The organism is Kitasatospora sp. NPDC057518 (assembly GCF_042802075.1).
Classification (GTDB): domain Bacteria; phylum Actinomycetota; class Actinomycetes; order Streptomycetales; family Streptomycetaceae; genus Kitasatospora.
In genome coordinates this window covers 1-50,202 of sequence record NZ_JBHVEU010000008.1, presented here as the reverse complement: position 1 = coordinate 50,202, position 50,202 = coordinate 1, and the positions used below count along the sequence as shown (strand labels likewise).

General features: G+C 73.6%; 42 protein-coding genes and 2 tRNA genes. 9 read left to right on the top strand and 35 right to left on the bottom strand.

Annotated elements, in window-relative coordinates; genetic code table 11:
* Positions 1-617: TetR/AcrR family transcriptional regulator (locus ACFU7Z_RS01810; protein ID WP_380775296.1), on the top strand; the 617-nt coding region annotated here is incomplete at its 5' end.
* Positions 618-673: 56 nt separating this feature from the next.
* Here ACFU7Z_RS01810 and ACFU7Z_RS01805 read toward each other — a convergent pair.
* Positions 674-1,474 carry a methyltransferase domain-containing protein gene (locus ACFU7Z_RS01805; protein ID WP_380775294.1) on the bottom strand — a complete coding sequence of 267 codons (801 nt, stop codon included), beginning with the start codon at positions 1,472-1,474 and terminating at the stop codon, positions 674-676.
* Positions 1,475-1,585: 111 nt separating this feature from the next.
* On the opposite strand from ACFU7Z_RS01805, the gene ACFU7Z_RS01800 reads away from it, so the two are divergent.
* Positions 1,586-2,083, top strand: a complete 498-nt coding sequence (locus tag ACFU7Z_RS01800; protein WP_049660288.1) for a MarR family winged helix-turn-helix transcriptional regulator — start codon at positions 1,586-1,588, stop codon at positions 2,081-2,083.
* 24 nt (positions 2,084-2,107) lie between these two features.
* On the opposite strand, the gene ACFU7Z_RS01795 is transcribed toward ACFU7Z_RS01800, so the two are convergent.
* The 5 genes from ACFU7Z_RS01795 to ACFU7Z_RS01775 all read right to left on the bottom strand — a co-directional run bounded on the left by ACFU7Z_RS01795 (position 2,108) and on the right by ACFU7Z_RS01775 (position 6,046).
* Entirely contained in the window at positions 2,108-3,109 is a 1,002-nt protein-coding gene (locus ACFU7Z_RS01795; protein ID WP_380775292.1) for a LuxR C-terminal-related transcriptional regulator, read from the bottom strand.
* A gap of 269 nt (positions 3,110-3,378) precedes the next feature.
* Positions 3,379-4,341 (bottom strand): UDP-glucose 4-epimerase GalE, encoded by a 963-nt coding sequence (galE, locus tag ACFU7Z_RS01790; protein WP_049653698.1) that lies wholly within the window; start codon positions 4,339-4,341, stop codon positions 3,379-3,381.
* A 141-nt stretch (positions 4,342-4,482) separates the two neighbouring features.
* The gene (locus tag ACFU7Z_RS01785; protein WP_380775290.1) at positions 4,483-5,151 is read right to left on the bottom strand and encodes a LuxR C-terminal-related transcriptional regulator; all 669 of its coding nucleotides are present in this window, start codon (positions 5,149-5,151) and stop codon (positions 4,483-4,485) included.
* Between the two features lie 169 nt (positions 5,152-5,320).
* Positions 5,321-5,396, bottom strand: a tRNA-Thr gene (locus ACFU7Z_RS01780).
* 143 nt (positions 5,397-5,539) lie between these two features.
* Positions 5,540-6,046, bottom strand: a complete 507-nt coding sequence (locus ACFU7Z_RS01775; protein WP_380775288.1) for a winged helix-turn-helix transcriptional regulator — start codon at positions 6,044-6,046, stop codon at positions 5,540-5,542.
* Positions 6,047-6,223: 177 nt separating this feature from the next.
* On the opposite strand from ACFU7Z_RS01775, the gene ACFU7Z_RS01770 reads away from it, so the two are divergent.
* The gene (locus ACFU7Z_RS01770; protein WP_049653702.1) at positions 6,224-6,820 is read left to right on the top strand and encodes a flavodoxin family protein; all 597 of its coding nucleotides are present in this window, start codon (positions 6,224-6,226) and stop codon (positions 6,818-6,820) included.
* A gap of 12 nt (positions 6,821-6,832) precedes the next feature.
* Here ACFU7Z_RS01770 and ACFU7Z_RS01765 read toward each other — a convergent pair whose 3' ends face one another.
* The 6 genes from ACFU7Z_RS01765 to ACFU7Z_RS01740 form a co-directional block, all read right to left on the bottom strand.
* Positions 6,833-8,239: an MFS transporter gene (locus ACFU7Z_RS01765; protein WP_380775286.1), complete on the bottom strand. Its 1,407-nt coding sequence runs from the start codon at positions 8,237-8,239 to the stop codon at positions 6,833-6,835.
* Positions 8,240-8,410: 171 nt separating this feature from the next.
* Positions 8,411-9,703, bottom strand: coding sequence for a S8 family serine peptidase (locus ACFU7Z_RS01760; protein ID WP_380775284.1), 1,293 nt, complete (start codon positions 9,701-9,703; stop codon positions 8,411-8,413).
* A gap of 72 nt (positions 9,704-9,775) precedes the next feature.
* A complete protein-coding gene (locus ACFU7Z_RS01755) occupies positions 9,776-11,047 on the bottom strand; it encodes a S8 family serine peptidase (protein ID WP_380775282.1) in 1,272 nt (423 codons plus the stop codon).
* A gap of 57 nt (positions 11,048-11,104) precedes the next feature.
* Entirely contained in the window at positions 11,105-12,499 is a 1,395-nt protein-coding gene (locus tag ACFU7Z_RS01750) for a S8 family serine peptidase (protein ID WP_380775279.1), read from the bottom strand.
* Between the two features lie 98 nt (positions 12,500-12,597).
* The gene (locus ACFU7Z_RS01745; protein WP_380775277.1) at positions 12,598-14,229 is read right to left on the bottom strand and encodes a WXG100 family type VII secretion target; all 1,632 of its coding nucleotides are present in this window, start codon (positions 14,227-14,229) and stop codon (positions 12,598-12,600) included.
* A 70-nt stretch (positions 14,230-14,299) separates the two neighbouring features.
* Positions 14,300-14,782, bottom strand: a complete 483-nt coding sequence (locus ACFU7Z_RS01740) for a hypothetical protein (protein WP_117489285.1) — start codon at positions 14,780-14,782, stop codon at positions 14,300-14,302.
* 542 nt (positions 14,783-15,324) lie between these two features.
* Here ACFU7Z_RS01740 and ACFU7Z_RS01735 point away from each other — a divergent pair.
* Positions 15,325-17,352, top strand: coding sequence for an FUSC family protein (locus tag ACFU7Z_RS01735; RefSeq protein WP_380775275.1), 2,028 nt, complete (start codon positions 15,325-15,327; stop codon positions 17,350-17,352).
* Position 17,353: 1 nt separating this feature from the next.
* Here the strand turns inward: ACFU7Z_RS01735 and ACFU7Z_RS01730 are convergent, their stop codons facing one another.
* The 7 genes from ACFU7Z_RS01730 to rsmI form a co-directional block, all read right to left on the bottom strand.
* A complete protein-coding gene (locus ACFU7Z_RS01730) occupies positions 17,354-19,192 on the bottom strand; it encodes an ABC-F family ATP-binding cassette domain-containing protein (RefSeq protein ID WP_380775273.1) in 1,839 nt (612 codons plus the stop codon).
* 120 nt (positions 19,193-19,312) lie between these two features.
* Complete coding sequence (locus ACFU7Z_RS01725; protein ID WP_117489278.1) at positions 19,313-20,230, bottom strand: 4-(cytidine 5'-diphospho)-2-C-methyl-D-erythritol kinase; 918 nt, start codon at positions 20,228-20,230, stop codon at positions 19,313-19,315.
* Positions 20,227-21,291, bottom strand: coding sequence for a 16S rRNA (adenine(1518)-N(6)/adenine(1519)-N(6))-dimethyltransferase RsmA (gene rsmA, locus ACFU7Z_RS01720; RefSeq protein WP_380775271.1), 1,065 nt, complete (start codon positions 21,289-21,291; stop codon positions 20,227-20,229). Before rsmA ends, ACFU7Z_RS01725 begins: the two co-directional genes overlap by 4 nt.
* A 117-nt stretch (positions 21,292-21,408) precedes the next feature.
* Positions 21,409-22,287, bottom strand: coding sequence for a TatD family hydrolase (locus ACFU7Z_RS01715; protein ID WP_380775269.1), 879 nt, complete (start codon positions 22,285-22,287; stop codon positions 21,409-21,411).
* 1 nt (position 22,288) lies between these two features.
* Positions 22,289-23,911 carry a methionine--tRNA ligase gene (gene metG, locus ACFU7Z_RS01710; protein ID WP_049655605.1) on the bottom strand — a complete coding sequence of 541 codons (1,623 nt, stop codon included), beginning with the start codon at positions 23,909-23,911 and terminating at the stop codon, positions 22,289-22,291.
* A gap of 85 nt (positions 23,912-23,996) precedes the next feature.
* Positions 23,997-24,422: a hypothetical protein gene (locus ACFU7Z_RS01705; RefSeq protein ID WP_181970659.1), complete on the bottom strand. Its 426-nt coding sequence runs from the start codon at positions 24,420-24,422 to the stop codon at positions 23,997-23,999.
* Between the two features lie 235 nt (positions 24,423-24,657).
* Positions 24,658-25,527 (bottom strand): 16S rRNA (cytidine(1402)-2'-O)-methyltransferase, encoded by an 870-nt coding sequence (rsmI, locus tag ACFU7Z_RS01700; protein WP_049655606.1) that lies wholly within the window; start codon positions 25,525-25,527, stop codon positions 24,658-24,660.
* A gap of 106 nt (positions 25,528-25,633) precedes the next feature.
* Here rsmI and ACFU7Z_RS01695 point away from each other — a divergent pair, with 106 nt between their 5' ends.
* Positions 25,634-27,415 (top strand): dolichyl-phosphate-mannose--protein mannosyltransferase, encoded by a 1,782-nt coding sequence (locus ACFU7Z_RS01695; protein ID WP_079271913.1) that lies wholly within the window; start codon positions 25,634-25,636, stop codon positions 27,413-27,415.
* A 186-nt stretch (positions 27,416-27,601) separates the two neighbouring features.
* Positions 27,602-29,371 (top strand): penicillin-binding transpeptidase domain-containing protein, encoded by a 1,770-nt coding sequence (locus ACFU7Z_RS01690; protein ID WP_380775267.1) that lies wholly within the window; start codon positions 27,602-27,604, stop codon positions 29,369-29,371.
* A 52-nt stretch (positions 29,372-29,423) separates the two neighbouring features.
* Here ACFU7Z_RS01690 and ACFU7Z_RS01685 read toward each other — a convergent pair whose 3' ends face one another.
* The 6 genes from ACFU7Z_RS01685 to ACFU7Z_RS01660 all read right to left on the bottom strand — a co-directional run bounded on the left by ACFU7Z_RS01685 (position 29,424) and on the right by ACFU7Z_RS01660 (position 37,287).
* Positions 29,424-30,860 (bottom strand): glycosyltransferase 87 family protein, encoded by a 1,437-nt coding sequence (locus ACFU7Z_RS01685; protein WP_380740790.1) that lies wholly within the window; start codon positions 30,858-30,860, stop codon positions 29,424-29,426.
* A gap of 128 nt (positions 30,861-30,988) precedes the next feature.
* The gene (locus ACFU7Z_RS01680) at positions 30,989-32,548 is read right to left on the bottom strand and encodes an amino acid permease (RefSeq protein ID WP_375876013.1); all 1,560 of its coding nucleotides are present in this window, start codon (positions 32,546-32,548) and stop codon (positions 30,989-30,991) included.
* Positions 32,549-32,726: 178 nt separating this feature from the next.
* Positions 32,727-34,235: a penicillin-binding transpeptidase domain-containing protein gene (locus tag ACFU7Z_RS01675; protein ID WP_082346127.1), complete on the bottom strand. Its 1,509-nt coding sequence runs from the start codon at positions 34,233-34,235 to the stop codon at positions 32,727-32,729.
* Positions 34,235-35,566 (bottom strand): FtsW/RodA/SpoVE family cell cycle protein, encoded by a 1,332-nt coding sequence (locus ACFU7Z_RS01670; protein WP_380775264.1) that lies wholly within the window; start codon positions 35,564-35,566, stop codon positions 34,235-34,237. Before ACFU7Z_RS01670 ends, ACFU7Z_RS01675 begins: the two co-directional genes overlap by 1 nt.
* Positions 35,567-35,752: 186 nt before the next feature.
* Positions 35,753-36,439 carry an ABC transporter gene (locus tag ACFU7Z_RS01665; RefSeq protein WP_259316716.1) on the bottom strand — a complete coding sequence of 229 codons (687 nt, stop codon included), beginning with the start codon at positions 36,437-36,439 and terminating at the stop codon, positions 35,753-35,755.
* On the bottom strand, positions 36,436-37,287 hold the full coding sequence (locus ACFU7Z_RS01660) for an ATP-binding cassette domain-containing protein (RefSeq protein WP_380775262.1): 852 nt from the start codon (positions 37,285-37,287) through the stop codon (positions 36,436-36,438). Before ACFU7Z_RS01660 ends, ACFU7Z_RS01665 begins: the two co-directional genes overlap by 4 nt.
* A gap of 331 nt (positions 37,288-37,618) precedes the next feature.
* Here ACFU7Z_RS01660 and ACFU7Z_RS01655 point away from each other — a divergent pair, with 331 nt between their 5' ends.
* Together ACFU7Z_RS01655 and ACFU7Z_RS01650 are read left to right on the top strand one after the other, a co-directional pair.
* Complete coding sequence (locus ACFU7Z_RS01655; protein ID WP_074001269.1) at positions 37,619-38,947, top strand: VWA domain-containing protein; 1,329 nt, start codon at positions 37,619-37,621, stop codon at positions 38,945-38,947.
* Between the two features lie 2 nt (positions 38,948-38,949).
* Positions 38,950-39,831 (top strand): peptidase, encoded by an 882-nt coding sequence (locus tag ACFU7Z_RS01650; RefSeq protein ID WP_380775260.1) that lies wholly within the window; start codon positions 38,950-38,952, stop codon positions 39,829-39,831.
* A 64-nt stretch (positions 39,832-39,895) separates the two neighbouring features.
* Here ACFU7Z_RS01650 and ACFU7Z_RS01645 read toward each other — a convergent pair whose 3' ends face one another.
* The 10 genes from ACFU7Z_RS01645 to ACFU7Z_RS01600 form a co-directional block, all read right to left on the bottom strand.
* Positions 39,896-41,515, bottom strand: a complete 1,620-nt coding sequence (locus tag ACFU7Z_RS01645; protein ID WP_380775258.1) for a DUF2079 domain-containing protein — start codon at positions 41,513-41,515, stop codon at positions 39,896-39,898.
* 44 nt (positions 41,516-41,559) lie between these two features.
* Positions 41,560-42,762 carry a glycosyltransferase 87 family protein gene (locus ACFU7Z_RS01640; RefSeq protein ID WP_234348610.1) on the bottom strand — a complete coding sequence of 401 codons (1,203 nt, stop codon included), beginning with the start codon at positions 42,760-42,762 and terminating at the stop codon, positions 41,560-41,562.
* Between the two features lie 351 nt (positions 42,763-43,113).
* Positions 43,114-43,187 (bottom strand) — tRNA-Ala (locus ACFU7Z_RS01635).
* A 180-nt stretch (positions 43,188-43,367) separates the two neighbouring features.
* Positions 43,368-44,363: a hypothetical protein gene (locus ACFU7Z_RS01630; protein ID WP_380775255.1), complete on the bottom strand. Its 996-nt coding sequence runs from the start codon at positions 44,361-44,363 to the stop codon at positions 43,368-43,370.
* Positions 44,364-44,513: 150 nt separating this feature from the next.
* A complete protein-coding gene (locus ACFU7Z_RS01625) occupies positions 44,514-45,098 on the bottom strand; it encodes a GNAT family N-acetyltransferase (RefSeq protein WP_369808369.1) in 585 nt (194 codons plus the stop codon).
* Between the two features lie 38 nt (positions 45,099-45,136).
* Positions 45,137-45,655: a molybdenum cofactor biosynthesis protein B gene (locus ACFU7Z_RS01620; RefSeq protein ID WP_049660037.1), complete on the bottom strand. Its 519-nt coding sequence runs from the start codon at positions 45,653-45,655 to the stop codon at positions 45,137-45,139.
* Positions 45,652-46,092, bottom strand: coding sequence for a cyclic pyranopterin monophosphate synthase MoaC (gene moaC, locus ACFU7Z_RS01615; protein ID WP_380745086.1), 441 nt, complete (start codon positions 46,090-46,092; stop codon positions 45,652-45,654). Before moaC ends, ACFU7Z_RS01620 begins: the two co-directional genes overlap by 4 nt.
* 127 nt (positions 46,093-46,219) lie before the next feature.
* Positions 46,220-47,557 carry a gephyrin-like molybdotransferase Glp gene (gene glp, locus ACFU7Z_RS01610; RefSeq protein WP_074001264.1) on the bottom strand — a complete coding sequence of 446 codons (1,338 nt, stop codon included), beginning with the start codon at positions 47,555-47,557 and terminating at the stop codon, positions 46,220-46,222.
* 32 nt (positions 47,558-47,589) lie between these two features.
* On the bottom strand, positions 47,590-48,510 hold the full coding sequence (gene galU / locus ACFU7Z_RS01605) for a UTP--glucose-1-phosphate uridylyltransferase GalU (RefSeq protein WP_049660927.1): 921 nt from the start codon (positions 48,508-48,510) through the stop codon (positions 47,590-47,592).
* 51 nt (positions 48,511-48,561) lie between these two features.
* Positions 48,562-49,482, bottom strand: coding sequence for a GGDEF domain-containing protein (locus ACFU7Z_RS01600; protein WP_375876005.1), 921 nt, complete (start codon positions 49,480-49,482; stop codon positions 48,562-48,564).
* A 63-nt stretch (positions 49,483-49,545) separates the two neighbouring features.
* Here ACFU7Z_RS01600 and ACFU7Z_RS01595 point away from each other — a divergent pair, with 63 nt between their 5' ends.
* The gene (locus ACFU7Z_RS01595; RefSeq protein ID WP_380775252.1) at positions 49,546-50,136 is read left to right on the top strand and encodes a 5-formyltetrahydrofolate cyclo-ligase; all 591 of its coding nucleotides are present in this window, start codon (positions 49,546-49,548) and stop codon (positions 50,134-50,136) included.
* The last annotated feature ends 66 nt before the right edge of the window (positions 50,137-50,202 follow it).

Genomic DNA, 50,202 nt, shown 5'->3' with positions numbered 1-50,202 from the left:
GCGGCCGGGTCCGGATGACCGGCAAGCAGCGGCGCGAACAGCTGCTGGAGATCGGCCGGACGGTCTTCGCCGAGCGCGGCTACGACGGCACCTCGGTGGAGGAGATCGCCGAGCGCGCCGGGGTGTCGAAGCCCGTGGTGTACGAGCACTTCGGCGGCAAGGAGGGGCTGTACGCGGTGGTCGTCGACCGCGAGATGCAGCTGCTGCTGGACATGGTCACCGGGGCCCTGACCGGCGGGCACTCGCGCGAGCTGCTGGAGCAGGCCGCCTTCGCGCTGATGGACTACATCGACACCTCGACGGACGGCTTCCGGATCCTGGTCCGGGACTCCCCGGTGGCCCAGTCGACCGGCACCTTCGCCTCGCTGATCAGCGACATCGCCACGCAGGTCGAGGACATCCTGGGCCTGGAGTTCAAGTCCCGCGGCTTCGACGCCCGGCTGGCCCCGATGTACTCGCAGATGCTGGTCGGGATGGTCGCGCTGACCGGGCAGTGGTGGCTGGAGGTCCGCAAGCCGGACAAGGCGACGGTGGCGGCGCACCTGGTGAACCTCGCCTGGCACGGGCTGGAGGGCCTGGAGCGGCACCCGCGGCTGGTCGGCGAGCGCAAGGGCTGACCGGCCGGGCCGCCCGGGCCGACCCGGCCCGCGGCCGCCTCACCCCCGCGGCCGTCTCACCCCCGCGGCCGCCTGGTCCCCACGGCGAAGATCCGCCGGAACGGGAAGACCGTCCCGCGCGGCCCGGCCGGGTAGGCCTCGCGCAGCAGCCGCCCGTACTCGGCCAGGAAGGCGGCCCGGTCGGCCGGGTCGGTGAGCCGGGTGAGGACCGGGCGCAGCGCGGTGCCCTTGACCCACTCCAGCACCGGGTCCGGCCCCGGCAGCAGGGTGCGGTAGGTGGTCTCCCAGACGTCCGGCAGGCAGTCGGCGGCGACCAGGGCGTCGAGGTAGCGCTCGGGCGGGTGGACGCCGGCCCGGACGGCCTCCTCGCCGAGCAGGCCCCGCCAGCGGGCGCTGCGGCGCAGGTCGGCGAGCAGGGTGTGGCTGGGGGCGTCGAAGTTGCCGGGCACCTGGAAGGCGAGCACCCCACCAGGTTCGAGGGCCGCCGCCCAGCGCGGCAGCAGCGCCAGGTGCCCGTCCACCCACTGGAGGGTGGCGTTGGAGACGATCAGGTCGGGCCGGGCCGGGGCCGGGTCGTACTCGCGGGCGTCGGCGAGCAGGTACTCGGCCGTGGGCTCGCCCCCGGTACGGGCGGTGGCCAGCATCGGGGCGGAGTTGTCGACGCCGGTGAGGCGGGCGGTCGGCCAGCGCTCGCGCAGCGCGGCGGTGGAGTTGCCGGGGCCGCAGCCGATGTCCAGGATCACCTCGGCACCGGGGTGTGGGAGGGCGGGGACGCGGGCGAGCAGTTCGCGCAGCGGACGGTTGCGTTCGTCGGCGAAGCGCAGGTACTGCTCCGGGTCCCAGACGGGGGTGGTCATGGTTCACCTCGCAGGTATCTCGATATCAAGATATCCAGCGTTAGCCTTGCTGGCACATTTCTCGATGTCAAGAGACTTCACATCGACACATCCACCGATACACTGATCGTCATGGAGGACGAGGTCGACAGGCTGGTCGCAGCGTGGCGCCGGGAGCGCCCCGACCTCGATGTGGAGCCGCTGGAGGTGCTCAGCCGGGTCAGCCGGCTCGCCCGGCACCTGGACCGCGCCCGCCGCACCGCCTTCGCCGAGCACGGGCTGGAGCCCTGGGAGTTCGACGTCCTGACCGCCCTGCGGCGGGCCGGCTCCCCGTACCAGCTCTCCCCCGGCCAGCTGCTCACCCAGACCCTGGTCACCTCCGGCACCATGACCAACCGGATCGACCGCCTCACCGGCAAGGGCCTGGTCAAGCGCCTGCCCGACCCGGACGACCGTCGCGGCGTGCTGGTCAGGCTCACCGACGACGGCCGCGACCGCGCCGACCAGGCGCTCGCCGGACTGCTCGCGCACGAACGCGAACTGCTCGCCCAGCTCACCTCCGGCCAGCAGACCGAACTCGCCGCGCTGCTGCGCGTGCTGGTCGCCCCGTTCGACAACATCCCGGGCTGACGGCTCCGGGCCCGGGCTTGCGGGTCAGGGCCGTTCGACGGTGCCGACCACCGGGGACGGCGGCGGCGCGGCCGGCTCGGCCGGGCTGACCCCGGCCCGGCGGGCGACCGCGACGGCCGCCAGCGTGGAGTGCACCCCGAGCTTTCCCAGCACGTTCTGCATGTGCGTCCGGACGGTGTGCGGCGACAGGTAGAGCCGCTCCGCGACGGCCTGCCGGCCGAGGCCCGCGACCATACAGCGCAGGATCTGCTTCTCCCGCGGCGTCAGGGTGTCCACCAGCCGCTCGCTCTCGGTGCGGTCCCGCCGGGCGGTGGTGAGCTCGCGGATCACCCCGGTGAGCAGCGCGGGCGGCAGGTGCGTCTCGTCCCGCAGCACGCCCCGGACCACCGCCAGCAGCCGGGCCAGCGAACTCTCCTTGGCCACCCAGCCGGTGGCGCCCGCGTGCAGGGCGCGGGCGGCGCGGTGCGGGTCGTCGGCGGTGGCCAGGACGACGGCGCGCAGCCCGGGGTGGGCGCGGCGGAGCCGGGCGAGCAGGGTGATGCCGTCCGGTGGCGGGGCGGCGGGTCTGAACTGATCGCCCCGCAGCGGGTCCACCACGGCCCGCACCCCGGTCGGCAGCCCGCCCGACAGCGGAACCGGCACCCCCACCGGTACGGCCGGCCGGCGCGGCTGCGGCACGGGCGGGGCACCGCGGCCGCGCCGGGCCTCGTCGCCGTACTCCGCGCCGGGCCGACGGCGGGCCGGCACTCCGCCGCCCGCCTGCGCTCCCGGCACGCCCGCCTGGCCGCCAGTCCCGATCGTCCCGGCCGCACCGACCGTCCCGACCGGCTCGCCGCCCAGGTCGGCGTCGATCAACGCCACGTCGTAGGACCGGCCCTCGCCGGCCGCCCGCTCCAAGGCCCGCTCGGCGGCGGCGGCACTGCCGGCCGCCCCCACCTCCACGTCCGGCTCGGCGGCCAGCGCCGCGGCCAGTGCCTCGGCGAAGATCCGGTGGTCGTCGACCACCAGGACGCGAATCCGCCCCATCGTCCCTCCCCCTGCTCGCACCGCCCGAGCCCGGGGGCGGGGACCGGCCCGGCATCCGCGTTCCGGACCCGCCGTTCCGCCCGCCCACCGGTGGCCGGTGAGGCCGAATGGGCGCCGGCCCCCACCGGTACCGCACTCAGCGTACGGGGCGGGATACGCGCTCGTGGCGATTCGGTGAAGTTTCGTCAGAAGGTGCGTGAGTGGCCGGACTTGGACCGTCCGACCCCCACTCCACCACTGCTCACCGGCCGTTGCTCACCGGCCTTCTCTCACCGGCCGTTCTTCGCCAGGGTGAACGTCCAGGCGTCGGCGACGATCTCGTCCAGGTTCGGGCGGCGCGGGGTCCAGCCCAGCGTCTCGTGGGCGCGGGCGGCCGAGGCCACCAGCACCGCCGGGTCGCCGGCCCGGCGGCCCGCGACCTGCACCGGGATCTCCCGGCCGGTGACGCGCTTGACCGACTCGATCACCTCGCGCACCGAGAAGCCGCTGCCGTTGCCCAGGTTGCAGATCAGGTGCTCGCCCGGCTTCGCCGCGTCCAGTGCCAGCAGGTGCGCCTCGGCCAGGTCCGCGACGTGGATGTAGTCGCGGACGCAGGTGCCGTCCGGGGTCGGGTAGTCGTCGCCGTACACCGCGATGTGCGGACGCTGCCCCAGCGCGGCCTGGAAGACCAGCGGGATCAGGTGCGACTCGGGGTCGTGCCGCTCACCGTAGGACCCGTACGCACCGGCCACGTTGAAGTAGCGCAGCGAGACGGCGGCCAGGCCGTGCGCGACGGCCTCACTGGTGATCAGGTGGTCCACCGCGAGCTTGGTGGCGCCGTAGGTGTTGGTCGGCGCGGTGCGGGCGGTCTCGGCGATCGGCACGGCCTCCGGCTCGCCGTAGGTCGCGGCGGTGGAGGAGAACACCAGCTTGCGCACACCCGCCGCGCGCATCGCGCTGATCAGCTCCAGCGAGCCGGCCACGTTGTTGCGCCAGTACTTCTCCGGGTCCGCGACCGACTCGCCGACCTGCGAGGAGGCGGCGAAGTGCAGCACGCCGTCGAAGGAGCCGTCCAGCACCTTGTCGGCCTCCTGGATCCGGCCCTCGACGAACTCGGCACCGGCCGGGACGCCCTCGCGGAAACCGGTGGAGAGGTCGTCCAGGACGGTCACCCGGTGCCCCGCCTCCAGCAGGTGGGCGGCGACCACACTGCCGACGTAGCCGGCGCCACCCGTGACCAGGTACTTACTCATGTTGCGACCTCCAGCGAACGACGGTCCGCCCGGTCGGACGGAAGCCGTCGACGGAATCCGTACGACTGGGGTCATTCTCCCAATCCCACCGGGGTGCTCCGCGCCACCCGGACGACTGCTTCCAGCCTTCTCACCAACTCCTCAGCCGCCGGCCATCCGCTCCAGCAGACCGGTGCGCGCCGCCACCGCGGCCGCCTCCAGCCGGGTCCGCGCGCCGAGCTTCATCAGCACCCGCTGGACGTGCGTCCGGGCGGTGCTGGCGGCGATCCGCATCCCGGCGGCGATCGCCGCGGTGTCCTCGCCGTCCGCGATCCGGGCCAGCACCTGCACCTCACGGCGGGTCAGCAGCCGCAGCAGCCGGACGGCCTCGTCGTCCGGTTCGGCCGCCGGGCGCAGCAGTTGGTCGAAGGCGCCGCGCAGGATGTCCACCGCGACCGCGGCCTCGCCCGCGCGCGCCCGCCCGATGGCCCGCTCGACCACCTCGATCCGCTCGTCGCTGGGCACGTACCCGGCCGCGCCGGCCGCGAACGCCCCTGCCACTCCGCGCAGTTCACCCACCGGACCGAGCACGATCACGGCCACCTCAGGGCGCTCCCGGCGGATCCGGCGCAGCCCGTCGAAGGCACCCGACTCCCCCGGCACGGCCACCCCCAGCAGACACACCTCGGGCCGCCGCCCGACCACCAGGTCGGCGGCGACACCGGCCGGGGAACCGACCGCCAGCACCCGGTGGCCGCGCAGCTGAAGTGCGGTGGCCAGCGCTTCGGCCAGCAGCCGGTGGTCGTCCACCACGACGAGTCGAACACCCATGACACCCTCCCGGTCGGGGTTCGGCTCGCGCCCGCACCCCTCGGGCGGGCGGCCGATGACGCACCATCACAGCGCATTCCGTACCCGACCCGCTAGGCCGTGGCGTGTCGGGCCGCGGAACCGGTCGGGAAACGCGAAAGACCCCCGCCGTGAGGCGAGGGTCTTTCAGTGGAGCCCCCATGCGGAATCGAACCGCAGACCTTCTCCTTACCATGGAGACGCTCTACCGACTGAGCTATAGGGGCTTGCCGGGCTTTTCACCGGGCCGGTCGAACAAGGAAGACATTACACGGCTCCGGGCCCGGAAGGGAAATCGGCCTCCGGCCTCCGCCGCCGGTCGGCCCGGACCTCGCCGCGCCGGCCCTCCCGGCCGTCGCCACGCGCCGGCTCAGTCCTCGCCGTGCACCGCGTCGAACTCCTCGCGGGCCGCCATCATCCGCCTGGCGCGGTGCTCCGTCCACCGGCCGACCGGCGTGAGCAGCTCGGCCAGTTCGCGACCGAGCGGCAGCAGGTCGTAGACCACCCGCGGCGGCGTCTCCGGGAAGACCGTACGCAGCACCAGCCCGCTGCGCTCCAGGTTGCGCAGCGACTGGGTGAGCATCTTGCGGCTGACCCCGCCGACCCCGCGCTGGAGTTCGGAGAAGCGCTGCGGCCCGCAGCCGAGGAGGCTCATCAGGATCAGCATCGACCACTTGTCGGCCAGCTCGGCGAAGACCGCGCGACTGGGACAGAGCTGGGCGAACACGTCGTACTCCGGCTCGTCCGGCTCATCCGGCTCCCCCCGTGCGCCCCGCGCTTCCTTCGCGTCCCGTGCTTCCTGCGCGTTCCGCACTTCCTTCGCGTCCTGCTCCGCGGGTTGTCCGGTCCCGGTCCGGGCCGCTTGCTCCGTCGTCATGCGTCCAGGGTAGCCCTGCGGTCTCCAATCCACCCTTGGTAACCAATGGAGACCTGGTCTATATTGGAGACCAACGGAGCCGGGGCCCGCCGCCACCGCGGTGCGCCCGCCCCGTCCCGTCCCCACGCCTGCCCGCCGGCCACCGCGCCGGCCCGCACCCGTCCCCTGGAGCGCCGCATGACCGCCGTCCGTCCGACCGTCGCCCTCGCCTACCACTCCGGCTACGGCCACACCGCCGTGATCGCCGAGGCCGTCGCCCGTGGCGCCGCCGCCGCGGGTGCCGAGGTCGTCACGATCGCCGTCGACACCATCACCGAGGAGCAGTGGGCCCAGCTGGACGCCGCCGACGCGATCGTCTTCGGCTCCCCCACCTACATGGGCACCGCCTCCGGCGCCTTCCACGTCTTCGCCGAGGCCACCAGCAAGCGCTGGTTCTCCGACTCCTGGAAGGACAAGGTCGCGGCCGGCTTCACCAACTCCGCCTCCAAGAGCGGCGACAAGGCCGGCACCCTCTTCTTCTTCCAGACCCTCGCCGCCCAGCACGGCATGAGCTGGGTCAACCTCGGCCTCAAGCCCGGCTGGAACGCCACCACCGCCTCCGAGGACGACCTCAACCGGCTCGGCTTCTCCAACGGCGCCGCCGCGTCCTCCCCGGCCGACGCCGGCCCGGAGGCCGTCCACAAGTCCGACATCGCCACCGCCGAGCACCTCGGCGACCGCGTCGCCCGGCACACCGCCGTCGTGCTGGCCGGCCGCGCCGCCCTGGCCGGCTGAGCCCACCCCTCGTCAGGCCGCCGGATCCGTCCCCAACCGGGGCGCCCGGCGGCCTCCGCCGTCCACCGGGCCGTCCGCCGAACCGAGTTCGGCACCGTCCGCCGCACCGCCCGTAGCCCCGCCCGCCACACCGTCCAGCGAACCGAGCTCCGCACCGGTGTTCTCCGGCAGCATCCGCAGGCACCCCAGGGCCAGCACACCCAGCACCGCCAGGTACCAGCCCACCGGCTGCGCCGTCCCGTACGCCCCGGTCAGCCGGGTGGCCACCAGCGGCGTCGTCGCACCGCCGACCACACCGCCCAGGTTGTACGTCAGCGCCGCGCCCGTGTAGCGCACCCGGGTCGGGAACAGCTCCGGCAGGAACGCCGCCAACGGCCCGAACATGCAGCCCAGCACCACCATCGCCCCCGCCAGCCCGACGAACATCAGCGGCCGGCTCACCGTCTCCAACAGCGGGAACAGCACCGGCGACCAGACCGCGGCCAGAGCCGTCGCCCACCGCAAGGTCCGCCGCCGCCCCCAACGGTCACTGCGCGAGGCGCTCAACCACACCGTCGCGGCCATGCCCACCGCCCCGACCAGCAGCATCGACAGCACCACCGTGCTCGCCACCCCGAGCCCGGTCGTCGCGTACGCCAGCGCGTACGTCGTGGTCAGGTAGAACAGCGCGTACCCCACCGTGATCGCCCCGCCGCCCGCCAGCACCGGACGCCAGTGCCCCCGCAGCACCTCCAGCACCGGCAGCCGCTCCCGGCGCCCCTCCGTCCGGAACAGCGGCGACTCCTCGACCCGCAGCCGCACGAACAGCCCCACCGCGACCAGGACGAACGAGGCCAGGAACGGCACCCGCCAACCCCACGCGCGGAACGCCCCCTCGTCCAGGCCGAGTTGCAGCGCCAGGAACACCCCGTTCGCCAGCACGAACCCGATCGTCGGCCCCAGCTGCAGGAACCCCCCGTACCGCCCCCGCCGCCCGGCCGGCGCGTTCTCCGCGATCAGCAGCGCCGCCCCGCCCCACTCCCCGCCCAACCCGACGCCCTGGCACACCCGCAGCACCACCAGCACCGCCGGCGCCCACCACCCCCACGCCCCGAACCCCGGCAACAGCCCCACCGCCGCCGTCGCCAACCCCATCAGCAGCAGCGACACCACCAGCGTCGCCTTCCGCCCCACCCGGTCCCCGAAGTGCCCGAACACCACCGCCCCCACCGGCCGGGCCAGGAACGCCACCGCGTACACCGAGAACGCCGCCAACAGCGCCCCCACCGTGCCCAATCCGGGAAAGAACACCGGCCCGAACACCAACGCGGCCGCCGTCCCGTAAATGAAGAAGTCGTAGAACTCGATCGCCGTCCCGATCAGCGCCGCAGCCGCCGCCCGCCGCACCTGCCCGACCCGCCAAGCACCCTCCGCATCCATACCACCACCCTCGCCACCCCCACCCCGCCCCCACCAGCCTCCACCCGAGTGACCCCGGCGCACACCCGCCGCCCCACGCCCCCGACGTGCGCGAGGGCGCCAGGATGCACCTGACGCCCTCTCACCTCTGCCGACCCGCCTGCGCGGCTGCCCTGCAACGCGGCAACCCGGCTACCTCGCGTACGGGTTGTCCTCCGGCGGCACCTGCGGCCGGTACGCCGGCAGGTCCGGCGGCGGCACCAGCGACACCTGAGCCACCCGAGTCCGCACAGCCGACTTCCGCCGCCACACCACCGCGAACACCACCCCCGCCACCAACACCAACCCGGCCGCCACCCCCGCGACGACCGGCACCGCACCACTGCCCGAACCCGACGCCACCTCAGCCTTCGGCCGCGCCGACGGCACACCAACGGCCACGTCGGCCGGACTCGGCAGCACTGGCGCAGGAGCGGGCGCACTCGCCGAAGGCGACGGAGCCACCGACGGCACAACCGCGTCAGCCGGAAGCGGCGACACGTCGGCGGGGCCGGGATCCCCCGGATCCGTCAACGCGATACGCGGCCGCACCGCACCCCAGCCGGCATCGTCCGTGCGAACCGTTCCCCCGTTCGGCCTGCTCGCCGTATTGATGAGGACCCGCAGAACCTGGTTCGCCGTCCAGTCCCTGTGAGCCGCCCAAACCAGTGCCGCCGAGGCGGAAACCAGAGCTGCCGCGTCCGACGTCCCGTGGCTCTTGCAGTACCCGGTTTCGGACGTACAGGCCTCTACCATTTCCTCACCAGGCCCCACGAGTGCGACCTGCGGCCCCGTTTGGGACTCCGCAGTCACGGTGCCGCTTCGGTTGATGGCTCCGACGCCGACAACGTTCGGCAAAGCACCCGGATATTCCGCAAGATTTCCATCTTGCGCAGAATTTCCCACACTGGAGACCACCAGCACCCCTTTTGCCCTCGCATTCGCAAGGATCCGGTTCAGCTTGGCGACATCTGTAGAAGAAGTCTGCACCGCGGCCATGCCCTGGGAAATATTGATGACCTTGGCACCTTGGCTCGCCGCATAGTCAACCGCCTGACCGATTTGACCGAGGAAATCCGACGAGATCGACGACCCCTCGGAACCGTTGGCAATCTTCAGCGGCAGAATTTTAACCCCAGACGCCAGCCCGTACGCCCCGGTTCCCTCTTGGCCTTTCCCGGTCCCCGCGATGAGACTGGCCATCTGTGTCCCATGACCTCCAACGTCGAGCCCGACGCCACCAGGGCTGCCACTGAAATCCTTACCCGGCAAGAACTGTCCCGCCAGGTCAGGGTGGTCCAGCCTGAATCCTCCGTCGACCACCGCAACAGTGACCCCCTGCCCCGTGGAGACCTTCCACATCTCAGGGGCATGCATCGCATCCAGGTGCCACTGCTGCTGCCGAATCGAGCCATCGGCGACAGCCGGCGTCACCGCGGTCCCCACCACGCACAGGCTCACAGCCCCCAGAGCCACAAGCCGACGAACCCACATCCCGTACTCCCCCAACAACGTGACCTACCTCGCGTACGGGTTGCCCTCCGACTGCACCCGAACCGCCTCGGGCTGTACGGCCGGCTTCCGGCGCCGCACCACTGCGAACACCACACCGGCCACCAACACCAACCCGGCCGCCACACCCCCCACGATCGGCAACGCACTGCCCGAACCCGACGATGCCTCAGCCTTCGGCCGCGCCGATGGCGCACCGGCAGCCACATCGGTCGGGCTTCCGGCCTGGCCTGGAACAGCGGATGCGGCAGCCGAGGCGGTTGCCGAAGGCGACGGAACCGACGACGGTGTCGCCGCATCACCCGGAACCGGCGAAACATCCGCCGGACCCGGGTCCCCCGGATCCGTCAACGCGATACGCGGCCGGACAACGCCATAACCAATGATGTTGTTGCGATCGGAACCGTCGTTCGGCTTCCCCGCGGTATTGATGAGGACCCGCAGGACCTGATTCGCGGTCCAGTCCTTGTGCACGGACCAGATCAATGCGGCCGAGGCTGAAGCCAGAGCAGAAGAGTCCGATGTGCCATGGCCCTTGCAGTACCCGGTATTCCCGGTGCATGCCTCGACGATGTCAACACCAGGCGCGGAGAGAATGACCTGCGCCCCCTGCTGGGACCCCGAAGTCACGGTGGCGTTGCGGTCGATCGCGCCCACCCCGACCACGTTCGGCAGGCCGCTCGGATACTCGAGAAGATTTCCTGACTGGTAGGAGTTACCCACACTGGAGAACACCAGAACACCCTTCGCCCGCGCCCAGGCCAGGGTCTTGCTCAGCTTCTCCGCGTCAGCAGGAGATGCGGTGACGGCAGAGATTCCCTGCGAGATATTGACGACCTTGGCACCCTGCTCGACCGCATACGTGACAGCCTGCCCGATCTGCCCCAGAAAATCCGCCGAAACCACGGCCCCTACGGACCCGTTATTGATTTTCAGTGGAAGGACCTTGGCAGCAGGAGCAAGGCCGTACGCCCCCGTGCCGCCACTGGCCTTTCCGGATCCTGCGACGAGGCCGGCCATCGCCGTACCGTGGCCGTCAGCGTACGAGCCGACGCCGCCCGGGCTCTCACTGAAGTCCTTACCAGGGAGGAGCTGTCCCACGAGGTCCGGATGGTCCAGCTTGAACCCGCCATCGATCACCGCGACAGTGATGCCCTGGCCCCTGGAAACCTTCCACACCTCAGGTGCGTGCATCGCGTCCAGGTGCCACTGATCAGCACGAATCGAGCCATCGGCGGCAGCCGGTGTCACCGCGCTCCCCACCACGCCCAGGCTCACAACCCCCAGGGCCACAAGCCGACGACCCCACATCCCGCGTTCCCCCAACAACGTGAACTACCTCGTGTACGGATTGTCCTCCGGCGGCACCGGCGGCTGGTACGACGGCGGAGCCGGCGGCACCGCCCCCATCGGCTGCTGCGACGGCAGCGGCGGCACCTGGGCCACGTCCGGCTGCGCGGCCGGCTTCCGACGCCTCACTACCGCGAACACCACTCCCGCCACCAACACCAACCCGGCCACCACACCCGCCACGATCGGCAACGCACCGCCGGAGCCCGAGGACGCCTCAGCCTTCGGCTGCACCGACGGCGCACCGGCGGCCACATCGGTCGGAGTCTCGACCGGGATCGGCACCGCAGACCCAGCAGCAGGCGCGGTCGCCGAAGGCGACGGGGCCCCCGACGGTGCAGGCGTGCCAACCGGGAGCGGTGACACGTTCGCGGGACCAGGATCTCCCGGATCCGTCAAAGCAATACGCGGCCGCACCGCACCGAAACCGATGAGGTCATTGCGACCGGACCCGTCATTCGCCTTCCCTGCGGTATTGATGAGCACCCGCAGGACCTGGTTCCCCGTCCAGTCCGGATGCGCCGCCCACACCAATGCCGCCGAGGCCGACACCATCGCGGTCGAGTCAGAGGTCCCGTGACTCTTGCAATAGCCCGTGGGTGAGGTGCAAGCCGCGATCATATCCATGCCAGGCGCGACAAACACCACCTGGGGGCCCCGTTCGGACTCCGCCGTAACAGTGCCATTTCGATCCGAAGCTCCCACGCCGACCACCCCGGGAAGCGCTCCGGGATACTCGACCGGATTCCCCTTCTCGGCTTCATTTCCGACGCTGGCGAATACTAGGACTCCCTTGTCCCTGGCTGCCGCGATGATCCCGTTCAGTTTCGTGACGTCCGCCGGGTAGGCCGTTACCGCGTCAATCCCCTGCGAAATATTGATGACCTTGGCGCCCTGATCGACCGCATAGCTGATGGCCTGCCCGATCTGACCAAGGAAATCAGTCGAGACGATTGAGCCGACCTTGCCGGTGTTGATCTTCAACGGAAGTACCTTGACACCCGGCGCCAACCCCAGCGCACCCGTCCCCCCGTTTCCCTTGCCCGTTCCGGCGATGAGGCTGGACATACCCGTGCCATGGCCGTCCGCGGCCGAACCCACACCTCCGGGGCTTCCGCTGAAGTCCTGGCCCGGCAGGAACTGCCCCTCCAGGTCAGGATGATCCAGCTTGAACCCGCTGTCGATCACCGCGACAGTGATGCCCCGCCCCTTGGTGACCTTCCACATCTCCGGAGCGTGCATCGCCTCCAGATGCCACTGCTGCTGCCGGATCGTGTCCTCGGCAACCGCGGGTGCTGCGACCGGGCCGACCACGATTCCCGCCGCCAGAAGCGCCGCAGCAGCAGCCCGCCAACGCGCCCGCGCGTTCGTCCGCCCCATCACAACTCCTCGTCAATGTCCCCGTCAGCAAGACCAGTGCCCTGAACGTGACTGCCCGGCCACTGGGGATGCCCAGTGGCCGGGCAGTCGTTGCCGTCCTACTCAATCACGTCCGGATTGCTGTGCGGCGTACCGCTGGTCCAGGTCTCCTCGTCCTCGTGCAGGTAGTCGGCCCGCTGGCGGCGGTCGCGCTCCTTCCGGCCGCCGTGGCCCGCCGCTCCGGGGGCCATCATGCCGTTCTGCCTGGCCTGGGGGCCGCCCTCGCCGGCACCCGCCGCGCGGTTGCGCAGACCGGTACCGCCCGGCGTGAACTCCCCGCCGGCCGTCGGGCCCTTGCGGCCACCGACCGTGCCACCCGTGGTCGAGGACAGGCCCCGGCCGCGCGAGCCTCCGCCGGCGCCGACCGCACCGCCGTGGGCACCGCCCATGCCGGGGTGCATGCCGCCACCCATGCCACCGGGCCCGCCGACCCGGCCGCCGCCGCCCGGCCCCGCCTCACGGGCGCCGAAGACCGTCCCGCTGGGCAGGCCGGGGGTGCCGCTCCTCCCCTGCCCGGGGCCGCCACCGAACGGGGTCGTGCGCACCGGGATCTGGCCGCCGCCCTTGCCCGGGACGTACCCGGTGCCACCGCCCTTGGTCGGGACGGTGCCGCCGCCCGGTCCACCCGGGATGCCCGTGACCGGGCCGCCACCGGGAACGCCGGGCCCGCCGCCCGGGCCACCCGGCCCGTTCGGGTAGCCGGGAAGGGTGGTCGGTCCGTCCGTCGGCAGCTGGCCGCCGCCGGGGCCGTACGGGCCGGTCTGCGTGGGCAGGGTCGGCAGGGTGGGCAGGCTGTTGAGGTCGGTGCCCGGACGGTTGACCGGGTCCGACGGGTACGACGGCGGGGTCGAGGTCCCCGGGTCCTGCGGCGCGGGCGGCAGCTGGCCGCCGCCACCGTGCGGCGGGGGCGGGGTGTTGCCCGGGTTGGACGGGCCGGGGCCGCCCGATCCCGGGTCACGGGGCAGGACCTTTCCTCCGCCGTAGCCGCCCCCACCGGACGGGTCGGAGCCACCGCCGACGCTTCCGCCGCCCGAACGCGGATTGCGGACGGGGCCGCCAGAGCCTACCGAGCCACCGCTGCCACCCGTAACAGTTGACGCATCGTCCTTGCCGGTGCCGTCACCAGGTGTCCCGGGCAGCACCACGTCCGACGGAATCCCGTTCAGCGTCGTCGTCGCCGCGCTGTACGCCTGGGCCAGCTTCTCCATCTGGAGAACGGCCTCCTGGTGCTCCTTCTCGACCTTCGCCTTCGCCTGGACGTACTCCGTCGACGTCACCCACTTGGGGTTGACCGTCTTCATGTACTCGTCGACGGTCTGGCCGACGGCAAGCTGGGGAACATTGAGCAGGTTCGACTGGCTGTTGTGCCTGTCGACCGCCTGGATCTCCGTCTGCGGAGGCTCCGGCACAGCGACCTTGGCGGTGCTGAGTGCCTCCCCGGCCTGGTGCATCGCATCGCCCGCGGTCGTGGCGTGGTCACCGATGATCTGCGCCGACTGCTGGAGGTTGTTCACCCAGGTCTTGAAGCTCTCGGCAGCCGGGCCTTCCCAGGTGACGTTGCCGACATGCGACTTGAGCGCCGTGCTCAGTTCCTTCAGCACCCGCCCGGCCGACTGCAGCTGGGTGCCGCGACTGAGGACCGTCGTCGGGTCCGTGCTGTCCACCATCTTCCGCAGGTGGGCGTGTTCCATGCTTTCGAAGTTCGTGCTGCCTGACACTACTTGCTCCCCGTCTCCCCGTAGGACTCTCCCCAGACCGCCATCAGTACTTTCCGTCGCCCGACCCAGGTGCCGACGTGGTGACACCCGCGTTCTTCGCGACGGCGTTCTGCGCGGCCGTCGTGTGGTCCTCGTTGGTCGCGTAGATGCTGGCCGTCCGCGTAACCGCCGTCTGCATCGCCTGGATCTGCGACACGAAGTCCTTGTGCAGCTGGACGAGCTGGGCGTGCACCTTCCCGTAGGCGGTGGTCAGCGCGGTCGCCTCGGCGAACTCCGCGCTCGCGAAGCTCTTGCCCGTCAGCTTCTGCTCCTGGAGCTTGTACGGCGCGGCCGGCGAGCCCTCCATCGCGGCGAGCAGGGCCTCGATCTTGCCCACGAACGTCGTGAGCGTGTCGAGCTCGACCTGGACGTTCTGCTTCCCGAAGGCCGCCACCAGGTCACTGGCGCTGACGTTGGTCTGCACCGTGCTGACGACGGGGGCGATGTTGATCCCGCCCAGCGGCCACGGGAGCTTCTGGTCCAGCATGAACGGTGCCGAGTCGTTCGCAGGCGCCTGGCTGCCCGGGTCGGTCCCCGACGCGCTGGGTGCCGGGTTGGCCGAAGGGCTGGGCGCGGCAGTCGTCGTAGGGCTCGGGGCCGGGCTCGGCGAAGGGCTGGGCGTAGGACTCGCCGAGGGTGTCGGCGTAGGACTGGGCGACGGACTCGCTGACGGAGTCGGCGTCCCCGAACTAGTTGCACCATTGCCTGCCACGGCAGTTCACCTCTCCCCCGTACGGCCCGCCGCGCCCGGGGCGTCCCGGGCGGCCGCGTTCCGCAACACACCGTCAACTTCTGGGTCGTACCGTCCTGGTCGGTACACCGTCCGCCCTGTGGACGGTTTCCGCCTCCGTCATCGTAGCCATCGCCTCTGTCGGACCGGCAGGGACCTTGGCCCGCCCGTACGCGATCGGTACGAACTTGACATGTGGGAGCCGCCGCGGACGGCCTGGGTAGACTGACCCGGTACGCCCCATCTGCCGCGCAATGTCGCACAGCAGCGACCCCAGGCCGCAGAACGGACGTGACCGCGTGAGCTCTCCCGACGTCTCCCCTTCCCCCTGGTGGGCCCGTGCGGCGCGGCCCGCGCGGCCGCCGGTGCCGGTGGCGTTGATGGTGCGGGCGGCGGTGGGCATGGCGGTGCCGTTGGCGGTGGGGCTGCTGGTGCACCGGCTGGATCTGGGGGTGTTCGCGGGGCTCGGGGCGATGCACGCGACGATGAACGACCGGGCCGAGCCGGGCAGGTTGCGGGCCGCCCGGATCGGGACGGCGGTCCTCGCCTCGGCGCTCGGCATGCTGATCGGCACCGCGCTCCAGCACGCGGACGCGGACGGCCTCGTCCTGGGTGTCGTGCTGACGCTGACCGCTTTCGCCTCGGGTGCGCTGAGTGCGACCGGTCCGCGCGGTTCGGCGGCGGGGATGCTGATGCTGGTGTCGGCGGCGCTGGGCAGTGGGATGCCGTTGCCGCAGCCGTGGTGGGCGGCGGCGCCGATGCTGCCGGTCGGGGCCGCGTTCGTGGTGCTGCTCGGGTTGCCGGCGGGTGCGCCGAACCGGCCTGCCGCGGATCCGCGCAACCGGGCGCTGGCCGCCGCGTACGACGCGCTCGGCCGTACGCTCGCCGACCTGGGCGGCCCGCGGGCGGGGGCCTCGCGCCAGGTGTTGACGGCCCGCCTGAACCAGCTCCAGGACCTCCTCGGCACGCATCGGAGGGACCGCCGGGAACGGCAGGACCACCGAAGCAGGCGGAACCGCCGGGCCCGGATGTACGAGGCGGCCCTCGCCGCCACCGAGGCGGCGACCGGCCTGCTGTGGGCGCGCCGCCCGGTCCCGCCCGAGGTGGCCGAGGTGCCGAACCGGCTGGCGGCCGCCGTGCGGCGGGGCGGCGGCGAGGTCGCCGTCCCCGACTGGCGGCCCGACACCCCCTCGCGGCAGGCCCTGGACGTGGCCCTGCGCGCCGCCGCCGACACCGTGGCCGGCCGCGACACCCGGCTCGGCACCGCCCCCGCGCCGCCGCCGGACCCCTGGCGGCTGCGGGTGCGGCTGCTGTCCCGGGGTTCGGTCCGGTACGGGCTGCGGGTCGCGCTGTGCATCGCGGTCGGTTCGGCGGTCACCGCCAACTACCCGCTCAGCAAGAGCTACTGGGTGCCGATGACGATCGCCTTCGTGCTGAAGCCGGACCTCGGCTCGGTGTTCCTGCGCGCGGTGAGCCGCTCGGTCGGCACGGTGCTCGGGGTGGCGGTGACCGCGGCTCTACTCATGGCCACCACCGACGAGTGGGCGCTGACCGCGATGGCCGCCGGCTGCGTGGCCCTGCTCCCGTACGCCACGGCGGCGCACTACGGGCTGAACACCGTGGTGATGACGCCGATGGCGCTGGTCCTGCTCCAGCTCGGCGGGCAGAGCAGCGCCGCCGAGTTCTGGCCCCGGGTCCTGGACACCGTGCTGGCCAGCGCGATCGTGCTGCTCTTCGGCTACCTGCTGTGGCCGGAGCGCCCGCACCACCGGATCGAGCCCAGGCTGGTCGACGCGACGACGGCGCTGCGGGCCTACCTGGACGCCGTCGTCCGCGGCGCCGGCCAGGACGACGGCCCGGACAGCGGCCCGAACAGCGACCAGGACGGCGGCCGGACCGGCACCGCCCAGGTGTGGCTGCGCCGTACGGCCTACCGGGCCCTGGCGGACGCCCGCCGGGAGGTGCAGCAGGGGCTGGCCGAGCCGCCGCCCACCGGCCGGCTGGCCGAGCGGTGGCTGCCGGCGACGGCGGCGCTGGAGCGGCTGGGCGGCGCGGTGGCGGCCTTCGCGGCGCAGATCCGGTACGGCGGCCGGGTGCCGGACCCGGCCGAGGTCGACCGGGTGCGGCGCGCGTTGGACGAACTGACCGCCAGCGCCCGCGCGCACCGCCCGCCGACGGCCCCAAGCGCGCCGACACCCCCGACGTCCCCGGCGGCCGCGGCGACCCCGACAGTCGCAGCACCCGCCCCGCACGACCCGACGCGCAGCGCGCTGGGCCGTGCGGCGGAGGAGCTCGAAGCGCTCCTCCGTACCCGACCGGACGACTAGCTCAGACCTGCTCGGCCAGCTCCAGCCAGCCCATCTCCAGCTCCTCCTTCTCGTCCCGGACCGCGCGCAGCTGCGCGTCCAGCTCCGCGACCTTGGAGAAGTCGGCGGCGTGCTCGGCGAGTTGGGCGTGCAGCTTGGACTCCTTCTCGTCCAGCTTGGCGATCTGCCGCTCCAGCTTCTGCATCTCCTTCTTCGCCGCCCGCAGGTCCCCGCCGGACAGCGCGGGGGCCGCGCCCCCGTCCTCCGCGACGGCCGTGGCGGTCGGGGCGGCGGCGCCGGCCTGAGCGGCGACGGTGGCCGCGGCGGCCATCCTGGCCCGGCGCTCCAGGTACTCGTCGACGCCGTTCGGCAGCATCCGCATCTTCTTGTCGCCGAGCAGCGCGTGGACGGTGTCCGTGGTGCGCTCGATGAAGAAGCGGTCGTGGCTGATGACGACCATCGAGCCGGGCCAGCCGTCGAGGAGGTCCTCCAGCTGGTTGAGCGTCTCGATGTCCAGGTCGTTGGTGGGCTCGTCCAGGAACAGCACGTTGGGCTCGTCCATCAGCAGCCGCAGCAGCTGGAGGCGGCGCCGCTCGCCACCGGACAGGTCGCCGACCGGCGTCCACTGCTTGTCCTTGCCGAAGCCGAACTGCTCGCACAGCTGGCCGGCGCTCATCTCCCGGCCCTTGCCGAGGTCGACCCGCGAGCGGACCTGCTCGACGGCCTGGAGCACCCGGGTCGCCGGGTCCAGCTCGGCGACCTCCTGCGACAGGTAGGCCAGCCGCACGGTCTTGCCGACCTTGATGACGCCCGACGCCGGCTGGACGTCGCCCTCGGAGGCGTACGCGTCGCGCATCGCGCGCAGCAGCGAGGTCTTGCCGGCGCCGTTGACGCCGAGCAGGCCGATCCGGTCGCCGGGGCCGAGCTGCCAGGTGAGGTTCTCCAGCAGCAGCTTCGGGCCGGCCGTGACGGTCACGCCCTCCAGCTCGAAGACGGTCTTCCCGAGCCGCGCGTTGGCGAACTTCATCAGCTCGGACTTGTCGCGCGGGTCCGGCACGTCCGCGATCAGGGCGTTGGCGGCCTCGATCCGGTAGCGCGGCTTGGAGGTGCGGGCGGGGGCGCCGCGGCGCAGCCAGGCCAGCTCCTTGCGGGCCATGTTCTGGCGCTTCTGCTCCTCGACGGCCTCGATCCGGGAGCGCTCGGCGCGGGCGAAGACGTAGTCGGAGTAGCCGCCCTCGTACTCGTGCACCTCGCCGTTCTGGACGTCCCACATCCGGGTGCAGACCTGGTCGAGGAACCAGCGGTCGTGGGTGACGCAGACGAGCGCGGAGCGGCGCTTCTGCAGGTGCTGGGCGAGCCAGTTGATGCCCTCGACGTCGAGGTGGTTGGTGGGCTCGTCCAGGATGATCAGTTCGGGCGAGCCGAGCAGCAGCTTGGCGAGGGCGATCCGGCGGCGCTCGCCGCCGGAGAGCGGGCCGATGACGGTGTCCAGGCCGTCGGCGAAGCCGGGCAGGTCGAGGCCGCCGAAGAGGCCTTCGATGATGTCGCGGATGCGGGCGTCGCCGAGCCACTCGTGGTCGGCCCGGCCGGCGATCACCTCGTGCCGGATGGTGGCCTTCGGGTCGAGCGAGTCGTGCTGGGTGAGGACGGCCGGTTCGAGGCCGCCGTTCCAGGTGATCCGGCCGCCGTCGGGCTCCTCCAGCTTGGCGAGCATCCGGATCAGGGTGGTCTTGCCGTCGCCGTTGCGGCCGACGACGCCGATCCGGTCGCCCTCGCTGACGCCCAGGCTGACCGCGTCCAGCAGGGCGCGGGTGCCGTAGACCTTCGTGACGGACTCGATGGTGGCGAGGTTGACGGCCACGTGTGCTGCGCTCCAGGGTTCGGCGGTCGCGGGGCGGCCCGCCGCTCGACGGCCGGATGCCCCTCTCGGGACACCCCGATCTCCCCAGCCTAATGGGCCAGCCGCAGCGGCCTCACCGCGTCAGCCCGCGACGGACGCCCCCGGCACCGGCCCGTGGGTGGCGTGCGCGGTCCGGCAGGTGCCGGAGGCCCGCAGCGCCCCGGCGACCGCGGCGGCGGCCTCGGCGTCCTTGACCAGGAAGGCGCAGGTCGGCCCGGAGCCGGAGACCAGTGCCCCGAGCGCGCCCGCCTCGGTGCCGGCCCGCAGGGTGGCGGCGAGCGCGGGGCGCAGCGAGAGCGCGGCGGGCTGGAGGTCGTTGGCGAGGGCGGCGGCCAGGGCGACGGGGTCGCCCTCGGCGAGGGCGGCGAGCAGCGCCGGGTCGGCGTCCGGGGTGGGGACGTCGGTGTCGCTGGAGCCGGTGCCGGCCTCCTCGCGCAGCCGGTCGCACTCGCGGAACACGGCGGGGGTGGACAGGCCGCCCTCGGCGACCGCGAAGACCCAGTGGAAGGTGCCCTCGACGGCCAGCGGCTCCAGGATCTCGCCGCGGCCGCGGCCGAGGGCGACGCCGCCGACCAGGGCGAACGGCACGTCGGAGCCGAGTTCGGCGGCCAGCTCCAGCAGCACGGGGAGCGGGGTGTCCAGCTGCCAGAGCGCGTCGCAGGCGACCAGCGCGGCCGCGCCGTCGGCGCTGCCCCCGGCCATGCCGCCGGCCACCGGGATGGCCTTGGCGATGTGCAGGTGCACGCCCGGGTCGGCGATGCCGTGGTGGGCGGCGAGCAGCCGGGCGGCGCGGGCGGCGAGGTTGCTGTCGTCCAGCGGGACGGCGGCGGCGTCCGGCCCGGAGCAGCTCAGCGTCACGCCCTCGGCCGCGGTGGCGGTGACCTCGTCCCCGAGGGCGACGGCGAAGAAGACGTTGGCCAGGTCGTGGAAGCCGTCGGCGCGCAGCCCTCCGACCCCCAGCTGGACGTTGACCTTGGCCGGTACCCGTACGGTGATCACTCGCTGTCCTCGGTCGTCTGCTCGGCGGACGCGGGCGCCTGCTCAGCGGACTCGGCGGCCCCGGGCTCAGCGGCTCCGGGCTCGGCGGCCGCGGACCGGACCGGCTTGCGCTCGGCGGCCCCGGCCCGGCCGGTCCGCTGACCGGCCCCCTCGGCCCCCTCGGCCTGGGCGGGCTTGTGCTCGGCGATCGCGGCGAACTGCTCCACCGTCAGCATCTCGCCGCGCAGCCTGTGGTCGATGCCGGCCGCCGCGAGCGCCTGCTCGGCCCCGGCGGCGGAGCCCGCCCAGCCGGCCAGCGCGGCGCGCAGGGTCTTGCGCCGCTGGGCGAACGCGGCGTCGACCACCGCGAACACCTCCTCGCGGCTGGCGCTGGTCTTCGGCGGCTCGCGGCGGATCAGCGAGACCAGCCCGGAGTCGACGTTGGGGGCGGGCCAGAACACGTTCCGCCCGATGGCGCCGGCCCGCTTCACCTCGGCGTACCAGTTGGCCTTGACCGACGGGACGCCGTACACCTTGTTGCCCGGCTTGGCGGCGAGCCGGTCGGCGACCTCGCTCTGCACCATCACCAGGGTCCGCTCGATGCTGGGGAAGGTCGCCAGCATGTGCAGCAGGACGGGCACCGCGACGTTGTACGGGAGGTTGGCGACCAGCGCGGTGGGAGCCGGGCCGGGCAGCTCGGTGACCTCCATGGCGTCGCTGAACACCAGGTCGAAGGCGTCCGCCTTGCCGGGCATCCGGGCGGCGACGGTGTCCGGCAGGTGCCGCGCCAGCACCGGGTCGATCTCGACCGCGGTCACGTGCCGCGCGACCTCCAGCAGCGCCAGCGTGAGCGAGCCGAGCCCGGGCCCGACCTCCACCACCGCGTCCTGCTCCGTCACCTCGGCGGCCCGGACGATCCGCCGCACGGTGTTGCCGTCGATGACGAAGTTCTGCCCGCGCTGCTTGGTCGGCTTCACGCCGAACGCGGCCGCCAGCTCCCGGATGTCGGCACTGCCCAGCAAGGGGGTCCCCCCGGCCGGAGGCTGGGGGCGGCTGTCAGAGGTGGGGTCGGTGGTGCTCACGCGCCAAGGATACGGGCGCCGGGGCCGCCGTCCGGACGCGCCGATCCGGACGGGGCCCGACCACGCGCCGATCCGGACGGGGCCCCGACCGCACGCTCGGGCCCCGGGGCCCCGGCGTCAGTACCCGAAGGCCCGGGCGGTGTTCGCCGCGATGGCCGTGGACAGCTCGTCCTCGGCCAGGCCCAGGGTGGCGGCCATCGAGCGCACCGTGACCGGGATCAGGTACGGGGCGTTCGGGCGGCCGCGGTACGGGTGCGGGGTGAGGAAGGGGGCGTCGGTCTCGACCAGGATCCGGTCCAGCGGGGTGGCGAGCAGGGCGTCGCGCAGCGGCTGGTTGGCCTTGAAGGTGACCGGGCCGGCGAAGGAGAGGTACCAGCCGTGCTCGGCGCAGGTCTTCGCCATCTGCGCGTCGCCGGAGTAGCAGTGGAAGACCGTCCGCTCCGGGGCGCCCTCCGCCAGCAGGACGGCGATGACGTCCTCGTGGGCGTCCCGGTCGTGGATGACCAGGGCCTTGCCGTGCCGCTTGGCCATCTCGATGTGGCGGCGGAACGACTCCTTCTGGATGTCCACGCCCTCGGGCCCGGTGCGGAAGTAGTCCAGGCCGGTCTCGCCGACCGCCACCACCTGCGGCAGTGCGGCGAGCCGGTCGATCTCGGCGAGCGCCTCGTCGAGCGCGGCGGCGCCGCCGGCCTTCCGCTGCTGGCCGGACCAGCCGTCCGCGTCGCCGAGGAAGATCCGCGGCGCCTCGTTCGGGTGCAGGGCGACGGCCGCGTGCACCTGCTCGTACTGCGCCGCCAGTTCGGCGGCCCAGCGCGAGCCGGGCACGTCGCAGCCCACCTGGACCACCGTGGTGACCCCGACCGAGGCGGCCTTCGCCAGGCCCTCGGCGGGGGTGCCGGACTGCATGTCGAGGTGGGTGTGCGAGTCGGCCACCGCCACTGCCAGGGGTTCCGGCAGCGGCGGCGGGGTCGACCGGGCGTCGTCCTTGGCGGCCATGTCAGGCGGTCGGCTTCTCTTCGAGGCGCGGGAAGAGGATCTCGCCCTTGGTGACGGTGGCACCGGCGGGCAGCCGGCCCCAGTCGGCGACGGTGGCGACGGTCTGCGCGGAGAGCGCGCCCAGCCCGGCGGCCTCGGCGCCCAGCGAGACCCACAGCTTCTCGGCGGTGGTCGGCATCACCGGGTTGAGCAGCACGGCGGTGGCGCGCAGCGCCTCGGCGGCGGTGTAGAGGATGGTGGCCAGGCGGGCCCGGCCCTCGGCCGAGTCGTCCTTGGCGACCTTCCAGGGCTCCTGCTCGGTGAGGTAGCCGTTGACCTGCTTGACGAACTCGAAGATCGCCGCGAGGCCGCCGGCGAAGTCCAGCTCCTCGCCGATCTTCCGGTCGGCCGTCTCGACGGCCCTGGTCAGCCCGTCGGCGACGGCCTGCTCGGCGTCGCCCGCGGCGGTGGCGGCGGGCAGCACCCCGTCGAAGTACTTGCCGACCATCGCGGCGACCCGGGAGGCCAGGTTGCCGAAGTCGTTGGCCAGCTCGGAGGTGTACCGGGCGGTGAAGTCCTCCCAGGAGAACGAGCCGTCGGTGCCGAACGGGATCGCCCGCAGGAAGTAGTAGCGGTACGCGTCCACGCCGAAGTGCGAGGTGAGGTCGGTGGGCGCGATGCCGGTCAGGTTGGACTTGGACATCTTCTCGCCGCCGACCATCAGCCAGCCGTTGGCGACGACCCGCTTGGGCAGCGGCAGCCCGGCGGCCATCAGCATGGCGGGCCAGATGACGGCGTGGAACCGCAGGATGTCCTTGCCGACGAGGTGGACCGAGGCGGGCCACAGCTCGGCGAAGCGCTCCGGGTCGCTGCCGTAGCCGGCCGCGGTGATGTAGTTCTGCAGCGCGTCGACCCACACGTAGAGGACGTGCTTCTCGTCCCAGGGCAGCGGCACGCCCCAGTCGAAGGTGGAGCGGGAGATCGAGAGGTCCTTGAGGTCCTGCTCGACGAAGCGCAGCACCTCGTTGCGGGCCGAGGCGGGCTGGATGAAGTCCGGGTTCGCCGCGTAGAACTCCAGCAGCTGCGGGCCGTAGGCGGAGAGGCGGAAGAAGTAGTTCTCCTCCTCCAGCCACTCGACGGGCCGCTTGTGCACGGAGCAGAGCTTCTCGTCCCCGGTGGCGCCGTCGAGCAGCTCGGAGGGGAGCTTGAACTCCTCGCAGCCGACGCAGTACGGGCCGGAGTAGCCGCCCTTGTAGATCTCGCCCTTGTCGTACAGGTCCTGGACGAACTCCTGCACCCGGGCGGTGTGCCGCTCCTCGGTGGTGCGGATGAAGTCGTCGTTGGCGATCTCCAGGTGCTGCCAGAGCGGCTTCCAGGCCTCCTCGACCAGCTTGTCGCACCACTCCTGCGGGCTGACGCCGTTCGCCTCGGCGGTCCGCATGATCTTCTGACCGTGCTCGTCGGTGCCGGTCAGGTACCACACCTTCTCGCCGCGCTGGCGGTGCCAGCGGGTGAGGACGTCGCCCGCCACGGTGGTGTACGCGTGGCCGAGGTGCGGGCGATCGTTGACGTAGTAGATCGGGGTGGAAACGTAGTACGCCGGGGTGCTCGCCCCGGTGGTGCTGTGGTCTGCAGTGGCCGCCATGGTCGGAAAGCTTAGTCGGGCACGCGGACCGCCCTCGACCGAGTTGTTCCCGGCCGGGGGCGGTCCCCGTTCCGTCGCCCCGGTGTCAGCCCAGCAGCCGCGACCAGAACCGGGCCCAGCGTCCGCGCGGCCGGGTGGGCTCGGCCGCCGCGGGCGCCCCGGCCGGCTCGGCGTGCGCCGGGTAGCCGGGGGCGTGCTGCCAGGCCTGGTCGGCGGAGGCGACCCGGCCCTCGCGCATGATCCGCACGGTGTGGCCGCCGCAGCCCGGGCAGGTCGGCTTGAGCAGCGGGGACGGCACCCGGACGCCGTTGGCGTGGTACTCGAACACGACGTGCCCGTCGTTGGCCACGTGGTGTTCGATGTCGTACGCCTGCTCCCAGCCGTACCCGCAGCGCAGGCACGCGAAGGAGTAGGCCTCCCGTACGGTCTCGACGGGAGTGTGCGGCCGGCCGGCCAGACCGGCGGTGCTCAGTGCGCTGCCACTGCGGGGGGTACCGACTACATCGCTCATGGCCGTCTCCCAGCGCCCGCCGGACGCTCGTCCGGCTGGGTCTTTCCCTTCCAGGAAATGCCCGGACCGCCCCGGCCGATGCCCGGCTTGTGAAGACTTGGATGCGCGTTGGTCAGACCTATACGAAAATCCTCGCAGGGTCCGGGAAGCGCGGCCGAAACTTCAGCTCAGCTGGTGTTTACCGGGGCCTTCTCTCCACGGTACGACTCCCCGTGAGCAACGCAACCCCCGGAATTCACCCCTTTCCCAGGCCGCTTTCCAGGCCTTCCCGCTTCGCCGCCACGACCGCGTCGAAGACCTCCCGCTTGGGCAGCGAGAGCTCCACCGCGACGGCCGCGATGGCCTCCTTGCGGCGCTCCCCGGCCTCCTCGCGGACGGCCACCAGCCGGGCCAGCTCGGCCGGGGTGAGCTCCTGGGGCGCGGCCGGCGGGGCGCCGGCGACCACGACGGTGATCTCGCCCCTGACGCCCTCGGCCGCCCAGGCGGCCAGCTCGCCGATCGGCCCGCGCTTGACCTCCTCGTAGGTCTTGGTGAGCTCGCGGCAGACGGCGGCCGGCCGCTCCGGCCCGAACGCCCCGGCCATCGCGGTCAGCGCCTCGGCGATCCGGTGCGGCGCCTCGAAGAAGACCATGGTGCGCGGTTCGGCGGCGATCGAGGCGAGCTGCCGGGCCCGGTCGCCGCTCTTGCGCGGCAGGAAGCCCTCGAAGGTGAAGCGGTCCACCGGCAGGCCGGACAGCGCGAGGGCGGTGAGCACCGCCGAGGGCCCGGGCACCGCGGTGACCTTGATGTCGGCGGCCACGGCGGCGGCGACCAGCCGGTAGCCGGGGTCGGAGACCGAGGGCATGCCGGCGTCGGTGACCAGCAGCACCCGGGCGCCGCCGAGCAGCGCCTCGACCAGTTCGGGGGTGCGGCCGACCTCGTTCCCCTCGAAGTAGGAGACCACCCGGCCCGCCGGGGTCACCCCGAGTGCCTGGGTGAGCCGGCGCAGCCGCCGGGTGTCCTCGGCCGCGATCACGTCCGCCGTGGCCAGTTCGTCGACGAGCCGGGGCGGGGCGTCCGAGACGTCGCCGATGGGGGTGCCTGCGAGAACGAGTACTCCTGTCACGGTCCCCATCCTCGCAGCTGTCGGGCGCCCGGGGTTTTTGGTGACGATTCGGTCAGCTTCCGAGGGAGCGGACACGCGTGCGAAGAGCGCCCCTACGATGTGGCGGATGAACGGCGACACGGCGGCCCAGGCGCCCACTGGTACGGACCACTCCGCGTACGGCGGCGTCGGCCTGCCGTCCCCCCGCCCACCGCAGGACGGGCCGGCCGGCTGGCGCGAGCGCCTGGCCCGGTTCGGCTACACGGCCCGCCCGACCGGGACGCTCACCGAGCGCCTGGCCCCGCCGATGCCGGACGGCCCCCGGGTGACGCCCCGGGACGTGCCGCAGTCGCCGCTGCTGCTGCGGCTGGGCGTCTCGCTGCCGCAGGGCCTGTGGTTCTTCCTCTGCCGCTGGGCCGGCTGGCTGGGTCCGGTCGCGGTGGCGGTCTTCGCCGGCCTCCTGCGGTTCACGAACCTGGGGCAGCCTCACGCGATCATCTTCGACGAGACGTACTACGCCAAGGACGCGTACGCGCTCTGGCACGGCGGCTACGAGATCAACTGGCCGGAGGACGCCAACACCACGATCATGACGCCGGGCGCGGCCGTCCCGTACCGGGCGACGCCCTCGTACGTGGTGCACCCGCCGGTCGGCAAGTGGATCATCGGCCTGGGCGAGCAGCTGTTCGGCATGAACCCCTTCGGCTGGCGGTTCGCGGTGGCCCTGCTCGGCACCCTGTCGGTGCTGATGGTGGCCCGGATCGCCCGCCGGATGTTCCGCTCCACCCTGCTGGGCTGCGTGGCGGGCCTGCTGCTCGCGGTGGACGGCCTGCACCTGGTGCTCAGCCGGGCCGCGCTGCTCGACCTGGTGGTGATGTTCTGGACCCTCGCCGCCTTCGGCTTCCTGCTGCTGGACCGCGACCGCACCCGGGCCCTGCTGGCCCGGCGGCTGGGCGGGGTCGAGGACGCCCGGCTCGCCCAGCGGCTGGGCCTGGGCTGGCGCCCGTACCGGATCGCGGCCGGCGTCTGCGTCGGCCTGACCTGCGCCACCAAGTGGAGCGGCCTGTACGTCGCGGCGGCCTTCGGGCTGCTCACGGTGCTCTGGGACGTCGGCGCCCGCCGCCTGGCCGGCGCCCCGCGCCCGTTCGTGGCGGTGCTCGCCCGGGACGTGCTGCCGGCCTTCGTCTCGGTGGTCGTGGTCGCGGTCGCGGTCTACATCGCGTCCTGGTGGGGCTGGTTCGCCAGCAGCACCGCTCCCGGCCAGGGCGGCTGGGGCCGGGACTGGGCGGTCGGCCGCTCCACCGACTTCCCGTGGATACCCGAGGCCCTGCGCTCGCTGTGGCACTACCACACCACGGTCTACGAGTTCCACGTCGGCCTGAGCGACCCGCACACCTACCAGTCCAACCCGTGGTCCTGGCTGGTGCTGGGCCGGCCGGTGTCCTTCTTCTACGAGTCCCCCAAGTACGGCCAGGCCGGCTGCACCGCCGCCGACTGCGCCCGCGAGGTGCTGGGCATCGGCACCCCGCTGCTGTGGTGGACGGGCATCGCGGCGCTGGCCTACTGCCTGTGGCGCTGGGTGGCCCGGCGGGACTGGCGGGCCGGCGCGCTGCTCTGCGGCCTGGCCGCCGGCTACCTGCCCTGGTTCGCCTACCAGCAGCGGACGATCTTCCTCTTCTACGCGGTGGTCTTCGTCCCGTTCCTGGTGCTCGCGGTGACGATGCTGATCGGCGCCCTGATCGGGCCGGCCGGCGCCTCCCGGGACCGCCGGATCATCGGCTCCGCGGCGGCCGGACTGCTGGTCCTGCTGATCGTCTGGAACTTCCTCTTCTTCTATCCGCTGTTCACCGGGCAGACCATCCCGCTGGAGGACTGGCGCCGCCGGATGTGGTTCAACACCTGGATCTGACCCGCCGCCCCGGACACACCGCGTTCCCGCGAACCGTCCGTATGCGGTGCACAACACGTACCAGATCCGTCACAAGTGCCGGGCGATTCGCCGGCGCACCGATCCGCGCTGCCTAGGGTGGAGGGGTACCGCGTTTCCGGCCCCGCCGGTTGCGCCCGGCCGCGAGACCCCTGGGGGACCTGCACCATGCGCAGTGGCGCGAAGATCGGCATCATCACCGGCGTGTCCATCGCCGTCCTCGCGGGCGGCGGCTACGGCGTGTACAGCCTGGTGAGCGAGTCGGACGGCGTATCCGGTGGCAAGAAGCCGCGCACCGTGGTCGCCGAGCCACCGACCGCCGACCAGGCGACGGCCGGACTGAAGGACTTCCTGACGGCCTGGGCGGCCGGCGACATCGCCAAGGCGGCCTCGCTGACCGACGACCCGGCCGCGGCCACCGCCGGTCTGACCGCCTTCCGGGACCAGGTCAAGCCGAGCGCGCTGACCCTCACCCCCTTCGGCCCGACCACCCAGCAGGTCTTCTCCGCCGCCACCGGCACCCCCGCCCCGGCCGCCAAGCCGACCGCCGGGGCCTCCGCGACCCCGGGCGCCACCGGCACGCCGGGCGCCGGCGACTCGCCGTCCGCGGCCGCCACGCCCGCGCCCACCGGCACGCTGATGTCCTACAAGGCGCGCGCCGAGTTCGCGGGCACCAACCGGGCCTGGGACTACCAGGGCTTCCTGGGCGTCGTGAAGATGAGCGACAACACCCCGGCCGTGCACTGGGCGCCGTCGGTGATCCACCCCCACCTGTCCGGCAACGAGACCATCGCCGTCCAGCCGGTCTTCGCCCCGCCGTCCACCGTGGTCGACCGCAACGGCAAGCCGGTCCAGGGCGCCTCGCTCACCCAGTCGCTGCTGACCACCCTCCAGGACAACGCCAACAAGCTGCTGCCGCCGGACCCGGCCAAGGACCAGGACGCGGGCAGCGCGGTGGTGATCTCCGACCCGGCCGGCAAGGGCCCCCAGGACAAGCTGTTCACGATCGTCGAGCCGAAGCCCGGCAAGCCGTTCAAGCTCACCATCGACAACACCCTCCAGGCCGCCGCCGAGAAGGCGATGACCGACCTGGCGGGCAAGCCCGGCTCCATCGTCGCGATCGAGCCGAGCACCGGTCAGGTGCTGGCCTTCGCCAACTCGCCGGCCACCGGCCAGAACCGGGCCTTCGCCGGGCTGCTCGCCCCGGGCTCGACGATGAAGATCGTCACCTCGGCGGCGCTGCTGGAGAACGGCGTCAACCCGGACACCGTGGTGGCCTGCCCGGAGAAGAGCAGCAACCCGCACGCGATCCCGAACTCGTTCCCGGGCGCCTTCCCGAACAACACGCTCCAGCAGGACTTCATGATGTCCTGCAACACCGCCTTCATCAACCAGGGCCTGACCAGCCTCAAGCCCGAGACGCTGAACGGCACGGCCAAGGACGTGTTCGGCATCGGCCTGGAGTGGAAGACCGGCCTGCCGAACACCGACGGCAAGGTTCCGGCGGTGCCGGGCAGCAAGGACGAGCAGGCCATGAACTACATCGGCCAGGGCAAGGTCCAGATGAACCCGCTGGCCATCGCCTCGGTCACCGCCACCGTGCAGAGCGGCGAGTTCAAGCAGCCGATCCTGGTCGCCGAGCTGCCGCAGCAGAAGGCCGCCCGCCCGCTCTCCCCGGACGTCGACGCCAAGCTGAAGGCGATGATGGCGGCCACCGCCACCGGCGGCACCGCCAGGGACGTGATGGCCGGCATCACCGACAACGCGGGCGCCAAGACCGGCTCCGCCGAGGTCGCCGGGGTCGACGTCACCAACAGCTGGTTCACCGCCTACCGCGGCAACGTCGCGGTGGCCGCCGAGGTGCAGGGCGGCGGCCACGGCGTGGACGCGGCCGGCCCGGCCGTCGCCTCCATCCTGAAGGCCGCCGGCGGCCGCTGAGCCCCCGCAAGCCCCCGCCCGCCCGGAGCCGGGCGGGCCGCCGACAGCCCGCTCAGCCTCGCGGCAGGGCGGGCTGCGGCCTTCCCCGCCGCACCCGGCCCGGCGGGACCGGGCGCCGGCTGCTCCAGCGCCGGGCCGCCAGCCGGGGCCAGATCACCAGCACCGCCGGCAGCGCCAGGTACCCGAACCGCCCGGCCGGGGCCAGCATGAAGGCGATCGCGAGCCCGGCGGCCAGCAGGTCGGCCGCGGCGATCGCGGAGACCGGCGGCCGGGCCAGCAGCCAGATCGCCACCGCGACCAGGGCCACGGTCATCAGCGCCAGCGAGATCGCGTGCCCGGTCGGCCCGAAGCCGGCCAGCACCTTGCCGGGCAGCGGGCTGCCCGCCGGGGTGCGGATCGCCGTCATCCCGAGCGGGAAGCGCACCACCTGTTCGCGCAGCGCGTCGGCCTGGGTCAGCGCGGAGGGCAGGATCACCAGCGCGCTCACCCCGACCCCGATCAGCGCGGTCCGGGCCGCCGGGCGCCGGCCGTACAGCCGCCAGAGCAGCAGGACGGCCACCGGCAGCGCGGGCCAGGCCGTCCACTTCAGGGTGCAGGCGAGGGCGAGCACCAGCCCGGCGGCGACCGTGCGGTCCCGCTCGGCGAGCGCCATGGCCAGGCAGCAGACGCCGATCAGCGGCAGGTCCACCCCGCCGACCACCAGGGCGAGCGCGATCAGCGGCGAGGCGGTGAGGACGGCCAGCGGCAGCAGCGGCGCGCGCCCGTCGCCGCCGCCGGGGCGGGCGGGCCGCAGCAGCCGCCAGGCGGCCAGCATGCAGACGAAGAAGGTCAGCGCGAACCAGATCCGGGCGTCCCCGGCGACCCGCGCGACGGCGGTGGAGTCGCCGAACAGCTGGCGCGGCATCCCGAACAGGGACATCGCCGGCAGGTACGGGTTGTAGTCGGTGACCACCGCCGGGTGCGGCAGGTACGCGGTGCCGGTGGTGAGCAGCAGGTGGGCCGAGCGTTCGACCACCATGACCTCGGACTGGTGGCGGCCCTGCAGGGCGAGCAGCCCGAGCGGCACCAGGACGGCCCCGACCAGGGCGACCGAGGCGGCCGCCTTGGCCGCGAAGCGGCGCGGCAGGGTCAGGCAGAGCACTCCGGCCAGCACGTAGCCGGGGGCCGCGATCAGGCCCCACTGCCGCTGGTTGGGCAGGTCGGAGACGAGCGGGAAGGCGGCGGCCCAGCCGGCCGCGACGAGGCAGCCGAGCAGTTGGACGGTCCGCGTCGAGGCGAGCCCGGCCAGCCGGGCGGTGTTCAGCCGGGCGGGCGTGGGCGGAAACGTGCTCTCGCCGCGCTGGCGGGGGAAGGGCCGGACGGAGAGGCCGCGCTGCGGCCGTCGTGGCCTGGACGGCGCCTCGGTCGTGGAGGTCTGGGCCGGCGTTCCGCCGCGGCCGGTGAAGCGGCCGCGCGGGCGGGGGTAGCCGGGCGTGCGGGTGCTCACCATGGTGGAAGGTTATGGGTGGGAGCCGGGCCCTGTCGCCATGGTGTCGGACACCGGACGGGCGTTGGCGTGAAAAGGGCCGCCGGACGCGGTGGCGGTCGGCGGCCCTTCACACGGGGTTTGCCTCCGGGTCAGCCGGCGGCGCTGTCCGAGGGCGCGGACTGCGGCTCGGCCTGCTCCAGTCGGGAGTGCTTGATGCTGTAGCCGAAGTAGACGACCACGGCGACGACGAGGGCGATCGCCCCGGCCCGGAAGGTGTCGGCGTGCAGGCCGGTGATCAGGTAGACGCAGAAGCCGACGCTGATCAGCGGGACGACGGGGTAGCCGGGCACCTTGAAGCCGCGCGGCAGGTCGGGCTGGGTGCGGCGCAGCACGATCACGCCGATCGAGACCACCGAGAAGGCGATGAGCGTTCCGAGGCTGGTGATGTCGGCCAGGACCCGCAGCGGGATGAACGCGGCCAGCGCGCCGACGCCGAGGCCCACCACGACGGTGTTCCAGACCGGGGTGCCGCTGCGCGGGGAGAGCTTGGCGAAGCGCTTGGGCAGCATGCCGTCGCGGCCCATCGAGTACAGGATGCGGGTCTGGCCGTAGATCACCACGAGGGTGATGCTGAAGATCGAGACGATCGCGCCGATCGCGAAGACGATCGCGGGCCAGCTCTGGCCGGTGATGTCCTGGAGGATCTGGGCGAGGCCGGCCTCCTGGCCGTCGAACTTGGTCCACGGCTGGGCGCCGATGCCGGCCAGCGCGACCAGGATGTAGAGCAGGGTCACCACGACCAGCGAGATGATGATCGCCAGCGGCAGGGTGCGGCGCGGGTTCTTGACCTCCTCACCGGCGGTGGACACGGCGTCCAGGCCGATGAAGGAGAAGAAGATGCTGGACGCGGCGATCTGCACGCCGCTGATGCCGAGCGGCATGAACGGGGTCAGGTTGCCGGAGTGGAAGCCGGTGAGCGCGATGCCGATGAACATCAGCAGGATCGCGATCTTGATCGCGACCATCACCGCGTTGACCTTGACCGACTCGCTGACGCCGCGGATCAGCAGGAAGCAGACCATGAAGACCAGCAGCAGCGCCGGCAGGTTGAACCAGTGGCCGCTGTCCGGCGCCCCGGAGAGCTGCTCGGGGATCGTGACCCCGAAGGTCAGGTCGAGGAACTTGTTCAGGTACTCGGCCCAGGTCACCGCGATCGCGGAGGCGGAGACGCCGTACTCCATCAGCAGGCAGATGCCGACGGCGAAGGCGACGCCCTCGCCGAGGGTGGCGTAGGCGTAGGAGTACGAGGAGCCGGAGACCGGGATCGCGGAGGCCATCTCGGCGTAGCAGAGCGCGGTGAGCCCGGCGGTGACCGCGGCGATCACGAAGGACAGGATGACGGCCGGGCCGGCCGAGGGCACCGCGGTGTTCAGCACGAAGAAGATGCCGGTGCCGATGGTCGCGCCGATGCCGATCGAGGACAGCTGCCACAGGCCGATCGAGCGGCGCAGGTGGATGCCGGAGCGCCCGCCCTCCTCGGGCGCGCCGGCCGGGAGGACGTCCTCGCCTTCGGTCTCGGCGATCAGTGTCGAGACGGGCTTGCGTCGCAGCAGACGCGCACCGATGGTGTTGCTGGCCAAAACCACGGTCCTTCTGGGCGGGGGAGGGTGTCCTTGCAGTCGGTCACCCGACGTGCCAGGGGGTGTCATCGGGGACCAACCGAACAAACATGGGACAGTACCCCGCGAAAGCACCAGTGTCGCAAACGAACAGTCCCAACCAGCGCATTGTACGAATCGGCGCATATCGATGTACAAACCGGACACTTCGTAAACGGCGCATCCTCCGCCCGGTCGCTAAAGCAGCAGCTCAGCGCACCTGCGGAGATCATCCGCCGAGCACCGCCCGCATCACCGACCGGGCGATCGGCGCCGCCAGCGCGCCACCCGTGACGTCCGTGGCCCCGCTGTCCTCGACCACCACGGCGACCGCCACCGGCGGCACCGCGTCCGAACCGGCCGGCGCCGCCCAGGCGATGAACCAGGCGTACGGCGTCCCGCTGTTGCCCACCCCGTGCTGGGCCGTCCCGGTCTTGCCGCCGACCACCGCCCCGGCGATCCGGGCGTTGCCGCCGGTGCCGTTCTCCACCACGCCGGTCATCAGCCCGCGCACCTGCCCGGCCACCGCCGGGGTCATCGCCCGCCGGTACACGGCCGGCTTCATCAGCTGCACCGTGGTGCCGTCGCTCCTGGTCAGCCGGTCCACGAGCTGTGGCCGCATCACCGTCCCGTCGTTGGCCACCCCGGCCGCGACCATCGCCATCGTCAGCGGGGTGGCCGCCGTGTCGAACTGCCCGATCGAGGAGAGCGCCAGCTGCGACTCGTCCATCCGGGTGTCGAAGTTCGACCTCGCCGCCCGCACCGGGACGTCCAGCCTCGCGTCGTTGAAGCCGAGGTTCCCGGCCATCTCGGCCATCCGGTCCAGCCCGGTCCGCACCCCCAGGTAGCCGAGCACGCTGTTGCAGCTGGCGGTCATCGCGGCGGCCAGCGACAGGTCGGCCCGGTCGCAGGCCGGGGTGTCGTTGACCAGCGGCGTGGTCGTGCCGGGCAGCACGTACGGGAAGGGCGCCCCGGTCGGCGCGGCCGGGTCGGTGACCACCCCGGCCGCCAGCGCGGCCGCGGCGGTGACCACCTTGAAGGTCGAGCCCGGCGGGTAGGTCTGGCGCAGCGCCCGGTTGAGCATCGGCTGGTCGGCGTCGGCCTGCAGCCGGTTCCAGGCCTCCTGGTCGTCGGCGCCGTACCCGGCGAAGGAGCCCGGGTCGTACGAGGGCGTGCTGGCCAGCGCCAGGATCCGCCCGGTGGCCGGCTCGATCGCGGCGACCGCGCCCTTCTGGTCGCCGAGCCCGCGCATCGCGGCCTGCTGGGCGGCCCGGTTCAGCGTGGTGTGGACGTCCCCGCCGGGGTTCTGCCGGCGGGAGACGGCGTCCCAGACCGACCAGCCCGCCAGCCGGCCGTCGGTGCCGGTCAGCAGCTCGTCCTCGGTCCCCTCCAGCTGGGTGGTGCCGTACGCCTGCGAGGCGAAGCCGGTGACCGCCGCGTAGGTCGGGCCGTCGGTGTAGCCGCGCTTGTACGCGTACCGGCCGCCGGTCGGCTCGGAACCGGTCACCGGGTCCGGGCCGACCAGGATGTCGCCGCGCGGCTGGGCGTACCGCTCGACGGTGAGCCGCTGGTTGGCGCTGTTGCGGTCGAGGTCCTGCGCCTGGAACACCTGCACCCGGGTGGCCTGCACGCACAGCGCCGCGACCAGCAGCAGGCAGAAGGTGCCCGCCCGGCGCCCGGTGACCGAGATGCCGGGCAGCCCCTGCGGGCCGTTCCCCCTGGCCCGGACGCGCGCCATCAGACCTCCCCGGTCACAGGCCGGCGGGCGTCGTCGCTCATCCGCACGAGCAGCGCGACGATGATCCAGTTGGTGACCACCGAGGAGCCGCCCTGGGCGATGAACGGCATGGTCATCCCGGTCAGCGGGATCAGCGCGAGCACCCCGCCCGCCACCACGAACACCTGGAGGCCGACGATCGCGGCCAGCCCGATCGCCAGCAGCCGCCCGAACGGGTCGCGCAGCGCGATGCCGGTCCGGAAGCCCCGCGAGACCAGCGCCGCGTACAGCAGGAACACCGCGGTCAGCCCGGTCAGCCCGAGCTCCTCGCCGATCGTGGCGAGGATGAAGTCCGACTTGGCGGCGAAGCCGATCAGCACCGAGTGCCCGTTGCCGAGCCCGGTGCCCAGCTCGCCGCCCCAGGCGAAGGCGAACAGCGACTGGGCGATCTGGTTGGCGCCCCGGCCCGCCTCGATCGAGCCCAGCGGGTCCAGCCAGTCCGCGACCCGGCTGTGCACGTGCGGCGAGAGCCAGCCCACCGTCACCGCCCCGACGGCGGCCAGGCCGAGGCCGATCGCGATCCAGCCGGTGCGCGCGGTCGCCACGTAGAGCATCACCACGAACAGGCCGAAGAACAGCAGCGAGGTGCCGAGGTCGGTCTCCAGCACCAGGACGCCGACGAACGCCGCCCAGATCAGCAGCACCGGCCCGAGCACCCGCCCGCGCGGCAGCTGCCAGCGCCAGACCCGGCGGCCGGTCAGCGCCAGCGCGTCCCGGTGCACCGCCAGGTACGCGGCGAAGAAGACCGCCAGCAGGATCTTGGCGAACTCCCCGGGCTGGAAGGAGAGCGGCCCGATCACGACCCAGATCCGGGAGCCGTACACCGGCGGGAAGAAGATCGGCAGCACCAGCAGGACCAGCGCCACCAGCGCCCCGACGTACGCGTAGCGCCGCAGCCGCCGGTGGTCGCGCACCAGCAGCACCACCGCGATGAACAGCGCCACCCCCAGCGCCGACCAGAGCAGTTGGGTGGAGGCGGCGCCGCGCCCCGGGGTGGCCCGGTCGAGCCGGTAGATCACCACCAGCCCGATCCCGTTCAGCAGCACCGCGATCGGCAGCAGCAGCGGGTCCGCGTACCGGGCCCGCCACCGGACCACGGCGTGCGCCGCCAGGGCGAGCACGCCCAGCGCGGCGCCGTACTCGGCCGCGTCGGCCGGGACGTGGCCGTCCAGGTTGACGCCGACCTCGACGTAGCCGAACACGGCGATCAGGACGGCGCCGACCACCAGCACGAGCTCGGTGGTGCGCCTGGTCGGCACCGGCCGGCTCGGCCCGGCGGCGGATCTCGGCACGGCGGAGGGTGTCGCCACGGACCGTCCTGGGGGTCGCGGTCTAGCGGGGAGGGTCCGGGCGCCGGTGCGGCGGCGCCCGTGTCCCGGTTCGTCACCCTAACGAGTGCTATCCGTATTTTTGACACTCCGCCACGGTGTGTCCGCCGATGCCCGAATCACCCGGGCCCGCCGATCCGCCCCCGGCCCTCACTCCGGCCGCCGCCCGGCCAGCGCCGCCACCCCCGCGCCGACCGCCGCCAGCAGGACGGCGGCGGCCAGCAGGCTCGGCCACGGCACCGCGACCCGGCCGGTCCGGGCCGCCGACACCAGCCCGCGCACCGCCGCGTTGGCCGGCGAGGCCGGCACCACCAGCAGCAGCGTGGCCAGCCCCAGCGCCGCCGGGATGCCGTACTGCGCGTGGACCAGCACCGGACGGTTCGCCACCGCCCCGGCCAGCACCCCCAGCAGCGCGCAGACCACGGAGGCCACCAGCCCGGCCAGCACCGCCGGCCCGGTCCCCGGTTCCTGCCGAACCCCCTGGCCGACCACCGGCCCGCTGGTCCACCAGACCGCCGCCACCTGACCGACCGCCAGCACCAGCGACACCGTCAGCGCCGCCAGCAACGCCCCCAGGTGGACCCGGACCGGGCCCGCCGCCGCCACCAGGCAGGCCCGCGAGGCCGGCGGCTCCGCGCTCAGCGCACTGCGCACGTACCAGGCGCTCACCGGCAGCAGCACCCCCGCGCCGAAGCCGAGGCCGCCCAGCAGCGGGTCCCCCGCCGCCACCCCGACCACCAGCAGCACCGCGTACGCCAGGAACGGCGGCAGCCAGGCGTGCGAGCGCAGCAGCAGCTCCAGGTGGTACCGGGTCAGCGCACCGATCCGCGCCGTCACCGCTCCCCCTCCTCGCGCCGACGCACCGCCAGCACCCGGACGGCCGGGCGGCCCAGCAGCAGCCGGCGCAGCAGCGCGTCCGAGTGCGCGGCCGGCACCGCCAGCCGCACCGCCGTCCCGGCCAGCGCGGTGACCTCCGGCGCCCCCGGCAGCGCCGTGGGCAGCGGGGCGCCGTCCGGGACGTCCACCTCGACCTCCATCACCGGGCCGCCCGCCGCCGGCTCCGGCACCCCGTCCTCGACCGGCCGCAGCACGCCGTCCGCACCGACCCGGTACGCGGCGCTGGTCAACCCGGCCAGCCGGGCCGGGTCGTGGTCGACGAACAGCACCGTGCCGCCCGCCGCCGCCCGCTCGGCGGCGGCCTCGTCCAGCACCGCCCGGGCCTCCGGGTCCAGCCCGGTCCACGCCTCGTCCAGCAGCAGCACCCGCGCCTCGGGGAGCAGCGCCTGGGCGACCGCGACCTTCTGGCAGGTGCCCTTCGACAGCCGGCTCAACGGCGTGCCCGCCCGGTCCGCGACACCGAACCGGTCCAGCAGCTCCCCCGCCCGCCGCCGCGCCCGCTCCGCCGACAGCCCGTGCACCCGCCCCACCCGCAGCAGGTAGGAGGCGGCGTCGAAGGGCAGCGCCGGCGGGAAGCGCTCGGGCACGTACGCCGCCGGGCCGGGCCGCGCCACCCGCCCCGTGCTCGGCCGCTCGATCCCGGCGACCAGCCGCAGCAGCGTCGACTTGCCGCTCCCGTTCCGCCCGGCGATCCGCACCAGCTCGCCCGGCCCGACCGCGAGGTCGACCCCGCGCAGGATCCACCGCTCCCGCCGCCCGTACCGCTTGCCGACCGCCGTCAGCTCCATCGCTCCCCCCGCTCCAGTCCGTCGTGAAAGGAAGGCTATCCACGCCGCGTAAGACCGCTGTGAAAGCACGGATTCCCAAGCTGTGCGCCGGAGTTCACGCCGGAGCTGGTCGAAGCACGATCCGGGCCCGTTTCGCCATGGCGAACTGATGATCCCCAGGGCGTGTCCGACAATTGGCGTCGGATCAGGGCGCGGCGTCGGGGTGCGTGCATCGCAAGGCGGAGGAGGGAGTCCATGCGGAGCATCGGCGACCGACGACAACGCGGCGAGGTGCGTGCACCGGCGTCGCGCACCCGGCGGGAATTGTCGGACACGCCCTAGGATCGGCCGGGTGACTACCGGACGACGACCACAGACCAGGCTCGGCAGCCTGCTGGCAGCAGTGGCGATAACGGGCGCCTCGCTGCTCCTCGGCCTGCCCGCCCACGCCGACGAACCATCAGCCGGCGCCGCTCCCGCGACCAAGGAGGCGCCCCGGGTCGACCTCGTCCTGGACGTCAGCGGCTCCATGCGCGAGGCGGACATCCAGGGCAAGAGCCGCATCGCGGTGGCCCAGCAGTCGCTGAACGAGGTGATCGACGCGCTGCCCGCGGAGACCGAGTTCGGCATCCGCACCCTGGGGGCGAACTACCCCGGCAACGACAAGGCCCAGGGCTGCCAGGACACCAAGCAGCTGTACCCGGTCGGCAAGACCAACAAGGTCGAGGCCAAGACCGCCGTCGCCACCCTGCGCCCCACCGGCTGGACCCCGATCGGCCTGGCGCTGCGCGGCGCCGCGCAGGACCTCGGCAAGGGCGAGACCACCCGCCGGGTGGTGCTGATCACCGACGGCGAGGACACCTGCACCCCGCCCGACCCCTGTGACGTCGCCCGCGAACTCGCCTCCCAGGGCATCCACCTGGTGGTCGACACCCTGGGCCTGGCCCACGACGACAAGACCCGCCAGCAGCTGCTCTGCATCGCCAACGCGACCGGCGGCACCTACACCGACGTCCGCACCCAGGAGCAGCTCACCGACAAGGTGAAGCAGCTGGTCGACCGCTCCAACGACACCTACACGGTGACCCCGGTCAAGACCACCGGCACCGACAAGTGCGAGAGCGCCCCGGTGCTCGCCCCGGGCGTCTACACCGACCGCGAGAAGTTCTCCGAGCACCGCGTCTACAAGGTCCCGGTCAAGTCCGGCCAGGAGCTGCGCGCCTCGGTCAGCGTCGCCCTCGACCGCCCGGTGGCCCGGGACTACGGGGTGCTGCTCCAGGCCACCAGCGCGACCGGCCAGGAACTGGTCCGCGGCACCGACGCCGGCAGCAGCCGCACCGACGTGGTCTCCACCGGCCTGCGCTGGTCCACCGACGACTCCAAGGGCTACGTCACCGCGAGCCCCACGGCCACCAAGGACTCCAAGGAGAAGCCGGAGACCACGGTCTGCCTGGTCGTCAGCAACTCGCTGGCCCCGCAGGCCGGCGTGCTGGCCGACCCCGGCCTGCCGCTGGAGCTGACCGTCGACCTGGCCTCCGCCTCGCCCGCCCCGGAGGGCGCCGCGATGGGCCTCGGCCGCGGCTGGATCCTGCTGCTCACCCTCACCCTGGCCGGCCTGGCCTTCGGTCTGGTCTTCGGCTGGATCGCGCGCTGGCGGATCGCCGTCTGGCGGGAGAACTGACCATGCGTACGACGATCCGCGGCGCCCTCGCCGCCCTCGCCCTGCTGCCCGCCCTGGCCCTGAGCGCCCTGGGCGCCCCGGCCGCCTCGGCCGCCTCGCCGTCCCCCTCGGCCAGTGCGAGCGGCACCCCGGCCCCGGCCACCAAGGCCGGCACCTCCTTCCTGACCGCGGTCAACCTCTCGCCCAACCAGGACGCCAACGTCTCCGTCTCCACCGGTGACTACCTGTACTGGGCGTTCGGCGCCGCCGAGGGCCAGACCCCGACGGTCAACCTGACCGTCGGCCTGGCCCCCTCGGCCGACCGGCACGGCCCGCAGACCTGGTCCGTCGAGGTCTTCGACGGGCTGCGCCGCCGCCAGGCGTGCACCGCCGGCACCCAGAACGCCACCGCCGAGCAGAGCGCCGGCTCGCTGGCGCTGAACTGCACCCTGCGCGAGGTCCGCACCTGGGCCGAGCCGTGGTCCGGCGACCCGCTGCCCGGCACCTACTACGTGCGGCTGTCGGTCAGCGACGTCCCGCAGCCGGACCTCGGCCTGGCCTCCTCGGTGCAGCTGCACGTCGCCGCCAAGGGCGACGCGGACAACGCCCAGCCGGAGGGCGGCGAGCTGAAGGCCCCGCTGGTCCCGCCGGCCGGCGGCGGCGCGAGCACGGCCAAGGCGGCCGCCCCGGTGGCCCAGGAGGAGCACTGGTACACCGGCTGGTTCTCCGGCTGGAACAGCCGCTGGTACTGGACGATCGGCGGCGGCTTCCTGGCCGCGCTGGCCGGCATCCTCGGCTACCGGCTGACCCGGCACCCGCGCGGCCACCGGCCCGGCCACTACGGCGCCGTCCCGTCGCAAGGCTCCCACCAGAGCAGCCACTACACCGGCTCGGACCGCCCCTGACCCGCCCCGGAGGGCCGGCCGGACGTCGTTCCGGCCGGCCCTCCGGCGTGTCCGGGCCCCGCGCTCAGCCGCGGAACAGGTTGTGCCCGACGTCGGTCGGGACCTCGTCCTGGACCGGCTTGCTGCCCGGCCCCGGCACGTGCTCGCCGGGGATCGGCTCGTCGCCCTCCCGGTGCAGCAGCACGACCCCGTCCTCGGCCCACAGCTGCCGGTAGCCGTGCGCCAGCAGCAGCTGGATCCGCTCGGCCTGCTCCTTGTCCGTCTTGAACGGGAAGGACCGCTTGTCGCCCCGGGTGAGCACGTACTCGCGCCCGCGCGGTGTGCCGTCCACCAGCACCACGTCCGTCCGGGCGGTCAGCCGCGGCGCGATCTGGTTGTCCGCCTCGACGGACGCCCCGTCCGGGATCAGCGCGGCCGCCCGCACCAGCGCCGCCTCGCTCGGCTTGGGCGCCCAGGAGGACGGCAGGACCAGCGGCACCAGCCCGATCGGCACCGCGGCCACCAGCGCGATGCCGGCCGCGCCGAGGCCCAGCCGGCGGGCCCGCCGCAGGCTCCGCTCCGGCCGCCCGGTGGCGCTCAGCCGGCCCAGCACCTCGATCGCGGCGGTGAGCAGGACCGGCCACAGCAGCGAGTCGTAGTGCCGGGCGATCGACCAGTGGTTGGGGTTGCTGGACAGGATCCGTTCGGCCAGCAGCGGCACCGCGCACAGCACGGTGGCCGAGCGCAGCGGCAGCAGCAGCATGGTGCCGAACAGCCACAGCAGCAGCAGCGGCTTGAGCGGCTGGTCGAAGGCGGCCTGCACCAGCAGGAACGGGTCGTGCAGCAGGTTGCGCAGCGCGTCGCCGCCGTCCGTGCCGAGCGAGCCGTAGTTCCAGTAGTAGCCCGGTTCCCCGCCCATCGCCGGGATCAGCCAGGTGATGGCGGCGGCCGAGGCGACCGGCCCGCCCAGCAGCAGTCCCAGCCCGGTGCGGCGGCCCGCCCGGTCGTCGGTGCGGCGGGTGCGCAGCAGCAGCACCAGCCCGTACGCCCCGACCAGCAGGCCGAGGTCCTCCTTGGTGCAGCACAGCAGCAGGGCGGCGAGCAGCACCGTGCCGTACCGGCGGGCCAGCCCGCGCTCCAGCATCAGCAGGGTCAGCGGGACCGCGAAGGCGACCTCGTGGAAGCCCACCCGGGCGGCGACCAGCAGCGGCCAGCCGAGCCCGTAGACCAGGCCGGCCAGGTCGGCGGCCCGGCGGGCGGTGCGCGGCTCGGCGCCGGCGAAGGCGTACCCGGCGATCCGCCGGATCAGCGGCACGCCGGCCGCGAACAGCAGCGACTGCCCGATGATCAGCGAGCGCGGGTCGTCCCAGATCCAGTACAGCGGCGCGAGCAGCGCCAGCACCGGCGAGAAGTGGTCGCCCAGCAGCGAGAAGCCGGGCGGGAACTCGTGGTGGAAGCTCTTCAGCGTCGAGACGGGCAGCCCGAAGTGGGCGTAGCCGCGCACGCCCTGGTCGAAGATGCCGAGGTCGAAGCCGCCGAGCGAGACGGACGTCCAGCCCTGCAGGCCGATGGCGCAGGTCACCGTGAAGCAGAGCGCGGTGAGCAGCGCGGTGCGCCGGGCGGGGCCGAGCAGGACGGCCGCGGCCATCCGGCGGACGGCGGGCCCGGCGGCGGCCGGCGGCGGGGGTGCGGTCTGGGTGGTCACGTCTGGTCTGGTCCGTCCGGTCTGGGGTCCGTGGGTCCGGTCCGTCAGGTCCGGTTCGTCAGCGCGGGGTCGCGGTCCAGCCTGGCGGTCAGCAGGGTCAGGGCCCCGCCGCCGGCGGCGTCCACGGCCTGCCGCCGGGCGCGGTACAGCCGCACGCCCAGGACGACCAGGACGGCGATCGCGATCGGCGGGTAGATGGCGCCGGGCAGCTGCCAGTACCAGGCGACCCCGCGGCCCCAGCGGTGCGGCACCGCCCACATCACGTGGGAGAGGAAGACCGCCGCGGTCACGCCGAACAGCACCCGCCGGGCCGTGGTCCTGGCCTCCACCGCCAGCAGGGCGAGCAGCGGGATGCACCAGACCCAGTGGTGGGTCCAGCTGATCGGCGAGACCAGCAGCGCGGTGAGCGCGGCGCAGACCGCGCCCCAGGCGTCGGCCCGCCGCAGCACCCGCGCCGAGCGGCCGGCCAGCACCGCCACCCCGAGCCCGAACACCGCGACCAGCGCCGAGGCGACGACCCCGACCAGGCCGGGGTCGTTGACGTCGAGCAGCCGGCAGACGGCGCCGCGCAGCGACTGGTTGTCCACCAGGACGGTCACGCCGACCCGGCTCGGGTCCCAGAGGTAGGTGGTCCAGAACCCGTACGAGGCGTCGGGCAGGAGGGCCCAGCCGATCAGGCCCGCCGCCAGGAAGGTGCCGGCCGAGACGAAGGCGGCCCGGACCCGGCCGGTCAGGAACAGGTAGACGGCGAACAGGCCCGGGGTGATCTTGATGGCGGTGGCCAGGCCGATGCCCACGCCCTTGAGGCGGTGGCTGTCCGGCCGGGTCAGGTCCCACAGGACCAGGCAGAGTATGCCGAGGTTGACCTGGCCGTACTGGAAGGTGGTGAAGACCGGCTCCAGCCAGACGCCGAGGCCGGTGGCCAGGACCACCACGGCCGCGCGGTGCCGCTTCGGCCAGCCGGCCAGCTTGAGCGACAGGTGCACGGCCGCGGCGAGCAGCGCGTAGTTGAGGAGCATCACCAGGACGCGCAGGGTGCTCACGTCGAACCAGGTGCTCGGTACGAAGAGCATCGCCGCGAACGGCGGGTAGGTGGCCGGCAGGTCCCAGCCGGGCAGCCGCATCGCGTACAGGTCCTCGCCGCGGACCACCGCCTGGCCCTCGGCCCGGTAGACCAGCATGTCGACCATGGTGGCCCCGTGGACGTGCCGGAACCAGGCGAACACCGCCAGTGAAACCGCCGCCACACAGGCCGCCGGAAGCGTCCAGGAATTCGGCCTTCCGGTTTCCGCCGCGTCGCCGGACCCTTCCGGACCGGACCGCCGCACCCACCGTTTCAGACCGAACTCGCGCACCGCGATGGCACCCCGTCGAGATAGACCAGATCGTTCCCTCGTCGCCGTCTGGGCCCACCCACCATAACCGACCCCCCTGAGCCCCAAACCGCGTCAGAAACGGGCCCGGAGGGGCGATGTGACCTCCCCCACACCGGGCCCCGGGTCGGGGTCGGCACCGGGCCGGGACCCCAAAACGCGAAATCCCGCCGGGAGTTGCCCCCCGGCGGGATTTCGTCGACCGGCCGGAGCCGGTCCGTTGGGTGGAGCTGAGGGGATTCGAACCCCTGACCCCCTCGATGCGAACGAGGTGCGCTACCGGACTGCGCCACAGCCCCAACGAGAAGAAACTCTAGCACCTTTCGGAGGGGGTCCGTGACCACCCCCCGGATCACGGTGCCGGCCGGGGTGGCCAGGGGGCTCGCCCCGAACGCGGGCCGCCCCGCCCGCGGTGGCGGGCGAGGCGGCATCGGGCGGGTGCGTCGCGGCGTACGGGCGGGGCCGGGGGCCGGCCCCCGTCACTCGTTGGCCGCGCGCGGGCGCGACTCGGGAGCCTGGGGCTCGGCGTACTGGTCGAAGAGCGGGGTCTTGCGGGACTCGGCGGGGCGCCCGGCGGTCCAGGTGCCGGGGGCCGACAGGTCGAGGCCGCGGGAGACCCGGGGGGCGACCGGGGCGGTCACGTAGGTCGGCAGCGGGACGGGCACCGGCTCCCAGGAGTCCGGCCCGGCCGCGCCGCGCTCGCGCATGCCGTCGACCCACTCCTCGTGCTCGGTCGCCTCGGCCACCGCGGAGGCGGAGGGCACCGAGACGGTGGCCTGCTCGGGGTCGGCGGCCAGCCGCAGGTGGGAACGGCGCGCGGGCCGCTCCCCGGCGGGCGCGGCCGGGGCCGGCTCCGCGGCGGGGGCCTCGGCCGGGGCGCCGGCCGGCGGCCGGGCCTCGGCGCGCTGCTGCTCGCGCTTGCGCAGCCGCTCGGCGGCCTGGGCGGCCCGGACCCGGTCGAGCTTCACCTCGTACCGCTGGCGCTCCAGCCGGCGCAGGTGGCCGATGTACAGGGTGAGGAGGACCGCCGGGACCGCCGGGACCCAGAGGAAGGCGAGTCCGGCCACCGCGGCGACCACCGCGCCGAGCGCGAAGGAGAGGAAGAGGGCGGTGACCATCCGGCGCCGGCGGGCCAGCAGCCGCGCCCGGCGCTCGGTCCCGACCCGCGGTTCGGGGCCCGGCCGCTCGGCCGGGCGCTGCACCGGGGGTTCGGGCTCCCGTGCGGGGTCGCCGGAGGCGGCCTCGTCCCGTTCGGGAGGACCGTCGTCGCTCTGCTCGTCACGCGGTTCGTCACCCAGGGCCCGGGCTGCCCGCCGCTCCAGCCCCGAACGCCCGGCCAGCAGGCGGATGGCGGTGCTGAAGCGTTCCGTCGGGCGCGCCTCGTTGAGTTCGTCCTGCCTGCGGAGCCACATCGGCACCAGATAGGCGGCCCAGGCCCCTACGATGACGGCGTAGATAAGGCCGCTACTGCTCACGATTCACACCGTACGGGCGCCGGGGAAGGCCTGGCAGCAATTTGGTGCGGCGTGTCGTGTGATCAAGCTGATTCTCCGACTATTTTGCCGCTATTTGTGCGGGTCCGGTGCCCCGGCGATGCCATATCGATATTTCTTTCGAACATACATTCAATTACGTGTCCCGCGCCCGGAACTGAGCGCGCGCCAGCGCTCCAGCATCCCCTCCGGGACCTCCTCGTCGGTCAGCGCGTAGACGAGGTGGTCGCGCCAGTCGCCGTCGATGTGGAGATAGCGCGGACGGATTCCCTCCGAGCGGAAGCCGAGCTTTTCCACCACCCGTCGGCTCGGGCCGTTCTCCGGGCGGATGCAGACCTCGATCCGGTGCAGTCCGAGCGTGCGGAAGCAGTAGTTCACCGAAAGGGCCACGGCGGTCGGGATGATGCCCCGGCCCGCCACCTCCTCGTCCACCCAGTACCCGATGTTCGCCGAGCACATCGATCCCCAGGTGATCCCGCCGACGGTCAACTGGCCGACCAGCTGGCCCTTGTGGACCACGACGAAGGGCAGCATCCGGCCGGCCGAGGCCTCGCCGCGCAGGAAGCGGACCATCTGCCGGTAGGTCGGCCGGGCGCCGGCCGCCTGGCCCGCCGGGCCGGGCGGCACGGTGGCCTCCCAGCGGCGCAGCCAGTCCCGGTTGCGGCGGCTCACCTCCTGCCACTCGCGCTGGTCGCGGGCCCGGATGGGGCGCAGCACGACCTCCCCCTCGTGGAGTTCTACCGGCCAGCCGGCGTTCAGTGCCCTCTCCTGGATGCTGGAGCCCCGGGTGCCGGGGCGTCGGTCCGGGGGTGGTCCCCGCCGCCGAGCTGGTCGACGGCGTGGGCGAGCAGCGGCTCCAGGACGGCGAGGCCGTCCCTGACGCCGCCGGTCGAGCCCGGCAGGTTGACGATCAGGGTACGTCCGGCGAGGCCGGCGAGCCCGCGGGAGAGCGCCGAGGTCGGCACCTTCTCCCGGCCGTACGCGCGGACGGCCTCGGCGATGCCGGGGACCTGGCGGTCGATCACCCGGGCGGTCATCTCGGGGGTGAGGTCCATCGGCGAGATGCCGGTGCCGCCGGTGGTCAGCACCACGTCGTAGCCGGCCGCGACGGCCTCGCGCAGCACGGCCTCCACCGGCTCGCCGTCCGGGACGACCCGGGGGCCGTCGGCGGTGAAGCCCATCGCGGTCAGGCCGGCCACCAGCAGCGGGCCGCCCCGGTCCTCGTAGACCCCGGCCGAGGCCCGGTTGGAGACGGTGACCGCCAGGGCCCTCACTGCGCCACCTCCGGGGCGAACCAGTCGCCGCTCTTGCCGCCGGTCTTGCTCAGCACCCGGACGGACTCGATCGTGGCGCCCTTGTCCACCGCCTTGACCATGTCGACGACGGTCAGCCCGGCCACCGCGACGGCGGTCAGCGCCTCCATCTCGACGCCGGTGCGGTCGGCGGTCTTCACGGTGGCGGTGATCTCGACCGCGTCGTCCGCGACGGCGAGGTCGACCTTGACGCCGGAGACCGCGATCGGGTGGCAGAGCGGGATCAGCTCCGGGGTCTTCTTGGCGCCCATGATCCCGGCGATCCGGGCCACCGCGAGGGCGTCGCCCTTGGGCACGCCCTCGCCGCGCAGCAGGTGGACCACCTGCGGGGAGACCCGCACCCGGCCGGCCGCCACGGCGGTGCGCGCGGTGGCGGCCTTCTCGGTCACGTCGACCATCCGGGCCGCGCCCTGGTCGTCGACGTGGGTGAGGCGGTCGCCGGGGGGAGGTGTCGTCACGGGTAACTCCAGGGGCGCGCAGGTCGAATACCGCGCTACCGTACCGTTCCCCGGTCCCGGGGGCCGATCAGGCGTCCAGCAACACCACGTCCACCTCGCTGCCGGCCGGCAGTTCGGTGGTCTCCTCGGGGACGGTGATCAGGCAGTCGGCCCGGGCCAGCGCGCCCACCAGGTGCGACCCGGCGCCGCCGACCGGCTCGACCGTGCCGTCGGCCACCGAGTAGCGGCCGCGCAGGAACTGCCGGCGGCCGGCCGGGGAGCGCAGCGGGGACGGGCAGAGCGCGCGGACGACCGGGCGGTGCACGTCGGCGGCGCCGAGCATGGTGCGGATGACCGGGCGGACGAAGAGCTCGAAGGAGATGTAGGCGCTCACCGGGTTGCCGGGCAGGGCGAGCAGCGGCACCCCGGCCGCGCCGCCGATCCGGCCGAAGCCCTGCGGCTTGCCGGGCTGCATCCGCAGCCGCCGGAAGTCGACCCCGCCGTAGGACTCGAAGACCTCCTTGACCACGTCGTACGCGCCGACGCTGACCCCGCCGCTGGTGACGATCAGGTCGGCCCGGCCGAGCTGGTCCTCCAGGACGGCGCGCAGCCGGTCGGCGTCGTCCGGGACGGCGCCGACCCGGAAGGCGATGGCGCCGGCGTCCTGGGCGGCCGCGGTGAGGGCGAAGCTGTTGGAGTCGGCGATCTGCCCGGGGCCGACCGGCTCGCCGGGCTGGACCAGCTCGCTGCCGGTGGACAGCACCACGACCCGGGGGCGGGGGCGGACCTTCACGGTGGGCCGGCCGATCGCGGCGAGCAGGCCGAGCTGGGCGGGGCCGAGCCGGGTGCCGGCCTCCAGCACCCGGACGCCGGCCGCGACGTCGCTGCCGCGGCGGCGGATGTGCGCGCCCGCGGCGACCGGGCGCAGCACCCGGACCTCCTCGTCCGGGACCGGCGCGGTCATCGCGGCGGCGGCCACCCCGGTGCCGGTGCCGCCGTCGGTCCACTCGACCGGGGCGACGGCCTGGGCGCCGGGCGGCATCGGGGCGCCGGTCATGATCCGGGCGGCCTGGCCGGGGCCGACCCTGGGCAGCGCGTCGGCGCCGGCCGCGATGTCGCCGACCACCGAGAGCACCGACGGGTAGGTGTCGGTGGCGCCCTCGGTGTCGGCGGTGCGGACCGCGTAGCCGTCCATCGAGCTGTTGTCGAAGGGCGGCAGGTCGCCGTCGGCGACCACGTCCTCCTCGAGCCGGCAGCCGCGGGCCTCCAGCAGCTGGAGCTCGATCGCGGGCAGCGGGCCGACCGCGGCCAGCACGTCGGCGAGGTGCTCGTCCACCGTCCAGAGGCGGGGGGCCGCCGGGGCCGGGTCCGCTCCGGCGTCGCAGCAGGCGCTGGGCATGGTGCTGTGCTCGGTGGACCCGGTCATCGGCGGCTCGCTCCCTCGGTCGTGGTCCTGCGTCAGTCCTGCATCTCGGAGCCGACGAACTCCCGCAGCCAGGAGCGGAACTCCGGGCCCAGGTCCTCGCGTTCGGCGGCCAGACGGACGATAGCGCGCAGGTAGTCGGCGCGGTCGCCGGTGTCGTAGCGGCGGCCCTTGAAGAGCACGCCGTGCACCTGCCCGCCGTCCGCCGCCTCGCGGTTGGTCAGCTCGCGCAGGGCGTCGGTCAGTTGGATCTCGCCGCCGCGGCCGGGCGGGGTCTCCCGCAGCACGTCGAAGACCAGCGGGTCGAGGACGTAGCGGCCGATCACGGCGTAGCTCGACGGGGCCTCGCCGGGCTCGGGCTTCTCGACCAGGTCGGTCACCTGGAAGACGTCCTCGCCGAAGCCGTTCGCCTTGACGGCGGCGCAGCCGTAGAGGTGGATCTGAGAGGGGTCGACCTCCATCAGGGCGACGACCGAGCCGCCGAGCTGCTGCTGCACCTCGATCATCCGGGAGAGCAGCGGGTCGCGCGGGTCGATCAGGTCGTCGCCGAGCAGGACGGCGAAGGGCTGGCCGGCGACGTGCTGCTCGGCGACCGAGACGGCGTGGCCGAGGCCCTTCGGGTCGCCCTGGCGGACGTAGTGCATGTTGGCCAGCTCGACGGACTCGCGGACCCGGGCCAGGCGCTGCTCGTCGCCCTTGCGGACCAGCAGCTCCTCCAGCTCGTAGGCGCGGTCGAAGTGGTCCTCCAGGGCCCGCTTGTTGCGCCCGGTGACCATCAGTATGTCGGACAGGCCCGCGGCGGAGGCCTCCTCGACGACGTACTGGATCGCCGGCTTGTCGACGACCGGGAGCATCTCCTTCGGGGTGGCCTTGGTCGCCGGAAGGAAGCGGGTGCCCAGTCCGGCCGCGGGCACCACGGCCTTGGTCACCGGAACTCGGGGGTTGGTCGTCGTCATGCGTTCACCTTACTCAGGCACGTTTTCGCCCGGCCGAGTACGGGCGGACGGCTAGGACAGCACGTCGCTGGGCCCGGCCGCGGTGGCAGTCGTATGGGTCGCGACCGGCTGGGCGAACGGGTCCCGGCCGACACAGGCCGACACACTACCCGCCTTTTCCGTACGGTCACGTTCGGCATCCGTTCCGTGATCGGGCGTGCGAGCGGCCTGTTCGGAGCGGTCGGCGCGGGGCTCCCCGGACTCCCCGGGCGGCCGGGCCGAGAGCCGCCAGCAGTCGCCGCCGGACGCCCGGGCCGCGGCGAGCGCCGTGTCGGCGGCGCGCAGCAGGACGGCCGCGTGGGTGCCGTTCTCGGGCAGCACGGCGATGCCGGCGGCGGCGGTCAGGCCGTTGCCGGCGGCGGGGCGGGACTCGCGCGGGCCGGAGGACCAGTCCAGCAGCAGGTGCCGGCGGACCGACCAGACCAGCCGCTCGGCGACCTGGGCGGCGCCCTCGGCGCCGGTGTCCGGCAGCACCACCAGGAACTCCTCGCCGCCGTAGCGGCCGAGGGTGTCGGCCCGGCGGATCTCCATCGCGAGCCGCTGGGCGAGGTCGCGCAGCACCGCGCCCGCCCGGCCCCGGCCGTGCTCGGCGACGACCGCGTCGAAGCCGCTGATGGCGAGCATCAGCACGGCGAGCGGGCGCGGGCCGTCGGCCTGTCCGGTGTGCTCGGCGCGACGGGCCCGTTCGATCTCCCGGTCCAGGGTGAGCTGGAGGTGGCGGTAGTTCCACACGCCGGTGAGCGGGTCGCAGGAGGCGGTGCGCTCCAGGTCGGCGCAGCGCTCCTCCAGTTCGGCGATCCGCCCGCGCAGCCGCTGCGCCCCGGCGGCGGCCCGGGCCCGCTCCCGGCGGCCGCGCAGTCCGAGGGCGGTGGCGCCGGCCAGTGCGGGGACGCCGAGTGCGGCCAGGGCCTGGACCAGCAGCGGGGTGGTCAATGGGGGGTGCCCCTTCGCGTGTCAGGCTCTGCGCGTCGGCGGTGCGGAGGCCAGGAGGATCGGATGAACGAGGATCGGATGCCCAACGAGAAGAGCGGCCTGAGGACACGGCTGTTGTCGCGGCGGCGCGAACTGGCCGCCGAGGAGCGGGCGGCGGCGGCCGACGCGCTGGCCGGGCACGCCGGGGAGCTGGCCGCCCCCGGCGCCACGGTGGCCGCGTACGTCTCGGTGGGAGCCGAGCCCGGGACCAGGCCGCTGCTGGACGCGCTGCGGGCGCGCGGGGTGCGGGTGCTGCTGCCGGTGCTGCTGCCGGACAACGACCTGGACTGGGCCGCGTACGCGGGGCCGGACGCGCTGGCCCCGGCCGGGCGCGGGCTGCTGGAGCCGGTCGGTCCGCGGCTCGGCCCGGAGGCGGTCGTGCGGGCGGCGGTGGTGCTGCTGCCGGGCCTGGCGGTGGACCGCTCCGGGCTGCGGCTGGGCCGGGGCGGCGGCAGCTACGACCGGGTGCTGGACCGGCTGGCGCGGGCGGGGGCGCGGCCGGTGCTGGCGGTCCTGCTGTACGAGCACGAGCTGCTGGAGCGGGTGCCGGCCGAGCCGCACGACCGGCCGGTGGACCTGGCGGTGCTGCCCTCGGGGGTGCGCAGGCTCGGGTGAGACGGCGGCGGCCCCGCTCCCTCGGGGGGTACGGACCGGGTGAAAACGGCGCGACAGGCCCGGCCG

Coding starts and splice junctions, on each gene's coding strand:
- ACFU7Z_RS01805 (WP_380775294.1), bottom strand. CDS start 1,474: ATGACCACCCCCGTCTGGGACCCGGAGCAGTACCTGCGCTTCGCCGAC.
- ACFU7Z_RS01800 (WP_049660288.1), top strand. CDS start 1,586: ATGGAGGACGAGGTCGACAGGCTGGTCGCAGCGTGGCGCCGGGAGCGC.
- ACFU7Z_RS01795 (WP_380775292.1), bottom strand. CDS start 3,109: ATGGGGCGGATTCGCGTCCTGGTGGTCGACGACCACCGGATCTTCGCC.
- galE (WP_049653698.1), bottom strand. CDS start 4,341: ATGAGTAAGTACCTGGTCACGGGTGGCGCCGGCTACGTCGGCAGTGTG.
- ACFU7Z_RS01785 (WP_380775290.1), bottom strand. CDS start 5,151: ATGGGTGTTCGACTCGTCGTGGTGGACGACCACCGGCTGCTGGCCGAA.
- ACFU7Z_RS01775 (WP_380775288.1), bottom strand. CDS start 6,046: ATGACGACGGAGCAAGCGGCCCGGACCGGGACCGGACAACCCGCGGAG.
- ACFU7Z_RS01770 (WP_049653702.1), top strand. CDS start 6,224: ATGACCGCCGTCCGTCCGACCGTCGCCCTCGCCTACCACTCCGGCTAC.
- ACFU7Z_RS01765 (WP_380775286.1), bottom strand. CDS start 8,239: ATGGATGCGGAGGGTGCTTGGCGGGTCGGGCAGGTGCGGCGGGCGGCG.
- ACFU7Z_RS01750 (WP_380775279.1), bottom strand. CDS start 12,499: ATGGGGCGGACGAACGCGCGGGCGCGTTGGCGGGCTGCTGCTGCGGCG.
- ACFU7Z_RS01745 (WP_380775277.1), bottom strand. CDS start 14,229: ATGGAACACGCCCACCTGCGGAAGATGGTGGACAGCACGGACCCGACG.
- ACFU7Z_RS01740 (WP_117489285.1), bottom strand. CDS start 14,782: ATGCTGGACCAGAAGCTCCCGTGGCCGCTGGGCGGGATCAACATCGCC.
- ACFU7Z_RS01715 (WP_380775269.1), bottom strand. CDS start 22,287: ATGGCCGCCAAGGACGACGCCCGGTCGACCCCGCCGCCGCTGCCGGAA.
- metG (WP_049655605.1), bottom strand. CDS start 23,911: ATGGCGGCCACTGCAGACCACAGCACCACCGGGGCGAGCACCCCGGCG.
- ACFU7Z_RS01705 (WP_181970659.1), bottom strand. CDS start 24,422: ATGAGCGATGTAGTCGGTACCCCCCGCAGTGGCAGCGCACTGAGCACC.
- ACFU7Z_RS01695 (WP_079271913.1), top strand. CDS start 25,634: ATGAACGGCGACACGGCGGCCCAGGCGCCCACTGGTACGGACCACTCC.
- ACFU7Z_RS01690 (WP_380775267.1), top strand. CDS start 27,602: ATGCGCAGTGGCGCGAAGATCGGCATCATCACCGGCGTGTCCATCGCC.
- ACFU7Z_RS01685 (WP_380740790.1), bottom strand. CDS start 30,860: ATGGTGAGCACCCGCACGCCCGGCTACCCCCGCCCGCGCGGCCGCTTC.
- ACFU7Z_RS01680 (WP_375876013.1), bottom strand. CDS start 32,548: ATGACACCCCCTGGCACGTCGGGTGACCGACTGCAAGGACACCCTCCC.
- ACFU7Z_RS01675 (WP_082346127.1), bottom strand. CDS start 34,235: ATGGCGCGCGTCCGGGCCAGGGGGAACGGCCCGCAGGGGCTGCCCGGC.
- ACFU7Z_RS01660 (WP_380775262.1), bottom strand. CDS start 37,287: ATGGAGCTGACGGCGGTCGGCAAGCGGTACGGGCGGCGGGAGCGGTGG.
- ACFU7Z_RS01650 (WP_380775260.1), top strand. CDS start 38,950: ATGCGTACGACGATCCGCGGCGCCCTCGCCGCCCTCGCCCTGCTGCCC.
- moaC (WP_380745086.1), bottom strand. CDS start 46,092: ATGGTCGACGTGACCGAGAAGGCCGCCACCGCGCGCACCGCCGTGGCG.
- glp (WP_074001264.1), bottom strand. CDS start 47,557: ATGACCGGGTCCACCGAGCACAGCACCATGCCCAGCGCCTGCTGCGAC.
- galU (WP_049660927.1), bottom strand. CDS start 48,510: ATGACGACGACCAACCCCCGAGTTCCGGTGACCAAGGCCGTGGTGCCC.
- ACFU7Z_RS01595 (WP_380775252.1), top strand. CDS start 49,546: ATGAACGAGGATCGGATGCCCAACGAGAAGAGCGGCCTGAGGACACGG.